This is a genomic window from Sphingomonas sp. SP4 (assembly GCF_058313375.1).
The window spans coordinates 1-52,331 of the sequence record NZ_JBZFLE010000002.1 but is presented as its reverse complement, the minus strand read 5'-3'; the positions used below and the strand labels follow the sequence as shown (position 1 = coordinate 52,331).

Here is a 52,331-nt window from a genome sequence, read left to right as displayed (position 1 = left end):
CAGCGCGTTGCGGTGCTCGGCATTCTCAACAAGCGCAACGGCATCGTCAAAGACGTCGCGCTCCACCCGGGACAGTCGGTGCGCTGGAAGGATTTGCTCGTCCGCCTTCGCGCATGCGAGGCAACGGCACCTTGGGAAGAAGAGAAGCTGACCGGCGCGTTCGTCCAGGTCGACGTGCAGAAGCCGGACAGACAGTGGGGCCGCGTCTTCTCAGGCTGGCTCTACAAGGAATCGCCATCGCTCAACGTTGTCGAGCATCCGATCTACGACGTGTTCCCCAAGAGCTGCGAGATGACGTATCCGGCCGGGCCGGCTGCTCCTGCTGCGCCGGTCACTTCGAGCAATCGGTCGAGCGCGCCGAAGTCGGGCGGCGCGTCGGGAACGCCAGCGGCTCCGCCCAAGTCAGCGGCAGAACCGCCGGCTGCAGCTGCACCTCCGCCGAGCGCCGTTGCCAGCAACGCGACGTAAGTCTCGCGAGTCACGCTCACAGCGCCGAGCGAGGTGAGGTGGTCTGTCATGAACTGGCAGTCGAGCAAGGTGAAATTACCCACCCGCATGCGCGCTACGAGCCAGGAAAGCGCGACCTTCGAGGCATCCGTTGCGCGGCTGAACATGCTCTCCCCGAAGAACGCGCGGCCGAGCTTCACGCCGTAGAGGCCGCCAACCAGCTCGCCACCGGACCAGACCTCGATCGAGTGCGCGTTGCCCGATCCGTGGAGCGCGATCATCGCCTGCTCCAGCTCGGTATTGATCCATGTCTCCTCGCGGTCTGCGCAGGCGGTGATCACGGCAGCGAAGTCGCGGTCGCGCGTGACATCGAACCGTCCCGAGCGGATAGTCTTCCGCAGCGAGCGAGAGACGTGAAACTTGTCGAGCGGGAGGATCGCCCGGTTGCGCGGCTCGACCCAGAACAGCTCATCCGCATCCCGGCTGTCCGCCATGGGGAAGATGCCGGTGGCATATCCCTGAAGAAGCAGGCGCGGGTCGAGACGACTCATGCCGGCAAATTAGATGATTTCGCGGACCACGTCCTGCGGACGGCAGAGGCGGACGCCTTTCGTTGTTTCGACGATCGGGCGGTTGATGAGGATCGGGTGCTTCACCATCGCGTCGAGGACTTCGTCGTCGGTCACGTCCGGGCGGGTGAGGCCTAGTTCCGTCGCCAGCGACTCCTTGGCGCGAAGACCTTCGCGCGGCGTGATTCCGGCGCGTTTGTAGAGGTCCTGCAACTCATCGCGAGTCGGTGGGTTCTTCATATATTCCTGGACCCAGACGTCGAAGCCGCTCTCGCGCAGGATTTCGAGCGTCTTCCGAGACGTCCCGCACATCGGGTGGTGATAAATTTTTGCCTTCATTCGCGCACCCGTTCGTGAAGAGGATTCAATAAGTTAAACAAACGTTTAACAGCTGTGTTAGCATTTGTGGCGATTCCATCGTCGCGCAAGCGGAACGATGACGCCATATCGTCGTTCCTGCGCCTGTAACATGCACCGCGCCCAGCGGAAGCGTTTGCGCGCGGCATGTTCCGGCAGCTCAATTTGAACGGGAGAACGAGCGATGCATAAATCCATTCTAGCCCTTACCCTAGCAAGCACCGTGACACTCGGCGCCTGCGCCAGCAATCCGAACGTCGCAGAAGGCGCTGCGGTCGGTGCGGCCGGCGGCGCTGCGGTCGGTGCGGTCGCGCCGGGCGTCGGCGTGATCGAGGGTGCGGCGGTTGGCGCAGCCATCGGCGGTCTCGCCGGCGCGGTCTGGTCTGACCAGAACAACGACGGCTACGTCGACGGCTACACCTACAACGGTTCCTATTATGCCGGCACGCCGCAGGGTTACGACCCGACGACTCATGCCGTGGTGACGGGTGCTCTTGGCGGCGCTGCGCTTGGCGCGGCTGCCGGTGCGGTTATCCCGGGCGTCAGCGTTCTTCAGGGCGCGGTGATCGGCGCTGCGGTCGGCGGAATTGCCGGCGCGGTGTGGGCCGATCGCAACAACGACGGCGTGGTGGACGGATACGTCTATAACGGGCAATACTACCAGGGAGCGCCGTCGAGTGCTGCCCCGGCTCCGGCCCCGGCCTACTCGGCTCCGTCGCGCAGCGGTGAGCGCGGCTAAACTGGTTTCCGGTCGAAGTGAGACTTTGATGGGAACCACTTTGATCGGAGAACAGGTGGAAAGTTTGCGTATTCAGTGCACCGGCCAAAAGCCGGTGCACTTTTATCGGAAGATTAGCGGCGTCGTGATGGGCCTTGCGCTCGGCGTGGCGCCGCTTTCCACGGCCCACGCTGCGCCTGCGCCAGCCCCCGTGCCAGCGCGCAAGGGGCCAGTGCTGGTCGCGCAAACGGTCGACAATTTCTATCGCGTGCGGAACGGCGCGCCATTGTGGTTCTCGCCCAAGGCCGGCGATTCCGCATATGCCCTGGTCTCGCTGCTCAGCACGTCGAGCATCGATGGGCTGAACCCATCGACCTACAACGTGCCGGCGCTGCAGCAGGCGATCGAGGTCGCTCGGCAGGGCAAGCCAAAGGACGTCGAGCGTGCGGATCGCATGCTTTCAGAGGCGTTCGTTGCTTACGTCGCCGACCTCCGTCGCGATCCTGGCCTCGGCATTCTTTATGTTGACCCAGCGCTGAAGCCCAAGCCGCCGACTCCATTGGCGACGCTTCTAGGCGCCGCCAATGCGCCATCGCTACCGAATTACATCCGTGGCTTCGGGTGGATGAACCCGATCTATGGCGAGCTCCGCCGCGCCATCGCCACCCAGCAATATCAAAGCGATCACGAAAAGCAGCTGCTCGCGCTCAACCTCGAGCGGGCGCGCGCGCTTCCTTCGGGCAAGCAGCGCTACATCCTGGTCAACGCGGCTCAGCAGCGCCTCTATACCTACGAAGACGGCAAGCAACTGGACTCGATGGTCGTGGTCGTCGGCAAGCCCAAATATCCGACGCCGATGATGTCGGCCTATGTGCGCTTCGCGAGCCTCAATCCTTATTGGTACGTGCCGCCCGATCTGGCCGCCGAGCGCATTGCGCCCAAGGTCGTCAAGCAGGGCATGAAGTATCTCGATGACCTCGGGTACAAGGTGCTGTCGGAATGGGGCCCCGACGCCCAGCTGGTCGACCCCAAGACGATCGACTGGAAGGGTGTCGCGGCCGGCAAGGTCGAGGTCCTGATGCGTCAGGACCCGGGGCCGCACAATTCGATGGGCCGCATGAAGTTCATGTTCCCCAACGAGGCGGGCGTCTACCTGCACGACAATCCGGAGCGCGAGCTCTTCACCGAGGCGTCACGCCTCTACAGCGGCGGATGCGTGCGGCTTGAGGACGCGCCGCGGCTCGGACGCTGGCTGTTCGGGCACGACCTGGATTGGGAAAGCGCGACCACCGAGCAGATGGTGCCGTTGGCGGCGCCGGTGCCGGTCTACATCACTTATTTGACGGCGATGCCCACAGAGGACGGATCGTCGATCGCTTATTCCGACGACGTATACGGCCGCGATGCTTCGCAGCTCGCGTCGGTCCAGAGCGATGCTGGGACCGTCGCCAGTGCGACCGCGGCGGCGCTCTCTACCGGTGCCAGTCCGGGAAAAAAGTAATGTCCTGAGCGACCGGTCGACCGGTCGGGTCTCTCGCGGGAACGAACCGAAGGTAGCGGAGCGCCAGCTCGCACATCAGCGCGTCGATGCTGGGGTCGGTACTCGACTGTTTGATCCGACAGTTCGAAACGCTTCCATCCGTGTGGACGAGGACCGTCACACCGACCCGGCCGCGTTCCAGTCCAGTCGCGGAGAGGCGGCCATATTCTGAGTTCGGGATCTTGGTGATCAGGCGGGCCGGGGTGAATTGCGAGGTATCGCCATAGCCTCCTCCGCCAGTTCCAACACCCGTGCCACCAGCCCCCGTCCCAAGCCCTGCGGTACTCGCGCCGGAGTTCGACGAGCTGCCGATGCCGGGCGCTTTGGCTGCTGGAAGCGGCGAGGGCATCGGAACTTTTGGGGGCGGCGCGACGACTGGGGTCGGTTCAGCCTTTGGTGCCGGTGGCGCGGCTTCCTTCTTCGGTTTCTGCGGCTCAGGGGCCGGCTTGCTCGGCGCCGGGAGTGGCGGCGGCGGAGGTGGGGTTTCCGGCTGCAGAATTGTAACGGTGGTGATGGTCTCCGCGATGCGCCGGAACTGTCCCATGTTGAGCCCGGTCACGATCACCGCGGCGAGAACGGCATGCACGACGACAACGGCGATGATCGCCTCGGTTCGGTCGCGCCGATTGGCTGTCCCGCGGTAGCTCGACACTTGCGTCCTCTCTTAACGAGAAACGCATCTCACTGCTGAAAGTATACGCCTTTGCGCTACTCTTGAACTGCACCAATTTCATCGTGGAAATCGGCGTTCTTTCGCTCGGGACCAAGCGCCGTCCAAATTGCGATGACGACGGCGGTCACGCCAGCGACCAACGCCATTGCCAATCCATAATTTCCGCCATGCTGGCTGGCGAACCAGGCCTGAAACGGCGCGTTGCGCGAAGCGATGAGGTTGCCGAGTTGGTAGGCGAAGCCGGGGAACAACGCTCTGGCACGCGCGGGTGACAGCTCGTTGAGATGGACCGGAACGATGCCCCAAGCGCCCTGCACGGCGACCTGGATCAGGAAGGCGCCAATTCCGAGTAGCAAAGGCGTGGAAGCGAAAGCCCAGAGTGGAATGACCGGTAGCGCCAGGAGGCTCGCGACAATGATTGCGCGCTTGCGCCCGATCCGCTCCGACCAGATGCCGAAGGTAATTCCTCCGACGATCGCACCGAGGTTCATCACGGCAGCGAGGATGCCCGTCGTGTGCGTGTCGAAGCCGTGCTGCTTCTGCAGGAAGGTCGGATACTGATCCTGCGTTCCGTGGCTGAAGAAGTTGAACGCGGTCATCAGAACGACGAGGTAGAGCGCGATCTTCCAGTGCCGGGCGATCTCGACCACCGGGCTGACGTGTGGCTTCGCGGCGTTCGCAAGATGCACCGGACTTTCCTTCACGTGCATCCGGATCAGGAAGACCAGCAGCGCCGGGGCGATGCCGACGAAGAACATGCCGCGCCAGCCGATCTGATCGAACAGCAAATAGTAGACCAGGCTCGCGATGAAGTAGCCCGACGGATAGCCGGACTGCAGCAGGCCCGACACGAAGCCGCGCAGCTTTGGCGGGATGGTCTCCATGACCAGGCTCGCGCCCGTTCCCCATTCGCCGCCCATCGCGAACCCGAACAAGGTGCGGATGATCATCAGCTCGACGAGCGTGCGTGCAAAACCCGATAGGAACGAGAAGGCCGAGAAGGCCAGGATGACGATCATCAGGATCGGGCGCCGGCCGAAACGGTCCGCAAGCCAGCCGAAGAAGAAAGCGCCGAAAGGACGGGCAGCCAGGGTGAGGAACAACAGCTCGGAAACCTGCTCGTCGGTCGCGCCGAATTCCTTGCCGATCGCCGTCTTGAGGAAGACGAGTAGAAAGAAATCGAAGGCGTCGAGGGTCCAGCCGAGGTAGCTCGCCCAGATCGCGTTGCGCTGCGATGGCTCGAGCGATTTCAGGTCGGCGATCAAGCTCATTCCCAGGAACTCCCTCTCGGCGCGAACTAGTGCCCGCGGCCCCGTCAATCCGCAACCTGCATCGTTGCCGAGAATTGCTTCTACGGCTATTGGAACTCCGACAGTTCGCGTGCGTCTGGCGTTCGAGCAGCTTCAAAGTCGGATGGGGGCCCGTGAATCCATTTGGGCGCAGGGAAGAAACGCGTAACCGCTCTCATCCAGCGGCCCTGCGTTGCGCTGCCGGGCTCGGCGGAGCGCTCTTCGTGAGCGGCTGCAACCGCGGCATCCTCGATCCGGTCGGTCCGGTCGGCGCCGCCGAAAAGACCATCCTCATCAATTCGACCGCTATCATGCTGGCGATCATCATTCCCACCATGATCGCGACGGTTGCTTTCGCCTGGTGGTTCCGCCGCGGGAACACGAAGGCGACCTATCGGCCGGATTGGGAATATTCGGGCGCGATCGAAATGGTTGTCTGGGGAATTCCAATCCTGACGATCATGCTGCTCGGCGGCATTACGTGGATCGGCAGCCACCAGCTCGAACCGAGCAAGCCGCTGGCGTCGGACAAGCCGCCGCTTCACGTCGAGGTCGTATCGCTCGATTGGAAGTGGCTCTTCATCTATCCGGACCAGGGCATCGCGACCGTCAACCAACTGGTCGTCCCGGCAGGCACGCCGGTCAATTATCGCCTGACCTCCGGCACTGTCTGGAACGTCTTCTTCGTCCCGCAATTCGGAACGATGATCTACACCATGCCGCGCATGCAGACGCGCCTGAACCTGCAGGCGGACCGGCCGGGTGTGTACAACGGGCTGTCGGCCCATTTCAGCGGCGACGGCTTCCCAGGGATGCAGTTCAATGCCCATGTGCTGCCGCCGGATCAGTTCGCGATGTGGGCACAGAGCCAGCGCGGACAAGGCACGCCGCTCGACGGAGCAGCTTACGCACAGCTGTCGAAACCCTCGAGCTATGTGAAGCCGATGACTTACGGCGCCGTCGCGCCGGGTCTTTTCGACGCGATCGTTATGAACAAGGCACCGCAGCCGCTTGTGCCGCCGCATAACGAACCGACAAGCCCAGCGGGATAAAGAGATGTTTGGCCGACTGACCTGGGACGCGATCCCGTTCCACGAACCGATCCCGCTGATCACCTCGCTCGTCGTCCTGCTGGGCGTTGGGGCGATTGCGATCTGGGTCACCAAAAAGGGCTGGTGGCCCTACCTTTGGAACGAATACATCACCTCGCCGGACCATAAGCGCATTGGCATCATGTACATCGCGCTCGGCCTGGTGATGCTGGTCCGCGGCTTCGCAGATGCGATCATGATGCGGGCACAGCAGTCGCTCGCGATCGGCGCATCGCAGGGCTATCTGCCTCCTGAACACTATAACCAGATCTTCTCCGCCCACGGCACGATCATGATCTTCTTCGTGGCGATGCCGTTGGTGATCGGCTTCATGAATTTTGTCGTGCCGCTGCAGCTGGGCGTGCGCGACGTTGCCTTTCCGACGCTCAACAACGTCAGCTTCTGGCTGACTGCTTCCGGTGCGCTGCTGATCAATCTCAGCCTGTTCATCGGCGAGTTCGCTCGGACGGGGTGGCTCGGGTTCCCGCCACTCAGCGAGAAGGAATTCTCACCCGGTGTCGGGGTCGATTACTACCTAGTGGCACTGCAGATATCCGGCGTCGGGACGGTGCTCACTGGAGTCAATTTCGTTACCACGATCCTGAAGACCCGCGCGCCTGGCATGAGCTATTTGCGGATGCCCGTGTTCTGCTGGACCGCGCTGGCATCGAACCTGCTGATCATCGCCGCATTCCCCGTGCTGACGGTCAGCTTGGCGCTGCTGATGCTCGACCGGTACATGGGCTTCCACTTCTTCACCAATGACGGTGGCGGCAACTCAATGCTGTACATGAACCTCATTTGGATATGGGGTCATCCGGAGGTCTACATCCTCGTTCTGCCGGCCTTCGGCATTTATTCTGAGGTTGCGGCCACATTCTCGGGCAAACCTCTGTTCGGCTATCGGTCGATGGTCTTCGCGACGCTGACGATCTGCGTCATCTCGTTCATGGTCTGGCTGCACCACTTCTTCACCATGGGGGCGGGCGCGAACGTCAACGCGATCTTCGGGATCGCCAGCATGATCATCGGCATCCCGACGGGCGTGAAGATCTACAACTGGCTTTTCACCATGTACGGCGGCCGCGTCCGCTTCACCGTGCCGGTGCACTATCTGATCGGCTTCATGCTGACCTTTGTGATCGGTGGTCTGACGGGCGTGCTGCTGGCGATCCCGCCAGTCGATTTCGTCGTGCACAACAGCCTGTTCCTGGTCGCGCACTTCCACCAGGTGATCATCGGCGGCGTCGTGTTCGCGATCATGGCCGGTTACACCTACTGGTTCCCGAAGGCCTTCGGCTTCACGCTTCACGAGGGCCTCGGGAAAGCCGTCTTCTGGTGCTGGTTCATCGGCTTCCATCTCGCCTTCATGCCGCTCTACGTGCTCGGATTCTGGGGCGCGACGCGGCGCATGCAGCACATTCCCGATGCCACGTGGAAGCCGTGGCTCGACGTCGCGTTTGTCGGTGCAGCGATCATCGGCGTGGGGATCGTGCTGACGGTCGTTCAGCTGCTCTATTCAATCAAAACGAAGGACCAGCGGCTCGATGTTACCGGCGATCCCTGGGACGGCCGCACGCTGGAGTGGCTGACGCTCTCACCGCCGCCGCACTATAACTTCGCAGTGCTTCCGGACGTTCACGGCGAGGAAGCTTATTGGACCCGCAAACAGACCGCGATCAAGGAAGACCGCCTGATCGATGAGCCTAATTACCAGCCCATCGAGATGCCGGTGAACACGCCGACAGGCGTGATCGTTGCCTTCTTCGCTTCACTCTGCGGCTTCGCCATCATCTGGTACATCTGGTGGCTCGCGATTCTCGGCCTCATCGGCGCGTTCGCGATCTTCGTCTGGTACGCTTGGCGCGACGAGCATGAGCATATCATCCCGGTCGAGGAAGTGCGGCACAACGCCCGCGAGCGGCGGCGCATCCGCATGGAACACCTCCACAATTTGAGTCAGTCTGTATGAGCACGGTCAGCGAAACACCTGCAATCGGGCTGACGCACGGTGGCTCCGAGGACACGGGCCTCGGTAATCGCGGGCCGCAGTCGAAGAGCATTGTCGTTCCTTACGGCTTCTGGCTGTTCGTGCTGTCGGACATGGTGCTGTTCTCGGCACTGTTCGCGACATACGCGACGCTCGTGCACGCCACTGACGGCGGCCCTACAACCAACGAACTGTACGATCGCACGCTCGTAGCGATCGAGACGGTTGCACTGCTGCTGTCGAGCTTCGTCTGCGGCCTGGCGATGATCGCGGCGAAGCGGAAGAACATGCCGCTGACGCAAATGTGGCTGGTGGTGACCGGCGTCTTCGGCCTCGTCTTCCTGTCGATTGAACTCTACGAATTCTCGTCGATGGTCGCGGAGGGTGCGGGGCCGCAGCGCAGCGCCTTCCTCTCGAGCTTCTTCACCCTGGTCGGGTGCCACGGCGCGCACGTTACTGCTGGCCTGCTCTGGCTTGGCACAATGATGGCGCAGGTCTGGGCCAAGGGCTTCCAGCCGCACATCATGCGCCGGCTGCTCTGCTTCAGCGTTTTCTGGCACGCCCTCGACATCATTTGGGTGGCGATCTTCACCATCGTTTATCTCATCGGAACTTTGCCATGACCGAGCACGACCCCGAACTGCTCAACGTCGCTCCGGGCGAGCCCCACGACAGCATGCTCAGCGAGACGCTGAGCTACGTCATTGGCCTTGTGCTTGCGCTCGTCCTGACGGGTATCTCATTTTGGGTTGCGTCGACGTCGACCTTGTGGGGACCGGGCGTGGCAACCGGCCTCGTGGTGCTGGCCATCGCGCAGATGGGTGTTCACCTTGTCTTCTTCCTGCACATCACCAGCGGCCCGGATAATACCAACAACGTCCTGGCGCTGGCGTTCGGCGTGCTGATCGTCTTCCTCGTCATGGTCGGCACGATCTGGATCATGTACCACATGAACGCGAACATGGGTCCCGAGCCGAACATGATGAACCTGCAAATGCAGCGAGGCTGACGGAGCGGGCCGTCGCTCAGGCGGCCCAACTTAACATAAGTTCATGGAACAGCGCTTCCGCAGGCCTCGTTACGCCTGCGGGAAAGGAGTTGAGTTCATGAAAACCTTGATTGCCCTTGCGTCGGCCGCCGTCATCACGACCGCCTTCGCAGCAACCCCCGCCGCGGCCCGCGAAGGTTGCGGCAAAGGCTTCCACCGCACTGCCAACGGCTACTGTCGGCCCGATCGCGGCACGCGAGCCCGGTGGATTGAAGGCCATTATTACCAGGGCCGCGGATATTACTATCGCAATGGATGGTACCATTCGCGCCATCGCCACAACGGTACCTGGGTCTACATTCGCTAACTCGCGTTCTTAGCGAGCCACTGTTCCAACCATTTGATCGTGTAGTTGCCCTCGAGGAACTCGGGATCACGCACCAACTTCTGGTGGAGTGGGATGGTCGTTTTCATCCCCTCCACCACAAATTCCTCGAGCGCGCGCTTGAGGCGGCGGATGCAGCTGTCGCGGTTGGACCCGTAGACGATCAGCTTGCCGATCATGCTGTCGTAATAGGGCGGCACCTTATAGCCGGTGTAGAGACCGCTATCGACGCGCACGTGCATGCCGCCAGGCGCGACGTAATTCTTCACCAGGCCGGGTGACGGCGCGAAGGTCTCGGGATCCTCGGCGTTGATGCGGCACTCGATTGCGTGGCCGTGGAGATGGACCTGCTCCTGCGTGCAGGACAGGCCTTCGCCCGACGCGACGCGGATTTGCTCGCGGACCAGGTCGATGCCGCTGATCATCTCGGTCACCGGATGCTCAACCTGAAGGCGGGTGTTCATCTCGATGAAGTAGAATTCGCCGTTCTCGTAGAGGAACTCGATCGTGCCGGCCCCGCGATAGCCCATCTCGGCCATCGCCTTGCGGACGACCTCGCCCATGCGCTCGCGCTCGCCCGGTGTAATAACGGGTGAGGGAGCTTCCTCGAGCACTTTCTGGTGGCGGCGCTGCAGGGAGCAGTCGCGCTCGCCGAGGTGGATCGCTTCGCCATTGCCGTCGCCGAACACCTGGAATTCGATGTGACGCGGGTCGGCGAGATATTTCTCCATGTAGACCGTGTCGTCGCCAAACGCTGAGCGCGCTTCCGACGCGGCCTGGCTCATCAGGCTTTCGAGCTGGTCTTCCGACGGCACGACCTTCATGCCACGACCGCCGCCGCCGGACGCCGCCTTGATCAGGACTGGGTAGCCGATCTCCGCCGCGAGCCGTTTCGCTTCGGCGACGCTGCCGATGGCGCCAGCGGAGCCGGGCACGAGCGGAAGGCCCAGCTTCGCAGCGGTGCGCTTTGCCTCAATTTTGTCGCCCATCGTTCGGATGTGCTCGGGCTTCGGGCCGACCCAGATGATGTTGTGGCTCTCGACGATCTCCGCGAACTGCGCGTTCTCGGAAAGAAAGCCGTAGCCGGGGTGGATCGCATCGGCGTGCACGATCTCGGCAGCCGAGATGATGTTCGGGATGTTGAGATAGGACTCGGTCGCAGGCGGCGGACCGATGCAGACCGTCTCGTCGGCAAGGCGTACGTGCATCGCGTCGGCGTCTGCGGTCGAATGGACCGCGACGGTCTTGATGCCCATTTCGTGGCAAGCGCGATGGATGCGCAGCGCGATCTCGCCGCGGTTGGCGATCAGCAGCTTCTGAATCTTCATAAGATCAGGCCTCAGCCGATGATCACGAGCGGCTGATCGAACTCGACCGGCTGACCGTCGCTGATCATGATCTTCTTCACGACGCCGCCATTGGGCGCAGTGATCGGGTTCATGACCTTCATCGCTTCCACGATCAGCAATGTGTCACCAGCCTTCACCTGCTTGCCAACCTCGATGAACGCGGCGGCACCCGGCTCGGGCGACAAATAGGCGGTTCCCACCATCGGCGACTTGACGGTTTCGCCGGACACTTCATCCTGCGCGGGCTGGCCGATGTCTTCCTTGCCGTGCATCGGCGGCGCGCTAAGCGCGGGGGCAGCGACGGGCGCGGCAGCCATAGGCGCGGCGGCAGCGACGACCGGAGCAGGCTCGCGGCTGACGCGGATTCGCCGCTCGCCGTCCTGAACCTCGATATCGGTCAGCTCATTGTCGGTAAGGAGCTGCGCAAGCTCACGCACCAAGGCCGGATCAATGCGCATCGCGCCATTATCGCCGGAAGGGGCGGAGTCCTTCGGTTGAGCCATTTCTTTTCCTGTTATTCCGTTTGGCGCAGCGCTCTGTCAGACCATCGCGCTTCAGTCCACCCTCAACGCACTTGGCGGAGCTTTGTGCGGCTCCTATTGGCAGCCGCAATGAGCCTGGATGGAAGTGTCGGAATTCGCGTCAATGGCGAGCACAAGCGGTTCCTCGGACCGCTGACGATCGTCGAGATGTTGAACGAATTGGGTCTCGATCCCTTGCGGGTCGCGGTGGAGCGCAATCTGGAAATCGTCCCGCGCTCTACACTTGGCGAGGTCTCCGTCGAGGACGGCGATGATTTCGAGATCGTGCATTTTGTTGGAGGCGGTTGAGTGACGGCGCAGCAGGACATCAAGTCAGACAGCTGGAGCGTCGCCGGGCGTACCTTCACGTCGCGGCTCATCGTCGGGACGGGCAAGTACAAGAGCCTTGAGGAGAATGCGGCGGCGGTCGAAGCATCGGGCGCGGAGATCGTGACCGTTGCCGTGCGCAGGGTGAACATTTCCGACCCAACCCAGCCGCGGCTCACGGACTTCATCGATCCGAAGAAGATCACCTACCTGCCGAACACGGCGGGCTGCTTCACGGCGGAGGATGCGATCCGAACCTTGCGGCTTGCGCGTGAAGCGGGTGGCTGGAACCTCGTGAAGCTCGAAGTGCTGGGCGAAGCGAAGACGCTTTATCCCGACATGCGCGAGACGCTTCGCGCGACCGAGATCCTCGTGAAGGAGGGTTTCGAGCCAATGGTCTATTGCGTCGACGATCCCATCGCCGCGAAGCAACTTGAAGAAGCCGGTGCGGTCGCGATCATGCCGCTGGGCGCGCCGATCGGATCGGGCCTTGGCATCCAAAATCGAGTGACCATCCGGCTGATCGTCGAAGGAGCGAGCGTGCCGGTCCTGGTCGATGCGGGCGTCGGTACGGCGAGCGACGCGGCGCAAGCGATGGAGCTGGGCTGCGACGGCGTCCTGATGAACACGGCCATCGCCGAGGCGAAGGATGCCGTACTGATGGCGCGCGCAATGAAGGCAGCGGTGGAGGCTGGGCGTCTGGCGTATCTGGCCGGTCGTATGCAGAAGCGCCGTTACGCCGACCCGTCGAGCCCGCTAGCCGGACTGATCTGATTCTTCTCGCAAGGGGGTTTGCGATGAACTGGATGCCTGCCCTGTCGATTGCATTGCTTCTCGGGACTGGGGCTTGTCACGCGCAGCCGTCCGGAAACACGGCAACGGAAAACGCCGCAAAGCCTGCGGAAACGGGGGCCGAGGCGGTAACGCTCAAGACATCCGACGGCGTCACGGTCCACGGCCTCTATTATCAGGCGCAGAACCCCCGGGCCTTGATCCTGCTCTTCCACCAGGCGGGGTCGAGCAAAGACGAATATGCGACCATTGCACCGCAGCTGGTGAAGGCAGGCTTCAGCGCGCTTGCGATCGATCAAAGGTCCGGCGGCGGGCTATTCGGCACGAACGAAACCGCGGCGGGTCTTGGCAAGAAAGCCGACTATCTCGAGGCACGACCTGATCTGAAGGCTGCGCTCGACTGGGCGCGGACGAAGTCGCTGCCGATCATCCTGTGGGGCAGTAGCTACTCCTCGTCCCTGATCTTCCCGCTGGCGGCGAGCGATCCGCAGGGCATCGTCGCGTTGCTGGCATTCTCGCCGGGCGAGTATTTCGACAGCGACAAGAATATGATCCGCGGCGCAGCGTCGAAGGTGAATGTGCCGGTGTTGGTCGCCTCGGCTAATTCCAAGGACGAGACGAGCGAGGCCGATCCGATCATGGCCGCGCTGCCCAAGTCGGACCGCAACGTCCGCTTCGTTCCTGCGCACGGCGTTCATGGATCATCGATGCTGATCCCGAGCCGCAATCAGGCTGGGGCAGACGAGAATATGCGCGCGGTGCTGAGCTTCCTCGACAAGGTCGCTCCCAAGCGCTGATCAGCGCTTCGTTGCCGTCACCACGTGGGCGGAAAGGCGCGAGTCTAGCCGGCCGTCGAGCTCGATCGAGCGCAATGCGTGAGCGGCAGCGATGATCGCGGCATCCAATCCGTTTGCGTCGCGCTCTTCGATCTCTCCGCGAAGCGGGCAGCCCGCGACTAGGCCTGTCGCGGCGTCGTTTGCTGAAACAGGACGGCTTTGCAGTTCGACGGTGTCGATCTGGATCTCATCAAAGCCTGCCGCCCTCAGGTCCTTTTCGATCCGCGCGGGATCCGCATAGCCAAACGGCGTTCGCGCGAGGAATGAGGGCGGGTCTTCGGGGTAGAGTTCGGCGACTGCGTTGTGGACGAGCTCTGACGCCGGATTGCGGTCTAACCGGTCCCAAATGACGCACACGTAGTGGCCGCCGTCGCGGAGCACTCGGCGAACCTCGCGATTGGCCTTCACCTTGTCCGGGTAGAACATGGCACCGAACTGGCAAACGACCAGGTCGAAGCTCTCGTCGGGAAAGCGCAGATCCTGCGCGTCTGCCGGTTCGAAGCTGACCTTGTCGGATTGGACACGCTGAGACGCGACCTCGAGCATGGCGGGATTGAGGTCGGTGGCGATGATGTCGGCGTCGGGCAGTGCCTGGTGCAGCTCAGCCGTGACGATCCCGGTTCCCGCGGCCGTCTCGAGCACGTGGCCCGGCAGATAGGCGCGAACCCTGCGGCCGACTTCTTCGGCATATGGTTCGAACAGGAGTGGGCCTAGATAGCGATCGTAGAGGCCGGGTACCGAACCTGAGAAGTCGGTATCGCTCGCGATCATTCGGAACGGCCTCCTGCGCTCACGGGTTTGACGCAACGAGGGCGAAACATGCCAGACTTCACCGCCGAGCGCGAGGCGATGGTCGAGCGACAGCTGAAGCGCCGTGGGATCACGGAGCAGGCGATCCTCGACGCCTTCCTCGCCGTCCCACGTGAGGCGTTCGTCAGTGCTGACCTCGCGCATCAGGCCTACGGCGATCATCCGCTCCCGATCCAAGCGAAGCAGACGATCTCTCAGCCTTACATCGTCGCCCTGATGATCCAGGCTGCAGATATCCGTCCGGGCAGCAAGGTGCTCGAGGTTGGAGCGGGCTCAGGTTACGCCGCGGCGGTCATCAGTCGCATCGCGGCGCGGGTGATTGGCATCGAACGCCAGCACGAGCTGGTCGAAGTGGCGCGCGAGCGGATGCGGCGTCTTGGCTATGACAATGTCGAGATCGTCGAGGGCGACGGCACGAAGGGGTGGCCGGACGAGGCTCCTTACAATGCGATCCTTGCAGCTGCGAGCGGAAGCCATGTTCCGCAGCCGCTGATCGATCAGCTCGCGCCAGGCGGCTCGATCGTCATGCCGCTCGGCGATCCTGGCTGGGTTCAGCACCTAGTCCGCGTTCGGAAGCACGAGGACGGAAGCTTACAGCAGTCGGACCTTGGTGGAGTGCGCTTCGTTCCTCTGATCGGTGAGGAAGGATGGCGCGATGCTTGAAATCCAGATCGATGTCAGTGGGCTGATCAGGGATGCTGCAGAGCCGCTGCCCGACATCGATGATCCTTCATTCGGCGCGATGTTCGACCGCTACGGCGACGCGCGCGTGGTGCTGCTCGGTGAGGCGAGTCATGGCACTAGCGAATTCTATCGCGTGCGGGCGGCGATCTCGCGACGGCTGATCGAGCGGCACGGCTTCAATATCGTTGCGGTAGAGGCCGATTGGCCTGACGCCGCCACGGTGGACCGCTACGTTCGGCATCGACAGGCGCGCGACGGCGAGTTCGTCGCGTTCGAGCGCTTTCCAACCTGGATGTGGCGCAACCAGGAGTTCGATGCGTTCATCCGCTGGTTGAAGGAGCACAACGGCGACCGCCCCTATGAGCGGATGTGCGGCTTCTACGGGCTCGACCTCTACAACCTCTCTGGGTCGATGCGTGCCGTCATCGACTTCCTCGAAGAGCAGGACCCGGAACTCGCGCGGCTCGCGCACAAAAGATACGGCTGTCTGGAACCCTGGGCGGAGGAGCCGCAGCTCTACGGCCGGCACTCGCTGATCGAAGGCTATGCGCGTTGCGAGGTGGGCGCGATCCAGATGCTGCAGGACCTGCTTAAGAAACAGGTCAATTGCTTCGCCGAGGAATGCGACGAATGGCTCGACGCTGCGGCGAATGCGCGTCTCGTGAAGGACGCCGAGGCTTATTATCGCGTCATGTACCGCGGCTCCGCGGAGAGCTGGAATCTGCGCGATACGCATATGTTCGACACGCTGAACATGATCCTCGACGCCAAGGGACCGAACTCGAAGGCGATCGTCTGGGCGCACAACAGCCATATCGGCAATGCGGCCTTCACCGACATGGGCATGCACCGGGACGAGCTGAACATTGGGCAGCTCGCGAAGGAGAAGTTCGACGCCAAGGCGCGACTGATCGGCTTCGGTACGCACACGGGCAGCGTGGCGGCGGCGGACGACTGGGATGCACCGATGAAGATCAAGCAGGTCCGGCAGTCCTTGCCGGATAGCTACGAGCGCCTAAGCCACGACAGTGGCGTGCCCCGATTTCTGCTCGACCTGAGGGAGGGCGAGATCGGCCGGGACATCAAGGAAGCGCTAATGGAGCCGCGCCTGGAACGGTTCATCGGGGTAATCTACCGGCCCGACACAGAACGCTGGAGTCACTACAGCGAGGCGATATTGCCGCGGCAATTCGACGCCTGGGTCTGGTTCGACGAGACCGAAGCGGTCGCTCCACTGCCGGGGCAACAGCGCGCGGGCGAGGGCGTTCCAGAAGAGGACACCTATCCCTTCGGCCTGTGAATAACTTCCAATTCTGTGCCGATTCGGCACGGAACATGGTTAACAGAGTCTTTCAACCTGTGGATATGCTGTGGATAACTTGCTTCGGCCGGATTCCTAAGGCGCGCCAAATAGAAAGTTTTAAGCGATTACTGACGTCATGCCGCCATTCGTCGATAGATTAGAACGTCGTGCCGATTACTCTTCAACGGTGCCTTCCGTAACACACCGGCTCCGGCACTCTTCGGGGCGGGGCAAGAACAGAACGGCGTAACGTTCTAATTCTTGGTGGAGGACAGAATGTTGGTCGATATCCAGATGGCAAGCGGAAGCTTCTCTCGACCTGTGAGCGATATCATTTCTTACTTGGCATCCGATGCGACTACGCGCAGAGGAAGTATTGGTTCCGATTGCTCTTGGCGCCGGACTGGGTATGACCGGACTTTGTCCTGTCCTGATCTGGCAAGGGTCATTAATGACTTCCTGAGTGCTGACGTTGAACTTGGATTCAACGACGACCATCCGGTTCAGCTCTGCGCCTGAGCGCGCAACTTGAATCCGCTTCGGAGAGATTCTTAGGAATAGTTTGTCGATTTTAAGCGTTGTCTTGCTGCGGCTTTCGCCGGAGTTGAGCAATGACTGGGCTGGATCATTGGAAACGCCATGAGAGGGAGCGGCTTCGTCCGACTGGTCTCGAGCCGCACCAGCTGAAGGCTACGGCGTCAGCCGCGATCCCGCTGAAGGAATTGGCTGGACAGAGCGAGCCGAGCGCTTCGTCGGGCAACTTCAAGGACCTGGAGAGCTTGCTCGACCAGCTTGGCGAGCCGCCCGTGTTCGAATTGGGCAATCCGCTACCTAATGAGCGATATCTGCCCAAGCAGGGCCTCAGCAACTGCCCCGCCGCGCACAATCGCGCCTTGCTCGACGAGGAAGACGAACAGGTTTGACTTAGCTGCCGGCCCGGCGGACAAAAGCGCCGCCAGGGGAACGGGGGCGATGGACGCACCGAGCTACGTAGCGACCTTTGCGTCGATCCTGTTCGGCATTGCACTTACGGACATTGCCATCAGCCTGCATCGGCTCCTGCGTGCCCGAGCGAGGGTGCGGTTCCACTGGTTGCCTCTTCTCGTCGCCGCGCACGTCGCGACCAGCCTCGTTGCCACCTGGTGGGCCTATTACGAGGCGTTCAGCTTCGTTCGCAGCGTCGCGCAGTTCGTGGCGTTCGCCGTGTCGATGATGTTCCTCGTCATGCTCGCGGCTGCCTGCCTGCCGGATGAGGTTCCGGAAAAGCTCGATCTGGAAGAATTCTATTTCGATCAGCACCGCTACTTCTGGGGGTTGTGGGCGACCTATCTCGCCTGGATCCTGGTTCGCGACGGACTGATCTTTGGTGTGCTCGATCTCCGGGGCGCGCTTTTCATCGCGCCTTCGCTGATCGCGATGCTGATCCTGGCGTGGACCAAGCGCAAATGGGTGCACTTCGTCCTCGCACCAGCGCTGTTCGCCCGGTCGCTTTGGATGTGGCTGCCGTGGCAGTTGAACTAGGAGCGGCTGCGCAGCTTCGAAATTGTCGTCGCGTTGCTGATCTGCTCGACGTCCGTCTTGCAGTGCAGGAGCCTAATCCCCTTGTGCTTCAGCGCTTCGTCGAGGGCGGGCGCGAAATTTTCAGTACGCTCGACCGCGGCGGTGAAGGTCGCGCCGAAGGCGCTGCCGAGCGCGGCGAACTCAGGATTGCGCAGTTGCGTACCTGAGACGCGCTCCGGATATTCCCGCTCCTGGTGCATACGAATGGTGCCGTAGGCCGAATTGTCGACGACGATCACCAGCAGATCGGCGTCGTGCTGGGCGGCAGTCGCCAGTTCCTGCCCATTCATCAGGAAATCGCCATCGCCTGCCACGCAGACTACCGGCCGGTCCTTGAACCGGATCGCCGCAGCGGCAGCTGCAGGCAGGCCGTAGCCCATGGTGCCGCTGGTCGGCGCAAGCTGCGTCGGCATCGTGCCGTAGCGCCAGTAGCGGTGCCACCAGCCGGAGAAATTGCCTGCGCCGTTGCAGACGATGGTGTTCTCCGGCAGCCGCTCCCGCATGGCCGCGACGCAAGGACCGAGGTCGAGCGTCACGCCTTCGCGGGGTTTCGGCTCAGACCATTCGAGCCATTCCTTGTGCGCATCGTCGCCGCAGGAAAAGCGGACGAGATCCGGATCGATCCACTCGTCGACCATCTCCGCGAACTCGCCCATGTCGGCGCAGATCGGCAGGTCGGCGTGATAGACGCGGCCAAGCTCGTTAGGGTCGGGATGGACGTGGACGAGCGTCTGCCCGGGATGATCCGGTGTGATCAACGTGTAGCCGTCGGTGGTCGCCTCCCCGAGACGCGGTCCGACTGCAAGGATGAGGTCGGCATCGCGGATGCGCTGCTGCAGCTTCGGATTGGGGCCGTAGCCGAGATTGCCGGCGTAGACGTTGCAGGTGTTGCAGATCGCATCCTGACGGCGAAATGCCGCGGCGACTGGAATGCCATAGCGAAACGCGAAGTTCGCGAAATGATTGGAAGCGCGCGGACTCCAGTCGGCGCCGCCGACGATGGCGATCGGTGAGGCCGCTTCCTTCAGCAATTCAAACATGGCCTGGACCGCGCCTGGATCTGGCTCCTCGGCGAGCGGCGGCACGGGCGGGCGATCGATGGCTTCGACCTCATCGCGCAGCATGTCTTCGGGGAGGGCGAGCACCACAGGCCCGGGCCGCCCCACCGTCGCCACGCGATAGGCGCGAGCGATATATTCGGGGATGCGCCGCGCATCCTCGATCCGTGCCGCCCATTTGGCGATCGGCCCGAAAAAGGCGGGGAAGTCGATCTCCTGAAATCCCTCACGGTCCCGGTCGCCGCGCGCAACGTCACCGATGAACAGGATCATCGGCGTGGAATCCTGGAAGGCGACATGCACCCCGGCGCTGGCATTAGTCGCCCCGGGCCCGCGTGTGACGAAGGCGACGCCCGGGCGGCCGGTCATCTTGCCGTCGGCATCCGCCATATAAGCGACGCCACCTTCCTGACGGCACACCACGAGGTCGATCTCCGGCGTATCATGCAGCGCATCGAGCACGGCGAGAAAGCTTTCGCCCGGAACCGTAAAGATGCGATCGCAGCCCTGGATCTTGAGCTGGTCGACGAGGATGCGTCCGCCGGTGCGTGTGGTCATGGGCGGCCCTTAGCCACGCCCACGATTCTTTCATAGTGATGCGGAGGTTCAGGCGACCTGGTGCGCCCCCAGAACCAACTCGCCCTCCTTTCCGCCATCCCAATAATGGAGGCGCTTGGCGACCACCTTCACCAGAGTAAGGCCGGGCGTATCGATACCCTTGTCGAACCATGCGTCGAGGTCCTTGGTCCAATGCCGGGCGAACTCCGCCTTGTCCTGGATCAGCTCGGCAACTCCGTCCACCGCTAGGAAGAAGGGTTTCATCCCGAGCATTCCCGACTTTCCCTGATAAGCGAGGCCTACCTTGGGATCCCGACGTATGTCTTGAACGGTGCGGGTGGACTCCATTGTGAAAAAGAAGCTGTCGCCGTCGAATTCGACTTCGCGGTTGTTGCTCATCGGACGCCCGGCAACCTCCCCGTTCTCGGTCTTGGTCGACAGGATCGCAAAATCGATGTCGCGCATCTTCTCTGAAATCTCTTCAAGTGTAAGATCGGCCATCTGGTCCTCCGGAAGCGTCTGATTCCCTGAGAAAACGCCAGCGTTTGCCGACCGCTCCGCCTTACAGCCTAAAGACCGTATGCCGCCTCGCCGTGCGGCGGCGCTTCCGCTAGCATTGTCTGATGGAGAGCGCCGATCCGGATCGATTGATCGAGACCATCAGCCTTAGTCCGATCGCAATGGTCGTGAGCAATCCGCGTCGCCCCGATAACCCGTTGGAGCTCGTGAACGCCGCTTTTTGCTCGCTGACCGGATATGCCGCATGCGAAGTCCTCGGGCGCAACTGCCGCTTCCTTAGGGGCGAGGCGACAGAGCCTTCGGCAACGGAGCAGCTGCAGTCGTCAATTGCGCAACGCAAGCCGGCGCTCGTGGAGATTCTCAACTATCGACGTGATGGGACGCCCTTTCGCAACGGCGTCATGATCGCTCCCCTGTTCGGCGCCGACGGCGAGATCAAATGGTTCCTCGGATCGCAGGTCGATCTCGGCGCGCCCGGAACCCAAGAGCTTGGAACCCGCAAGGCGAGTGCGGCGGAGCGCGTGGCTGGACTTCCGCCAAGGCAACGCGAGGTTCTTGGTGGAATGGCGCGCGGCCTGCTCAACAAGCAGATCGCGTGGGAACTCGGGATCAGTGAGAAGACGGTAAAGATGCACCGCGCGCTTCTGATTGAGCGGCTCGGAGTGGCAACGTCCGCCGAGGCGATCCGCATGGCCGTCGAAGGCGGGCTTTAAGGGACCCGGCCCAAAGCCCGTATGGGACCAGGCCGGCCGGCCAACTACCTCCATCGCATTCAGAAGCGCCCTTTAAAGCGGACGCATTACGAACGGAGATGAATCATGCGCATCGTCAACACAATCACCTTGGTCCTGCTCATCGTCGGCGGCCTCAACTGGGGACTGGTCGGGCTTTTCGGCTTCGACCTGGTGGCGGCCCTGTTCGGCGAAATGTCGGTCCTAAGCAGGATCGTTTACTCGCTCGTCGGCCTGTCGGCCCTATGGCAGATCGTGCCGCTTGCCACCGGCAAGCAGAATTGATCCGACCGGCTGGCGCGCGTCAGGCCTGGTGGATCGCCTTTACGACCTGATAGCTCTCCAGCCCTTCCTTGCCCCCTTCGGAACCGAAGCCTGAATCCTTCACGCCGCCGAACGGCGTGTCGGCGCCGCTGATGGCGAAGGTGTTGATACCGACCATGCCGCTTTCGACGAGGTCGCCGATCAGGTTGGCCCGGCGTCCGTTCTCGGTGAAGGCGAAGGCGGCGAGGCCGAATGGGAGGCGGTTAGCCTGTTCGATCGCTTCCTCGAACGTGTCAAAGGCGCGGCTGACGGCGACGGGGCCGAACGGCTCGTCGTTCATGATTGCGGCCTCATTGGGCACGTCGGCGAGAAGCGTCGGCTGGAAGAAGAAGCCCTGATCGCCGCGTTCGCCGCCGGCGAGGACGCGTGCTCCCTTGGCCTTGGCGTCCTGAACAAGGCTCTCCAGAGCACCAGGGCGACGGTCGTTGGCCAGCGGGCCCATTTTCACGCCATCTTCGAGCCCGTTGCCGACCTTCACCTTAGCGGTGCGCTCGGCAAAGCCCTTGATGAAGGCGTCGTAGATTCCGCTTTGCACATAGAAGCGCGTCGGGGACACGCAGACCTGACCGGCGTTCCGGAACTTCTGCGGCACGACCATGTCGAGCGTCTTCTCGAGGTCGCAATCGTCGAAGATCAGCACCGGCGCGTGGCCGCCGAGTTCCATCGTCACGCGCGTCATGCTGTCGGCGCACAGCTTCATCAGGTGCTTGCCGACGCCGGTCGAACCAGTGAAGCTGACCTTGCGGATGACGCGGCTGGCGATGAGCGTGCGGCTGATGAGGTCCGCATCGCCGTGGACGAGCTGGGCAACACCGTTGGGAATGCCCGCATCAGCCAACGCACGGAATAGCTCTGTCGTGCAGCCGGGCGTCTCGTGCGGCGGCCTAGAGATCACGGTGCAACCCGCCGCAAGCGCTGCAGCGACTTTCTTCGCCAGCAAATAGATCGGGAAATTCCAGGGCGTGAACGTTGCAGTGGGGCCGACCGGCTGACGGATCACGCGGCTGAGCTGGCCGGCCGGGCGAACGAGCGTACGGCCATAATCGCGCTTCGCATCCTCGGCGTACCAGTCGAACAGCTGGGCTGAGGCGATGACCTCGGACTTGGCCTCGGCGAGGATCTTGCCTTGTTCCTGCGTCAAAGTCGCAGCGATGGCGTCCGCGCGCTCGCGGAGCAGCTTGCCGGCCTTGTGCAGGATCGCGCCGCGCTTCTCGACGTCCATCGACCGCCATTCCGGCCATGCTCGCTCGGACGCGGCGAGCGCCTCGTCGAGGTCGGCCTTGGTCGCGTAGGGGACTTCGGCGATTGCGCTTGCGTCAACCGGATTGACGACGGTGTGGCCGGTGTCGGAGCCCTTCCAGACTCCATCGATGAAGAGCTTGAGGTCGGTTTCGTATCCCATCCACGGCCAGATAGGCTTCGCTTGAAGCGGTATCAACGGGCCGCTACGGCTACTGACAAAGGAGAAAGCAAGCGATGACCAAGCAGGACCTCGTCGAACGGATGCAGCAGGGCCAGGCATGGATTCCCGGCAAGCGCGTGAAAATCGATTTCGGCGGTGATCAGGGCGCAATCCTGCTGGACGGCACCGCAAACCAGGTCAGCGACATCGCTTCGGACGTGAATGCCGCGGATACGACGATCAAGGTCGGCTGGGACGATTGGCAGCAGCTCGCAGCCGGCCAGCTCGACGGCATGACCGCCTTTATGATGGGCAAGCTCAAGGTCGAGGGCGACATGTCCAACGCGATGCAGCTGCAGGGCGTGCTCGCGAAGCTGAAGGACTAGGCTGCTTCTCCTTCTCGCCTTGGCCCTTAGCGCCACGACCCCCGATGCGCGTGAACCTGGTGTGCTTTTGGCGGTTGAGAAGGCCATGGGTAAGGCGAGCGACAATGCGAGCGCGGCGGTCGCCTTCACCGACCTAGACGGCGACAAGCGCGAGGAAGCGGTCGTCTACTGGCTCGATTTCACCAACTGGTGCGGAAGCGGTGGCTGCCCAGTCGTTGTGCTGACGCAGATTAGTGGACGCTGGAGTATCGTTGCGAAGACAACTGTCAGCCGGATGCCCGTGTGGCGGCTCCCCACCAGGCACAATGGTTGGAACGATCTGGCGATCAGCGTCTACGGAGGAGGGATGACGCGAGGACTGGGCGTCATACGCTTCAATGGCCAGCGTTACGCATCCAACCCCACGACGGCTCCCCAACTGAAATCGGTCCCCAAAGGGGCTGTGCTGCTGCTGCGCGGATCGGACTCCGAAGTCATCCCCGTTCCGAAGCACTGAGCCTCGCTTGAGGAACGGCTGCTCCTTTTCTATTGGCGGCGCATGCAGAAGATCTATCCCAACGCCGAAGCAGCGCTCGAAGGGTTGCTGTTCGACGGCATGACGATCGCTGCCGGGGGCTTCGGCCTATGCGGCATTCCGGAGCGCCTGATCGACGCCATCCAGGCGAGCGGGGTCAAGGACCTCACCATCGCTTCGAACAATGCCGGCATCGACAATGAAGGTCTCGGCAAGCTGCTGCGGACGCGGCAGGTCAAGAAGATGATCTCGTCTTACGTAGGCGAGAATAAGGAGTTCGAACGCCAATTCCTGGCGGGTGAGCTCGAGGTTGAATTCTGCCCGCAAGGCACGCTCGCCGAGCGGATGCGAGCGGGCGGCGCGGGCATCCCGGGCTTCTACACCAAGACCGGCGTCGGAACGCAGGTCGCCGAAGGCAAGGAAGTGAAGGTCTTCGATGGCGAGGAATATATCCTCGAGCGCGGCATCCGCGCGGACGTCAGCATCATCAAGGGCTGGAAGGCGGACGAGAGCGGCAACCTCATGTTCCGCAAGACCGCACGCAACTTCAATCACCCGGCGGCGACCTCAGGCAAGATCTGCATCGCGGAGGTCGAGGAAATCGTGCCGGTCGGTAGCCTCGATCCGGACTGCATCCATCTGCCATCGATCTACGTGAAGCGGCTGATCCTGGGTGCACCCTACGACAAGAAGATCGAGTTCCGCACAGTACGACAGAGGGAGGCGGCATGATTTCCCTTTTGATTGCGGCCGCGGTTGCGGCCCAAGCACCTAACCAGGCAGATCTCGCAGCGATCGATCAGGCGATCCGCAGCACCTACGAAGTGATTTCGGGACCGCCTGGCCAGAAGCGCGATTTCGACAAAATGCGCTCCCTGTTCGCTCCCAATGCTCAACTGCGCGTGATCGGACCGAAGGGTCTGCGCGGCGGGGACCTCGAGAATTACATCGCGAAGAGCGGACCGATCCTCGAGAAGGAAGGTTTCACCGAGAAGGAACTTGGTCGCCGCGTCGAGGTCTACGGGGATCTCGCGACCGCCTGGTCGTCCTATGACGGCAAGACCGCGAGCGGCAGCTTTCATGAGCGCGGGATCAACAGCTTCCAGCTGGTGAAGATCGACGGCAAGTGGCTCGTCGCGTCGATCCTTTGGCAGGAAGAAACGCCCGCATTCCCGCTGCCCGCGGACATGGTGCAGGGAGCCAAGAAATGAGCACGGACACGCTCACCAAAGGCTGGACCCGTGACCAGATGGCGGCGCGGGCGGCGAAGGAACTGCGAGACGGTTTTTACGTGAACCTCGGCATCGGGATTCCGACCCTGGTCGCGAACCATGTGCCGGCCGGCATGACGGTTACGCTGCAAAGCGAGAACGGCATGCTCGGCATCGGGCCGTTCCCTTATGACGACGAGGTCGATCCCGATCTCATCAATGCCGGCAAGCAGACGATCAGCCAGCTTCCGACGTCCAGCTATTTCGATAGCGCCACGAGCTTCGGGATGATCCGCGGCGGCCATATCGACCTCGCCGTGCTCGGCGGCATGGAGGTGAGCGAAAAGGGCGATCTCGCCAATTGGATGGTGCCCGGCAAGATGATCAAGGGCATGGGCGGTGCCATGGACCTGGTCGCGGGCGTTAAGAAGATCATCGTCGTGATGGAGCATGTCTCCAAGGACGGCAGCCCGAAGTTCATCCCGGAATGCACCCTTCCGCTGACCGGCAAGAACGTCGTCGACATGATCATCACCGATCTCGCGGTGTTCCAGCGGCCTGACCATGATAGCCAGTTCAAGCTGATCGAGCTCTCGCCCGGCGTCACGCCAGAGGAAGTGCGCGAAAAGACCACGGCGGCCTACGTCGAGTAAGGTGATGAAGGGCCTGCTTTCGATCGAACCCGGCGGCCCTGAAACGCTGAAGCTGACGGAGCTTCCGGATCCAACGCCGGGTCCGGGCGAGATACTCGTTCGCGTACGCGCCTGCTCGATCAACTATCCCGACGTCCTCATCATTGAAGACAAGTATCAGCTAAAGCCGCCGCGTCCGTTTGCGCCCGGAAGCGAATTCGCGGGCGAGGTCGAGGCTATCGGGGAGGGCGTCGAAGGCTGGACGATCGGAGCCCGTCTGATCGCGGCGACGGGTTTCGGGGCACTTGTCGAAAAGATCGTCATTCCTGCGAAAACCGCGATCCCCCTGCCGACAGAGCGCAGCTTTGAGGAAGGATCGGCGCTGCTCCTGACCTACGCTACGTCCATCCATGCACTGCTTGACCGCGGGAGGCTGGAGGCGGGCCAAACCCTGCTCGTGCTCGGCGCCGCTGGCGGCGTGGGACTGGCGGCCGTTGAGATCGGCAAGGCCGTCGGTGCGCGGGTCATCGCCGCCGCTTCTTCTGACGAAAAGGCGCAAGCGGCGCTCGACGCGGGTGCGGACGAGGCGATCGTCTATCCGTCGGGGCCATTCGACAAGGACGGCCTGAGAACGCTGTCGCAGCTGTTCAAGGACGGTGTCGGACCCGCAGGCGCGGACGTCATCTTCGACCCGGTCGGCGGCGATTACAGTGAGGCGGCACTTCGGAGCATCGCCTGGGAAGGACGCTTCCTCGTCGTCGGCTTTCCTGCGGGAATCGCCAAGCTTCCGTTGAACCTGACCCTGCTCAAGAGCTGCGACGTATGCGGCGTCTTCTGGGGCGCTTTCGCTGCGCGCGATCCACGGCAAAACGCGGACCACGTCCAGCAGCTGTTCCGCTGGTGGGCTGAGGGAAAGATCTCCCCGACGATCAGCGCGACCTATCCGCTTGAACGTGCGGGTGAGGCAATTGCGGCGCTTCGAGATCGTAAGGCGATCGGCAAGCTTGTGGTGACGCTCGATTAACGTCCTCGATACCGTTCCGCCCATTGCGCAGCATCGGCCTGCGACTGCTGCTCGACCGACGGTACGGAAATCACCGCATTGGGATCGAGTTCGACGCCGATGAAGTCGGCGACGCTTCTTAAGGTCGCCTCAGGATTTTCGACGACATCCTCGTACCAAAGCAGCAGCTGATTCGCGCCCTGCGCCTGAAGTAGCCCGTCCCAGTCGGCATCCTGGTGATTCAGCGTTCTAGCCGCCTGCTCCACGGCTTCATCGGAATAGACGACCTTGGGCGCTTCGTCGCCTTCCTGCACCTTGTGCCACACGCCGGAGAGCGCAGCCCGAGCGAAGGAGATTGCGTGCGCCACGCGATCGTGGCGTTTCAGTCGGATCACCTTGGCTCCGGGACCCGGGAGCAGGGTCTGAATGACCTCGATGAGGAGCGCAGGGTTCTGCTGCTGCAGTTCGCGCAGTTGCCGGGAGAAGGACTTCACGCCGAACACGCCGTTGGGCGACGTCCGGCGGCGCAGCGCCGAATGCCACAGTTCCCGCTGCTTTGGGGGCGATCCCTGCGCGAAGGCATAGGGACTCCCGGGCAGGTAATTCAGATATTCGAGCGGGGCTCCAAGGCATCCTGATTGCCAGAGAAGATGACTGACGAATGTGCTGCCTGTCCGCGGGATGGTGGCGAGCGTGTAAAACCAAGCCGGCGGCACTGACCGTTCCGGGAAGTCGTATTTCTCTTCGTAACCGGTCTCGACGCCTTCCAGCATGAGCTTCTTTTCACCGCAAGCGAGGCGCCGCGTCCATAGCCGCGCGTTGCCACTGGCGCTTGTCGGCCCTATTTCGCACCGCGAACGACTAGGGGAATGTGAGTGACTCAGTTTGACGATCGTGAGCGGGCTTTTGAAGCGAAGTATGCCCGTGACGAGGAGATGCAGTTCCGCATCATCGCGCGGCGCAACAAGCTGCTCGGCCAGTGGGCCGCACGCCAGATGGGCCTGAGCGAAGTGGAAGCGGATTCCTATGCCAAGGACGTCGTCCGCTCCGACTTCGAGGAAGCGGGCGAGCATGACGTGATCCGCAAGGTGCTGGGCGACCTGACGGCGGCCGGCGTCGAGACGGACGAGGACCAGATCACGCAGGCGCTGCGCAACAAGGAAATCGAAGCGCGCCGCCAGATCATCGAGAGCACCAACATCTGATGCCGATGCCCGCGAGCGAGATCGAGCGGCTGATCAAGGCGTCCATCCCGGACGCCCAAGTCTCGATCCGCGATCTTGCCGGCGACGGCGACCATTATGCGGCTCGCGTGGTGAGCCGCAGCTTTGCCGGGCTGAGTCGCATCAAGCAGCATCAAGCTGTCTATGCGGCGCTCGGCGGACGTGTAGGGGGTGAGCTTCACGCACTGCAGCTCGAAACCGCGGTGCCGAATTTGGAGACTAATGGTGAGTGACGCCTCAACCCGCATCGCGGACATCGTCAATGGCAACGACGTCGTCCTGTTCATGAAGGGCACCGCGCTCTTCCCGCAGTGCGGCTTTTCCAGCCGTGCTGTCGCGATCCTGGATCGTCTGGGCACGGCCTACGAGACCGTCGATGTGCTGCAGGATCCGGAAATCCGGCAGGGGATCAAGGAATATTCGGACTGGCCGACGATCCCGCAACTCTATGTGAAGGGCGAATTCGTCGGCGGATCGGACATCATGATGGAGATGTTCGAAAGCGGAGAGCTTCAGCAGATGCTGGGAGCGGATGCCTGAAACGAGGAAGGGGCGGTGCAGCCGGACCAGAGAACCGCTGCACCGCCCCTTCGTGGCGTGGAACCAAGTGGACCCGCTTATTGTAGCAACGGGTGTGCCAATTGAAATAAACGGCTGATTTCTGAGGTTTTCGGAATCGGTTGCAAAAGGAACAGGGGCCTTTGCGTAAAATATTCCGACAGTTTCGACGCAGATCTAAGGCTGATGGCACTTTGCTGCCCCTGCCGGGTTGGGATTTCCGGTGAGCCGGCACGACCCCGAACTCGGCCGCGGAAGCGGATCGAGGCTCTTCTGCGATCTGACGCAGAGCTGGTCGGACGTCGGTGGCGGCGTTCGTACCTACCTGCTTCACAAGCGGCGCCACATCCTCGAGGCGACGCCGCATCGGCATGTGATGATCATCCCAGGCAACCGCGACAAGATCGTGGAGCAGGACCGTGCGATCACTGTGACGATTGCCTCGCCGCGCGTGCCGGGGAGCCCGAATTACCGGCTGATGCTTCGCAACGGCGCGGTTCGCGAGGCGCTGCAGCGCTTCCGGCCCGACCTGATCGAATGCCAGGACGCCTACAATCTGCCGTGGGCGGCGATCGGCTATCGTAAGAAGCACCCCGATACGGCGTTGGTCGCTTGCTACATGACGGACTTTCCGACGGTCTATGTCGAGCGTCCGGTCTCGAAGGTGCTCGGGCGTCCCGTCGGCGGCGCTTTGTCGCGAATCTGCTATTCCTATTGCGGCGCGCTCTATCGCCGCTTTGATGCGACTTTTGCGCTCAGCGAGAATGGCGGCGCCACAAAGCTGCGCAGCCTTGGCATTCCGCAGGTCGATATCGTTCCGCTCGGGGTCGAGGTCGGAGAATTCAGCCCCGACCGGAGGGACGAGCGCCTTCGCGCCAAGCTGGGCCTTTCGGAAGGGCAGCCGCTCCTCATCTACGTCGGTCGGCTCGATGGCGAGAAAAAGCCTGACGTTGTGGTCGACGCTTTTCGCAAGCTGCCGCGCGCACTGGGCGCACGCCTCGCTCTCGTCGGCGAAGGTCCGCTGCGCGAGCAAATCGAGGGGCTGCGGGACGAGCGCATCATCATTCCGGGCTATCTAAAGAACCGCGGCGAGCTCGCTCGCTGGCTGGCCAGCGCTGACGTTTACGTGTCGGCGATGGCCGACGAGACATTCGGCATCTCGATCATCGAAGCGCAGGCGTCCGGACTACCCGTCGTCGGCGTCGCGGCCGGTGCCATGATCGATCGGGTGAGCGATGGGTTCGGGCGGCTGGGACCGGTGGGCGACGCTAATGCAATGGCTCGCAACATCCTGGACGTCTGGGGCTCCGACCGAGCGCAAATGGCGCTGAAGGCCCGAAACGAGGCGCTCCAATTTAGCTGGCAGCGGAGCATGGAGACGCTGTTCGGTCAGGTTTATCCGTTCGCGTTCGCGCGGCTCGCTGGCGCTCCGGTCCGCGCCTCGGTGGCAACGCCGGTCGCTGCCTAAAAGAGACGTTCATAAAGCATTCAGCCTGTCGACTACATTTGTAGTCACATGGGCCGTAAACCAGCCAAGATCAGCGACGGCGAGCAGCAGCTTCTCCAGCTTCTGTGGGATGAATCGCCACTCGGAGCGACCGAAATCGCAGAACGTGTCTCTGCCGATCACAGCTGGAGCCTGACGACCGTCAAGACGATGCTCTCGCGCCTGGTGGCGAAAGGCGTTCTCGCCGCCGAGCCTCAGGGCAGGCGGTTCCTTTACCGGCCATTGATTGAGCGCGAGACCGTCGCCAAGAATCAGGCGGGTCGCCTCGTCGACCGCCTGTTTGGCGGCCGTGTGTCGCCGCTCGTCGCGCAACTCGCTGAAGAGCAGCGGCTGTCGAAGGAAGACCTGGACGAGCTCGAAGCCTTGGTGCGGAGCCTCAAGCAATGACCAGCTGGATTATCGAGACATTGATCGCATCGGCACTGCTGATCGGCCTGGTCCTTCTCATTCGCCGCCCTGTTGCGCGGGCGTTTGGAGCGCGCGCGGCGTTCGCGCTGTGGCTGGCGCCTTTGCTTCGGCTGCTGATGCCACGGCTTCCGGTCAGTGCTCCGGCGCCCGACATCTTCATCGAGACGCGAGACGCAGCCGCGCAAGTGGTGGCCCCCGTGCAGGCGGCACTGCCGATGACGACGCTGCTGCTCGCGGTTTGGGCAATTGGCGCAATCCTTTTCCTCGCGCTGCACCTCAGCGCTTACGCTCGGTTCGTGCGGCGTGCAGTCGCCAACAGCACGTCGACTACGAGAGAAGACGGCGTCGACATCATCGAGACTTCCGCCGTCACGGGCCCAGCCGCAGCGGGTCTGATCAAGCGCCGCGTATTCGTGCCATCCGGTTTCGCCGAATACTTCGGCGCGGACGAGCGGCGCGTCGCGCTAAGGCACGAGATGCTCCACCATCGCCGCGGCGACCTCTGGGCAAGCGCGGCCGGACTTCTCGTGCTCGCCCTTCATTGGTTCAACCCGCTCGCTTATGCCGCCCATCGCGCCTTCCGCCGCGACCTCGAAGCAGCTTGCGACGCCGACCTGCTCGCCGGTGCCGATGCATCCGAGCGCCAGCTTTATGCCCGCACCATCCTTCGATGCGCTGCGCGGCCGATCCCTCAACCCGTTTGCGCCCTTACCGACACGCAAGAACTGAAAGGACGTTTGGAAATGATGAAGCGGGATATTTCGTTCGCCCGCCGCGCGTGCGGTGGAGTCATTGCGACGGCACTGGCTGCCAGCGGTCTCATGCTGGCGCTGCCGGCTGCGGCTCAGGAAGCCGCGCCGACCAAGGAAAGCACGCAGGAACGCGTCGAGGTCCGCAAGGTCGTGGTCCACGGCAAGGACGGCACGATCAAGGAAACCGAGCTTTCGCCCGAGCTGAAGGCGAAGATCGCCAAGTGCGACGGCGAGAAATTCGAGACGAACGCCAATGTCCAGACGGCGCCCGGCAAGGTTCAGCGCAGCCGCATCCTGATCTGCGGCAAGCCGGGCGAGTCCAGGGAGCAGATGGCTCAGACCCTCGAGAAAGCGCTCGGCAGCATCGAAGGCGAGGATGCCATCTCCGCGGAGTCCAGGGCCAAGATCGTCGCCGATCTGAAAGCGAGGATCGCAGAACTGCGCGCGGGGAAGTGAGGTAAGGGCGCTCCCTCGCGCAATGGAGTCCCCGGGCCGTCCTCATGCGGCCCGGGGCTCAACGCTTCCCTCGTCAGCGCAGCCATGGCACAGGCCCGTCGTGGACGCGCCTTATGCGAAACTTGAGCAGCTTGAGCCCGGCATCGCGCGCGTGCTCGCGCATAATCCTTCCGCATTCACTTACTTCGGCACGCAGACTTATCTCATCGGGACCTATGAAGTTGCGGTCGTCGATCCCGGTCCAGATCTTCCCGAACATTTGGATGCTTTGGTCGAAGCGATTGGGGGACGGCGCGTCGTCGCGATCATGTGCACGCACACGCACCGCGACCACAGTCCCGCGTCACGACCGCTGGCTGAACGAACGGCCGGGCCGATCGTCGGCTGCGCACCTCTGGCATTGGAGACGGTGGGCCCTCGTGCGGACGCTTCGTTCGACGGAGATTACTCGCCGGACCGTGTGCTCCCCGACGGCGAAACCGTTGAAGTCGACGGAAAGACCATCACCGCTGTCGCGACGCCCGGCCACACCTCAAACCATCTGTGCTTTGCCTATGAAGGCGCATTGCTGACTGGCGACCATGTGATGGGCTGGTCGACCACCGTCGTCGTGCCACCGGACGGCGACATGGCGGCGTACATGAAGAGCCTGGACAAGCTGCGGAAGCGCGAGGATCGAATCTATTATCCGGCACACGGTCCAGCGGTGACCAAGCCGGAACAATATGTCCGTCACCTCATGGGTCACCGCATGCAGCGCGAGAAGCAGATCCTGAAGCTCGTCGGCGAGAAGCCGCGGCCAATCCCTGACATCGTCAGCAACGCCTATCCCGGGCTGGATCCGCGCCTGACCGCGGCTGCCGGCGGCTCGGTTCTGGCACATCTTGTGGACCTTGAACGCCGTGGCCTCGTTCAACAGCAGGAAGAACTATGGACCGCCGCCTGAACCAACCGATCGTGCTAGCGATGGTCGCCGTCGCGCTGGTTCTTGGCGTGCTGCTTGGCATCACGAGCGGAGTTGCCGGCAAGATCTTTGGCGGACCCGATCCCAAGACGATCGCAAGTTCGAGCCTCGAGTCCATGCGCGCTCAGAACCGGCTTGTAGCGTTCGTCGCGCGCTACGTTTCAGTGGTGAGCAGCCAGCAGCAGCAGCTCGGGGGCCTCGTCAGCTCGGAACGCACGCTCGTCTTGCCCGGCGACGTTCGGTACGAGCTCGACCTCTCAAAGCTTCAGCCGAACGACGTAAGCTGGGATGCGTCGACGCACACGCTCAACGTGAAGCTGCCTGAGGTCGAAATCGCGGGCCCTGACGTCGACATCGCCGCAGCACGCGAGTTCGGCGAGGGCGGCATCCTTTCGAACCTCACCAACGCCGACCAGCAGCTCGATCAGGCCAATCGCGCGAAGGCGGTCTCGGATTTGCGCAAGCAGGCGCAGGCGGAGGTGCCCATGCGCCTCGCTCGGGAAGCAGCGCGCGAGGCTGTCGAGCGCAGCTTCGGGATGCCGCTCGTCGCGGCCGGCTTCAAGGACGTAAAAGTCGCCGCGCGCTTCCCGACCGAAGGCACGGAGAAACCTTCCTATCTCGATCTTTCCACACCATATGAAGAAGCGATCAAGGAAGCAGAGCGGCGCAGGGCTGCCCAGGGACAGAAATGACGGTTCAGACCAATAGTCTCAAAGGTTTAGACCTGCTCGGCGAGATCGAGCGCCTGAAGCGCGAACGCAACGCCGTGATCCTCGCGCATTACTACCAAAAGCCGGAAATCCAGGACCTCGCGGATTTCGTCGGCGACAGCCTCGATCTGTCGCGAAAGGCGGCGGCGACCGACGCGGATGTGATCGCATTCTGCGGCGTTCGATTCATGGCCGAGACGGCGAAAATCCTCTCACCCGAGAAGACCGTGATCCTGCCTGACATGGACGCCGGCTGCAGCCTCGAAGACAGCTGCCCGCCCGATCAGTTCGCGGCGTTCCGGAAGGCACATCCCGACCATATCGCGCTGACCTACATCAACTGCTCGGCGGCGGTGAAAGCGCTCAGTGACATCATCGTCACCAGCTCGTCGGCTCATGTGATCCTCGACCAGATCCCGAAGGATCAGAAGATAATCTTCGGTCCCGACCGGCACCTCGGCGGCTATCTCGCGCGCAAGTTCGACCGCGACATGCTGCTATGGCCGGGCATCTGCATCGTCCACCAGGCCTTCAGCGAGACGGAGCTTCTGAAGCTCAAGGCCGAGCATCCTGATGCACCGGTCGCGGCGCACCCTGAATGCCCGCCGCACATCATCGATCACGCTGATTTGGTCGGGTCGACGAAGGCGATCCTCGATTTCGCGCTCAGCTCGTCGGCGCAGACGATCCTCGTCGCGACCGAGCCGCATATCATCCACCAGATGGAGAAAGCGGCGCCGGAGAAAACCTTCATTGGCGTCCCGGGCGGCGACGGAAACTGCAACTGCAACATGTGCCCGTACATGGCGCTCAACACTCTCGAGAAACTCTACGTCGCGCTGCGCGATCTCGAGCCCCGGATCGAGTTGTCGCCCGAAGTCATGGACCGTGCCCGCGTACCGCTCGAGCGCATGCTCGAAATGGCTGGCCGGACCGTGGGGCAGGGCGACGTCGGCAAGCCGATCCTGCCGATCGTCGATCACCCCGAAGAGATCGACCCGGCGATCAGCGGCGACTGATCAGCGCAGCCAGAACCACAGGCTGGCAATCAGCATCCCCACGTTGAGGTAGGCCGTCGAGGAGAATCCCGGCGCCCGATAGAGCGGGTGGATGCGGTAACCGAACCAGAAGACCAGCCGCGCGATCACGAACGTGATGGTCACGGCTGGAATGACGCTGAGGCTTCCGGCTGGGAGCGTCACTGCAAGCGCCAGCAACCCGACCGCAAAGACGACGAATTGCTGCAGCGTATTGTCTGCAACGCGTCCGTCCACGACCATCCGCTCGCTTTCCTTGCCCAAGGTCGGATCGATCGCTTCGCTCAGGAACCGCGAATTGCCGACGGTCACGAGCATGGCGAACAGCGGCAAGACCGCGACGACGAGCCAGGGGATGGCGTAGGCCAGCCGGTCGGCGGTTTCGCCCGAGATAGCCGTTGGCGCGATCACGCGGGAAAGCAGCCCGACGGAGATCATCATGACGATGATTCCGCTTGCTGCCCCTGTAGCGACGATGCGCTGGTCTTTCGTCATCATGGCTCCCCCTCGGAAGGCCAAAAGTAGCACCTTGCGGCAGGTGGAGCACGCGGCGGGATCGACGGGCGTGAATTCGCCCCAAGTATAAACGCTTAGGTAACTCTATTCCGACACAATCTGCACAGCTCCGCCGAACCAGCGCTGGTCGGCGGCAGAGGCGCTGTGTCCTTCGGGGGAATGAATTTCGTGAGCTTGTTGCGCCCTGCGCTTCTCTTGCTGGCCGCTTCGTGCATAGCTGCGCCCGCGACTGCGGCGTCGTTCGCGACAGAGTTCCCCGCTCGGATCCTCGCGGCGCACAATGCCGAACGCGCGCGCATGGGCATGCAGCCGCTCAGCTGGGACGCCGAGCTTGGCAACGGTGCTGCTGCTTACGCGCAGCAGATGGCGATGACCGGCATGTTCCAGCACTCGAATCGGCAGGCGCGCCGCGGCATCGGCGAGAACTTGTGGATGGGCTCTCACAACGCATTCAGCGTGGAAGCGATGGTCGGCGGCTGGACGTCGGAGAAGCGCTACTTCGTGCCTGGCGTCTTCCCGAACAACAGCAGCACAGGAAATTGGGCCGACGTCGGCCATTATACCCAGCTGATCTGGCCGGCGACAACGCGCGTCGGCTGCGCAATCGCCTCGACACCGCGCATCGACTATCTCGTTTGCCGCTACGCGACGGCCGGAAATATGGACGGAAAGCGGCTTCCCTAGGGAACGAGCACAGCAGCGCCTTCCAGGCGGCCAGATCTCAAATCATCTAGCGCCTCATTCGCTTCCCCGAGCGGATACGTGGTCGTGTGCGTCTTCAAGGGCGCCTGGACTGCAATCTCCATGAACTCGCGGGCCGTCGGCGCGCGTGAGGTTGGCGACCGAAAGTACGGATCGTTCGCCCCAGAGGATTGCGTATGGAAAGGCGGGAATGTCGCTCATGTGAATTCCAGCGCAGACCACGCGGCCCGCCCTTGCGCACGTTCCTGAGTGCGGTGGGCACGAGCGCGCCGACTGGCGCGAAGATGATTGCGGCGTCCAGTACCCGCGGCGGCGCTTCGGTCGACCCTCCCGCCCACGCGCAGCCGAGAGAGCGGGCGAAGTCCTGCGTCTCCATGTCGCCGTCCCGCGTGAATGCGAACAGCTTGCGGCCCTGCCAGGCAGCGACTTGCGCTAGTATGTGTGCCGAGGCCCCGAAGCCGTAGAGGCCGAGGCGCAGCGCATCGCCAGCCATCTTCAATGCCCGGTATCCAATGAGGCCGGCGCAAAGCAGCGGCGCCGCCTCGACATCGTCAAACTTTTCCGGAATCCGAAGGCAAAAGCGGGAGTCTGCGAGCGCGTGGCTCGCGTAGCCGCCGTCGCGGGTGAAGCCTGTGAAGGTCGGGTGATCGCAAAGATTTTCGGCCCCGTGTTTACAATAAAAGCAGCTGCCGTCCGTACCACCAAGCCAGGGCACGCCTACGCGATCGCCAATCGCAAATCCTTCCGCGTCCAGGCCGAGCGCGACGACACGGGCCGACCATTTCATGGCCGGGGACGATCGGCAGCTCCCCCCGAATGTCTCCGTCGATGACATGCAGGTCGGTTCGGCAGACGCCGCAGGCCGCCACCTCTAGTAGCAGGTCGCTGCCGTTGGGATTGGGTCGCGTTCGCCGCGCCTCGCGCAGAGGCTCCCCCGGACGATCCAGCTGCATGACTGTGATCATGGGATCAGCCCTTGGCATTTCCTCTCTGCAACGCGTCGGACGGTCGGAACGTTCTGCCGTTACCGAAGCGACGTTGCGCCGTTACCGGCTTGCGCAGGGAAACATGCGTAAGCGACGCTCGTTATATCCGCGAAACAGAGGAATTGAGAGAACGAGAATGCGTAAGATTTCGATGATTGCCGCCACTTTTGCGCTTGTTGCGACGAGCGGACCGGTCGCCGCGCCGGCGTTCGCCCATTCGACGACGCGTTACCACACGCACCATTACAAGGGCCGGACGCACTACGCGCATCGGTACTGCCGCCGCTCTAACGGCACGACAGGCCTCGTCGCCGGCGGCGTCGGCGGTGCGGTCGTCGGCTCGAAGGTCCTTGGCGGTGGCGTGCTTGGCGTCGCCGCGGGTGCCGTCGGCGGTGCAGTTGCTGGACGCGCGATCGACCGGAGCATGACTGCCAGCCGGCGTTGCTACTGGCGCTAAGCCCTGACGCAGGCGGCGATGTCCGCCTACGCAGAGCATGAAAAGACGGTTCGACCGCGGGAGCGCGCCATCGCGTTCACCGCGGTCGTTCTCGTTCAGCTTGTACTCGGCTTTGTGCTGGTCCTTGGGTTGCGGGTGCCGGTCGGCAAGACCGTCGAGGTGGTCCAGCAGCTGATACGCGTCACGATCGCGCCGCCGCCTCCGCCGCCCATCCCTCCGCCCCCACCTCCCAAACCAGCGCAGAAAGCTGCCTCAGCCCCCAAGGCTGCGCCTGCACCTCTTGGCGGATCTCCGGGGCCAAAGCCGGCGCATGCACCGCCCTCAGTCGGCCCGGTCGTCGCCATCCGGCCAACTGCCGCTCCGTCGGGCGGCGGCACCGGGACGGGTCCCGCGCTCGGCAATGGTGCCGGAGGAGGCCAGGGGGGTGAGGGCTATGGCGCGGGCGGAGGAGGCACCGATCTCGAACAGATCGCCGGCGAGATCACGCCCCGCGATTATCCGCGCCATCTCGGCAATGCCGGTGTCGGCGGTCGCGTCGGGCTGCTGTTCACCGTCGGCGTGAACGGCCGCGTCACGCGGTGCCGGGTGACGAGATCCAGCGGCGTTCCCGAGCTGGACGCCTTGACCTGCCGCCTCATCATGCAGCGTTTCCTCTATCGTCCCAGCACCGATCGCTATGGTCGGCCCGTTTCAGACGATATCGAAGGCGAGCACATCTGGGAGACGCGATAGGCGCTAGCCGCGTTTGGTGACCTCGCCCTCGATCACCGCAGCCTTCGCATGCTGTTTCTCGATGTGACGCTTGATGATCTTCAGATTGCGCGTGTTCGAGCGGAACATCAGCGTTGGAATGGCACCGACCACCGGGATCACCGAGAACAGTCCGAGCAGCCAGTTCACGCCGACGTTGCCGCCCATGCGCGCCATCTGCCATTTCGACATGCCGAGGTTTCGGGCTTCCCAGACGATGTAGGATCCAAGCGCCGCGGCGGCGATGTCGCCGACGACCGGCACGAGATCGAGGATCACGTCGAGCCCGAGATTCTGCTTCGTGCCCGGGATGACGACGAGGCGTTCCAACACCTTTTCCATCGCCTCGACGCGCTGGCGCGCCGCTTCCGGATCTTTCGATAGCGACGGGAATGGAATCTTCTCGTCGAATTTGATCGCCATCAGTTGTCAGTCCCGGACCGTTGTTCGAGGTCCGTGAGCGTGTGAACGGCGAAGCGGTTCCCGCCGAAGCCCTGGATGCGATTGGCGACCAGCGACCAGCGAACCGGCGCGGTGATCGGAAGGAACAGCGCTTCATCGTCGATGCGTGCCGCCGCCTGCTGGAGCAATGCGACCCGCTGCTGCGGGATTTGCGTCTGGCGGGCGGCGTCGATCAGCCGGTCGATGTCTGGATCGCAAATTACTGCAGCGCCGCAGCGGAAATTCCGCACGAACCAGGCCGCGGACGAAGACGGCGCAACTTCGTCGATCAGGACGAAGTCCGCGGTCGAAGGGTCATTCGCCCGCTCGACCGTAAAGCCAAGCGCTCCCCACGACCGGGAGAGCAGCGCCAGAACCGCGTCGCCCCCAGGACCAGCAGGTAGCGAAACCGAGATCACCGGAGCTTGCTTCTTGCCGATCAAGCGCTCCGCGTCCGAGCGCAACGCCGGTAGCCGATCTGCAAGAGGCGTTGCCATCCAGGCTGGCGTGGTCGGCGGCGCCATTCCGTCGAGCCCAGGCTCGAGCACCGTCGCACGAGCGGTGAGTTGCGGAACGCCAAGTGCCGCAACGATCGCGTCCCGGTCTATCGCCTGGTCGAGCAGCCTCCGAAGTTCCGGCTTGTCGAGGCCCTTATCCTTGTTCCTCGGAACCAGCCCGAACAGACCCGATGCAGGGTCGAACTGAAGGGAGCCGCGGGGCAATTTCACCCGCTGCGCAAACCGCAGGTCAGCGAACGTACCGCCGAGAACAAGATCGGTCTTGCCGGTAGCGAAGGATTGCACCGCCTGCTCGACCGGCGCCCCGCTCAGCAGCACTTCCTGCTTGGTGGTCGCTTCCTCGTCGGGCGAAGCGACTTCGCGGCTCAGCCGGATTTGACTGGCATCCTTCGCGTCGTTGGCAGCAACGAAGGGCCCTGTACCCATTTTCCCTTTGAGGATTGCAAGCTCGGGCTGGGCGAGCAGTGCAAGCAAGCTAGGCCGAGGCGCGATCAGGCGGATCTCGATCACGCGGTCGGTCATCGCCACAATGTCCTCGACTGCGCCGAGCGTGTCCTTGATCGGGTTGTTGCTACGAGCACTAATGGACCGCTTGAGGATCTTGGCGACTTGCTCGGCAGTGACCTTCTTACCGTCGGGCCAATTGGTCGACGCCAGCCGGAAGATGTAGCTCAAGCCGTCATCGCTGACGTTCCAGCGTTCAGCCAACCCGCCGACGATATTGCCGTTGGCATCGAAGCGCACGAGCCCTTGAGCGACATTTCCGACGAGAACTGCGTCAGGTGCGCTGAGCGGTCCCTTGGCCGGGTCGCTAATCTTAGGTGCGGCGCCGATGACGATGACGCGTGGCGCGCCTTCCGGCTTGTCCCGGCAACCCGTGGCGGCCAGTGCAACCATTGAGATCGTCAAGATCGCGAACAATCGCCGCATGGTCAGCCGTTTAACCGCAACCTTCAGTTCAGCAAGCATCTGGATATAAGGCGCCAAGTGTTTTACATCACTAAAGCAGTGAAGCGAATCCACCGAACATGAAGATCGACAGGGACGGCATCTGGAGCCGAGATGGCGTACCGGTCGAGGAGCTGCCGGATCCTTTAGCGCCGCAGCGGCCGGCCGCGTTCGACATCGACGACGAGTCCGATCCGCAGGAGGAGGAAGCTCCGCGGAAGCGGCGGCGCTGGCCGATCGTGCTTTATTCGATCGTCGGGTTGATTTTCGTCACGCTGATCTGGCTGGTGCTGACCGCGCCATTGTCGCGAGCGCTCGAGCCGCTCGCGGATCCTGCGCTGTTGATGTTGAGCGACGATGGACATCCCATCGCGCGGCGCGGTGCGATCAAGGAAGCGCCGGTCGACGTTACCAAGCTGAACCCGCTGACGCCGGCCGCCTTTGTGTCGATCGAGGACCGCCGCTTCTATCGCCACTGGGGAATCGATCCGCGCGGCATCGGGCGCGCGATGGTCGCGAACATGCGGGGCGGCGGCGTGAGGCAGGGCGGATCGACGATCACTCAGCAGCTGGCGAAGACCAGTTTCCTGTCAAACAACCGCACGATGAAGCGCAAGGCCCAGGAGATCATCATCTCCTTCTGGCTGGAGGCTTGGCTGACCAAGCAGGAGATCCTGTCTCGTTACCTGTCGAGCGTCTATTTCGGCGACGGCGTCTACGGTTTGCGTGCGGCCTCGCATCATTATTTCAATCGCGATCCGGAACGGTTGACGCTGGCGCAGTCCGCGATGCTCGCGGGGATGGTTCAAGCCCCGTCGCGTCTTGCGCCGACGCAGCATCTCGCCGCGGCGCAGAAGCGCAGCAAGCTCGTGCTGGCGGCGATGGCAGACACGGGAGCGATCAGTGCGTCCCGGGCGCGCTCAACGACGCCGGCGCGGCCGGTAGGTATTGCGTCGAAGGTTCCGACCGGCACCTACTTCGCGGATTGGGTAGCGCCTTATGCGCAGAAGGCGTTCGATTCCGACTTCGGTGAAGTGAAGGTGAAGACAACGCTTAACGCCACGCTGCAGAGGATCGCCGTGCGCGCGATCAATAACGCGCGCATCGGGGACGGGCAGGCGGCGCTGGTTGCGATGCGCCCGGACGGTCGCGTCGTCGCGATGGTGGGCGGGCGCAGCTATCGGGACTCGCCGTTCAATCGCGTCACGCAGGCGCGCCGGCAGCCGGGATCGGCGTTCAAGCTGTTCGTCTATCTCGCGGCGCTCCGGGCCGGATGGACGCCCGACAGCATCATCGAGGACGAGCCGATCACCATCGACGGCTGGACGCCAGTCAACAGCGACCGGGTCTACCGCGGCAAGATCACGCTGCGAGAGGCGTTCGCGCGCTCCAGCAATGCAGCGACGGTGCGTCTCTCGCAGCAGGTTGGCCGGGTCAACGTGATCCGCGCGGCTCGCGATCTCGGGATCACCACCCCACTCCCGGATAAGCCGAGCCTTGCGCTCGGAACGGCGGGCGTCAGCCTGCTCGAGTTGACCTCGGCATACGCGGCGGTAGCAAACGGCCGATATCCGATCATGGCGCGCGGACTTCCAGAGGTGCAGGAGCCGGAAGGTCTCGCAGCTTTCTTCCACAGCGACGGACGCCTGGTCGATGCGCGCGACCGCACGCCAATGCTGGACCTGCTCTATGCGGCGGCGAATAACGGCACCGGCCGCCGTGCGGCGCTCGCGATCCCGACGTTCGGCAAGACCGGCACGACGCAGGAAAATCGCGACGCATTGTTCATCGGCTTCGCGGGCGACCTCGTCGTCGGCGTTTGGGTCGGGCGCGACGACAACAAGTCGCTCGGCAAGATCAGTGGTGGGACGGTTCCAGCCGACATCTGGCGCAATTTCATGACGGCGGCGTTGGCGGTCGACCACTCTCGCGGGCCGAACCTGCCGTTCGAGTTCCGCCAGGCTCAGCCTGAGCCGCAGCCCGAGCCCGCGGAGCCTCGCGAGCTGCAAAGCCCGTTGCCGCCCGAATGGAGCGACCGGACGAAGGAATTGCGCGAGATTCGCGACGCCATCGAAGAACTGATGAACGATCAGTAACCCGTCTCTTTAAGCCTTACGCAACCATCCTCCCGCAGATTCCATGACAGCTCTCTCGGGGATCGAGGGTGCGAAAATGTCACGTGAAATAGCCTGTTGGGAGACCAAAGATGGCCAAGTTCGTGAAGCTACTGAAGAGCGAAAAGGGTGCGACGGCCATCGAATACGGCCTGATCGCAGCCATGATTTCCATCGCCGCAATCGCTGCGATGACGAGCATCGGCAACTCGCTGAACAACACGTTCAACAACGTCGCCGGGCATCTATAAGTTTTTTGGGATCTCGAAGAGCGGTGGCATCGCAAGACGCCGCCGCTCTTTTTGCGTGTCGAGCTAAGGCGCGAGGTTCGCCCGCGAGCGGTGTCGCGGATTGCTAATCCAACGATTTCGTAACAATTGCGGAAATACCACAGCGGTCGGGAGTTTTTCGGCCGGACCAACGTGGACAATTGCCGTTCGAAGACGCCGATGTCATCGCTAGTGGCGGTGAGGGGGTTATTCGCCGCTCTGCTGCTTGCTGTGGCATCCGATGCGATGGCCGCGCAATCGCGCGCGCCGATCTACGACTCCGTGCGCCTCAACATCGGCCTCAATTGCCATTGGGAGCGGAAGTGTATCGCGGCGCAGCAGCGAGCGATGAATGCCGCACTCTCTTATGTTCGGAATACCCGGCCGACCACGTCGCGCATCCATCTGTGCAACCGCAATGCGGCTCGCGGACGCAACCGGGTCGACTGGATCGGCTTCAACAATTGCATCCGCAACGCTTCGTTACGGGTTCGGCGAGTCAGTCAGTTTAGAGCAAGGAGCTCCTATTTACCGCGCGCCTAACGGCCACCCCAGCTAAGGACGCGTGATGCTGATCATCCTTCTGGCATATTTCGGCGGTATCCTGACGATCGTCAGTCCGTGCATATTGCCGGTCCTTCCCTTCGTCTTCGCACGTGCAGACCGCAGCTTTTTGCGGAGCACGCTGCCGATGCTCGCCGGCATGGCAGCGACGTTCGCGATCGTCGCGACCCTCGCAGCAGTTGGAGGCGGTTGGGCGGTTCGAGCCAATCAACTGGGGCGTTGGGCGGCGCTGGTGCTGCTGGCGCTATTCGGTATTGCGCTCGTCTTCCCCAGCATCTCCGACCGCCTGACCCGGCCGCTCGTCGCGCTCGGTTCGCGCATGTCGGAAAAGGAAGGGCAGAGGGACAGCGTCTGGTCCTCCGTCGTGCTCGGAATCGCCACGGGACTGCTCTGGGCACCCTGCGCCGGCCCCATCCTCGGCATCATCTTCACGGCAGCTGCACTCAACGGTGCAAGCTTCAACACTACGCTTCTGCTGCTCGCCTACGCATTGGGAGCGGCGACGTCGCTGGCGCTCGCATTGATCGTCGGCGGCCGTGTCTTCGCGCGAATGAAGAAGTCGCTCGGGGCGAGCGAGCGCATCCGCCAGGTGCTCGGCGTGCTCGTACTGATCGGCGTCGCGGCGATCGCGCTAGGACTCGACACGCGCGTGCTCTCAAAGCTTTCCAGCGCCCAAACGTCTCGCCTTGAATCCGGCCTCGCCCGCAAGCTCGGCGCCAGCCAGCCAATGGGCGAAACAGCAGCGCGCACCAACAAAATGGGAGAGCTGGTGCTCCCGGTGGAAGGCGAGCTGCCCGCGCTCACCGGCCTCGGTCCTTGGTTCAACAGCCAGCCGCTCACGCGGGAGCAGCTCCGCGGCAAGGTCGTGGTGATCGATTTCTGGACGTACAGCTGCATCAACTGCCTGCGCTCGATCCCCTACGTGAAGGCATGGGACGAGCGTTACCGCAAGGACGGGCTCGTCGTGATCGGCGTTCACGCGCCGGAATTCGCCTTCGAGCGCGATCCCGCCAACGTCGCTCGCGCCGTCCAGGAGCTGGGCATCAAATACCCCGTCGCGCTCGACAACAATTACGCCTTGTGGCGCGCGCTTCAGAACAATTACTGGCCAGCGCATTACTTCGTCGATGCGCAGGGCCGCATTCGCTACCACCACTTCGGCGAGGGCGATTACGAAGGTTCCGAGCGGGTCATTCGCCAGTTGCTCGCCGAGGCGGGTCATGCGCCGGCGGGTCAGCCGATGGCGCAGGTCGCAGGAAGCGGCGCTCAGGCGGCTGCCGACATCCACGAGATAAATTCGCCCGAGACCTACATAGGCTACGCACGCGCCGACCGCTTCGTTTCGCCAGGCGGGCTGCTGCAGGATAAGCCGAAGACTTACGCTTCAGCGCCGTTGTCGTTGAACGACTGGTCGCTCGAAGGTTCGTGGCTCGTCAGCCGCCAGAACGCGCGATCCTTGGCGCCCGGCGCAAAGATCAGCTTCCGCTTCCATTCGCGCGACCTCCATCTTGTGCTGGGATCGGGCACGGGCAAGCCGGTGCGCTTCCGTGTCACTCTCGACGGTCAGCCGCTGGGCGCCAACGCGGGTGTGGACGCGGCAGCGAACGGAATGGGTGTCGTGAAGGAGCAGCGGCTCTATCAATTGGTCCGGCAGAAGGGGCAGGTCCGCGACCGTACCTTCACCATCGAGTTCCTCGATCCGGGCGTGGACGCCTTCTCGTTCACCTTCGGGTGATGACGACCCAAAAGAAATGGGGCGGAGCCTTTCGGCACCGCCCCATTTTCTTGTCTCTTCAGGAGGTTGGTGGAGCCGAGGGGGATCGAACCCCTGACCTTCGCAATGCCATTGCGACGCTCTCCCAGCTGAGCTACGGCCCCACGTTCTGACGCGCCCTTAAGCGGATTTTCCCCCGCTGGAAAAGGGGGAATATCACGGCGCGGCTTATGATCCCTTAAGAGTCGTCATCCTCGCCGGCGGTTTCAACGCCGAGGTCGTCGTCGCCCGTCTCCAGATCGACTTCCTCATCGGCGCTGACTTCCGCGTCCTCGTCGATCGCAAGATCCTCGGCTTCGAGCTCGGCATCGCCCGCAGGCTCCTTGGCCTGGGCCGGGGCCGCTTCGAAGGCGAGCGGTTGCTTGGACTTCAGGACCGGCTCCGGCATCCATTCGTTGCCGCAATTGATGCAATGCACCGGATCCTCGGCACCGAGGTCATAAAAGCGGGTCGAGCACTTGGGGCAAGTGCGCTTGGTGCCCCATTCGGGCTTCACCATTTGATGGTCTCCAATTCGAATTCTTAAAGCGCTCTCGCCTAAGCGAGGCAGCGTTCGGCGGCGCGCCTTGCCATAGGGATATGCCCCTGTCAAAGCGCGGCAATCATCATGAATAGCGAGCAACGCAATAGCCGTGCGATCGTGATCGCGGTCGACGGGCCCGCAGCTAGCGGAAAGGGCACCATCGCGCGGGCTCTCGCGAGCCATTTCGGGCTGCCTCACATGGACACCGGCCTGCTCTATCGGGCGGTCGCGCTGAACCTGTGGCGGTGGGGCGGCGATCCGTCGAGCGAGTTCGAGGCCCTGAGGGCCTGCAACGAGCTAGGCTTCGATCCGGAGGACGCCGAGCTGCGGAGCGAGCCCGTCTCCAAGATCGCTTCAGCCATCTCGGCTTATCCGTCCGTGCGTGCGGCGCTGCTCGAGCGGCAGCAGGAGTTTGCCGGCCAGCCCGGCGGAGCGGTGCTCGACGGCCGGGACATCGGCACCGTCATCGCACCCAATGCAGACGTGAAGCTCTTCGTCACTGCTTCTCCCGAAGTGCGGGCCCAGCGCCGTGTGCGGGAGCTGATCGCGCGCGGCATGCCGGGGCATTACGAAGATGTCCTTGCCGACATTCGCGCTCGCGACGACCGGGATTCTCACCGCGATGTCGCTCCGCTGAAGAAGGCGCCTGACGCGCTGCTGCTCGATACGAGCGAGCTGGACGTAGATGAGGCGATTGCCGAGGCGCTGCGCCTCGTTGGTGAAAAGGTCGACGCCTAAGGCGCTGCCGTTTGCGTTGCGCCGTCGGTCTCGCCGGACGCAACCTTGGCCACCTCGACAGACCCTCCAGGCACATCCCAGCCGTATACGTCGTTCGCGAAGGCGATTGCGCCGTTGTCAGGACGCGCCGTCATGTAGGTGACGTAGATCGGGATACCCTTGTCGACGGGCACCTGCAGCTCGACGCCGTCGCTGGGTGGTGTCGGATCGCGGCCGAGCACCCACTCGGCCAGACGGGCAGGCCGCTCGAGGCGAATGCACCCCAGACTCAGATTCCGCTTCGTCTTTTCGAACAGGTCCTTGTGCGGCGTGTCGTGCAGGTAGACGCCGTAATCATTGGCGAAGCCGAACTTCATCTTGCCCATCATGTTGTTCGGGCCGTTGAGCTGGCGGATGTAGACCTTGGTCGTGCCGTCCGCGACGCCCTTCCAGTCGACGCTGGTCGGATCGATCGGATCCTCCCCTTGGCCGAAGGTCGCCACCGTCTGGTACCGCGCGGCCTTCAAGTAGGACACGCCGCGCTTCAGCACGACCGGCGCCACCTTCCGCTGAGCGACGTCGTAAGGGATGTGCCAGTAGGGATTGAACGTCACGTAATGGATCGTGCCCGCGAGCAGCGGCGTCTTGTTCGACGGCTTGCCCACGATCACTTTCATCGTGTCCACGACATGGCCGTCTTCGACCATCATCAGTTGCGCGTTCGCCGTGTCGACCAGGATCAACTTGCCGGTGGTCGGGATCAACCGCAGCCTGTCGAGCGTCGCCCGAACATGCGGGTCGCTCGCCGAACCCAGTTTCAAGGCTGCTTCGCGCAGCGAGGCGTAGAAGGGATTCACAGCGGCCGTTGCCGTGACATAGTCCCCGAGGACGGGCGCGCGAGCTGCAGCAGCCAGGATCGCATCGGGACTAGGCGCCTTCTGGGTCAGGGCAGGATCGCCGTAGCTGATGCCCTGTACCGGACCCTTCAGCGCGGCGACGTAGCGAACCCATGCCGCAGAAATGACCTTGTCGTCTTCCGGCTGGCCGCGGGCGATGGCGTTTTCGACGCCAGTCTTCAGCGCCTGGCTGTCGGTGAGGCCGTCGATCGACGCGTCGCGCAGGACCACCAGGAAGGCGCGAGCTGCCGCACGGGTCGAATCGTCTTTCAGCCAGATCGGCGCCTGGCTACGCGCCGCATAGAAGGCGTCGACCGTTGCCGTCGAAAGCGATGGCGCGGTCACCGCTGTTGCCTCGGGCGCAACGGTTTGCGCGTGGACCATGGCCGGGGCGATGGCCAGCGATGCTGCGACAGCTAGGCGTTTCATTCGACTCGTTCCCGTTCGCGGCGCTCTTAACGCACCTGAGTAAACGCTGGAATAACCTAATAAGTGGTTGACCGAGATACTGAGTTTTCTTGAGCCGACCTGAGTTCGGGTCGATCGTCGAGCTGCAGGTTCACGCCCGGCGACGCAGCGCCCAAACGAGCGCTGACACGCTGGTGATCAGCGCGGCGAGGGCGGTCAACATTGCTGGATCAATGACAAGCATAGCGCGACTCCTGCCGATGCTTGTTCCCTATTTGTTCCCTACATGCAATAGGCAATTTCCTATCAGCGCGCCCTTTATCGTAAGGAATATTTTCACCTTCCGAGCGTACGCACGCAGCCATGCCAATAGTGGGATGGCGCAAGTTGCAGAGTAACTCGGGTCGCATCGCCAGCAGTCATCTGATCATCAGCTGCGCGACGGTGGCGGCGTTGATGCTGTTCGTCGGTTTAGGAGGCCAAGTGCTCGGGCCGGCGTTCGGCGGCAAGGCTTTGCCGAGCAGCAGCCTGATCATCGCCTTCCTCCTCAACATCGCGATCATCCTGTTCGGCTGGCGCCGGTCGAAGGACCTCAAGCAGGCGCTGGACGCCTATGAGCAGGCGGAGCGCCTAGCCGAGCGCAACGCCAACACGGACTCTGCGACCGGCCTTTCCAATCGCCGCGAGCTGCTGCGTTCCATCCGGGATGAGCTTGACGCCAAGCGCCCTGGCTTCCTCCTCCTGATCGACCTCGACCATTTCAAGCGGGTCAACGACCTGCATGGCCATTTCGCGGGCGACCAGCTGCTCAAGAGCGTCGCCGACATGCTTCGTCAGGCGGCACCGGACGCCGTCTGCTGCGCGCGGACGGGCGGCGACGAGTTCGCGCTTCTGATCGAGGGACCGACCAAGAAGGCCGAAGAGGTAGCCAATTCGATCCTCGCCCGCCTCCAGACGCCGATCTTCGCCGCGGGAGCGCAGGTCCAGGCGTCTGCGTCGATCGGGATCGCTTCGATCGCCAAGCTCACCAAGGAAGGCGACGTGCTTCGCCAGAGCGACGTCGCCCTCTATGCCGCGAAGCGCGACGGTCGCAGCCAGTTCGCCTGGTTCGACAAGCAGCTCGATCGCGAGCTCGCCGAGCGGCTTAGCTTCGAAGAGGATATGCGCGAAGGTATTCGCAAGGGGGAGTTCGTGCCCTTCTTCCAGCCGCTGATCGATCTCGACAGCCGCGATCTGGTCGGCTTCGAGGCGCTGGCGCGCTGGCGCTCCCCGACGCGCGGCTTCCTCGAGGCCGAGCAGTTCATCGAGTCTGCGGAAACTAGCGGCCTCGTTGGCGCGCTGACCATGAGCGTCATCGCGCAGGCCCTGAAGGAAGCGAGCACCTGGCCGCCGCACCTCAAGCTCGCCGTCAACATCTCGCCCGCGATGTTCCGCGATGCCCGCCTTGCGACGAACATCATCAAGCTGCTGACTGAGACCGGCTTCCCAGCGAAGCGGCTCGAGGTCGAGATCACCGAGAACTCGCTGCTCGAAGACCGGGAGCAGGTCCTCAACATCATTCAGAGCCTGAAGAACCTCGGCGTCAGCGTCAGCCTGGACAATTTCGGCACCGGCTACGCCTCGCTGGCGCAGGTCAATTCGCTGCCGGTCGACCGCATCAAGATCGACCGCACGTTCATCAGCACGATTGTGAAGAGCGAGCAGACCGCGGCAATTGTCGGCACCATCGCCAACCTCGGACACAAGCTCAACGTGCCGATTTCGGCTGAGGGCGTGGAGTCGGAACAGATCCGCAACGCGCTCGGCGGCCTCGGCATGTCGGAAGCGCAGGGCTGGCTGTTCGGCCGCGCCGTTTCCGGCGAGAGCGTTCGCACCTTCCTCGGCCTGAAGAAGGGCGGAGGAGACGACAAGCCGAGCCCGCTAGACAGCGACGGTCACCGTTTCACCCCGCGGATCCGCCGGAGTGGCTAGCTGCGCCTGACGAGCATCGCTCCGACGAGGACGAGTATTAGCCCGGCGACGCGAGTAACCGTCACGGGATGGCGGTCGAGGCCCAGAAGCCCATAGTGATCTAGAACCAACGCGGCGACGAGCTGGCCCGCCACTGCCGCGGTCAATAACGCTCCAACGCCGATGCGCGGTGCGGCGAACGCGGCCACGGCGACGAAGAAGGCGCCATAGGCTCCGCCGACCCAGGCATACCAGGGCACGCTGCGCAAGCCGGGTGCGAACAGCTTGCCGGACGTCGCCGCGACCATGGCACCCAGGGCAAGCGATCCGACCAGGAACGAGATGAAGGCAGCGACGATCGGCGAACCCGATGCCTTCCCGAGGATCGCATTGGTCGGCGCCTGCACCGCGATCAGCACGCCCGCCATCACTGCGAGTGCGAGCGAGAACGTGCCTCCATTCATCCTTATTCCCCCCAGTCGAACAGGTCCCGGTGCTGCCTTGGCTGCGAACGCAGATATTGCGGCGGCGACTTCACCTTGCCGCCCAACGCTGCCGCGGCGTGCCACGGCCAGCGCGGGTCGTAGAGGATGCCGCGGGCGAGCGCGACCATGTCCGCGTCGCCGGTGCCGACGATGGCCTCAGCCTGCTCGAACTCGGTGATCATGCCGACGGCGACCACGGGCATGTTGACCGCCTGCTTAACGGCACGCGCCAGCGGCACTTGATAGCTTGGGCCAACCGGGATCTCCTGGCGGGGATCAAGGCCGCCGCTGGAGACGTGGATCGCCGCACAGCCGCGCGCTTCAAGGGCGCGAGCGAACTCGATCGTCTGGTCGATGTCCCAGCCTCCCTCCACCCAGTCGGTTGCGGAGACTCGCATGGTCACCGGCTTGTCGGCAGGGAAAGCGGCTCGCACCGCATCGAACACTTCGAGCGGAAAGCGCATCCGATTTTCGAGGCTGCCGCCATATTCGTCGGTGCGCTGATTCGACAGCGGCGAGAGGAATTGGTGCAGCAAATAGCCGTGAGCGCCGTGGAGCTGCACCGCGGCTAGGTCAAGCCGAGCGGCGCGGACCGCGGCATCGGCGAATGCCTGCTTGGTCCGCTCGAGCCCCTCGCGATCGAGCTCGAGCGGTGGGTTCTCATCTGCTTCGAACGGAAGCGGCGAGGGGGCGACGGTCTGCCACCCGTTCTCGGCACCGGGCGGGATCTGCTTTCCACCGAACCACGGCTTGTCGGTCGAAGCCTTGCGGCCGGCATGGCCGAGCTGGATCGCGATCGGCATGTCGGACCAGCGGCGGACACTCGCCAGCACGCGAGCCATCGCTTCCTCATTCTCGTCCGACCACAAGCCGGTGTCGCCGTAGCTGATGCGGCCCTCCGGCGTGACGCCCGTCGCCTCGATCGTCAGCAGCGCCGCACCCGAGAGCGCCAGGTGGCCGAGGTGGATGACATGCCAGTCGGTCATGTTCCCGTCCTCCGCCGAATATTGGCACATGGGCGCAATCACGATGCGGTTGGCGAGCCTGAGGCTGCCGGCCTCCAGCGGGGTGAACAGGGCTGACATGGAGCTATCCTTACTTGGCGAGGGCGTGATCGGGCTGGCGGACGGCTTCCATCAGCAACTCATAGGAGCGGAGCCGCGCCCGATGGTCGAAAACCTGGGCGGTGACCATCAGTTCGTCTGGCCGGGTGCGTTCCACGAATTCCTGGACCTGGCGACGCGCTGTTTCCGGGCTGCCGATGGCTGAAGCCGAAAGCACTGAGCGCAGGATGGCTCGGGACTCTAGGGGCAGCTCGTCAGCATAGCCGGCTTTGGGCGGTGGAAGCTTGATGGGATTACCGGTGCGCAAGGCCACGAACGCCTGCTGGACCGACGTAGCGAGCAGTTCCGCCTCGTCGTCCGTGTCGGCGACGATCGCGTTGAAACCGAGCATCACATAAGGTTTGTCGAGCTGCTCCGACGGCTGGAACCGCTCGCGATAGACAGCAATAGCTTCCATCATCATCTGCGGCGCGAAGTGCGAGGCGAAGGCGTAGGGCAGGCCCAGCATCGCGGCGAGCTGCGCGCCGAACAGGCTGGATCCGAGGATCCACAGCGGGATGTTCATTCCCTCGCCGGGAATGGCGCGGACGCGGCCGTTGTCACCGCGGAAATAACTCTGCAGCTCGACAACGTCGTTCGGGAACTGGTTCGCGTCCGACGAAAGGTTGCGGCGCATTGCATAAGCTGCGGCCTGGTCCGTGCCGGGCGCCCGGCCGAGGCCGAGATCGACGCGGCCGGGGAAAAGCGCTTCCAGCGTCCCGAACTGCTCCGCGATGATCAAAGGCGCGTGGTTGGGCAGCATGACTCCGCCCGCGCCGATGCGGATGGTCGAGGTTTGCGACCCCACGAACGCCAGTGCCACCGCCGTCGCCGCACTCGCGATGCCGGGCATCGAATGATGCTCCGCCATCCAGAAGCGCTTGTAACCGAGCCGCTCGGCGTGCCGGGCAAGGTCGGCGGAGTTGCGGAGAGACTGGCCGGCGTCACTGCCTTCGGTGACGGGCGAGAGATCGAGGACGGAGAGGGGGAGCATGACCCCGGATGTGGGTGAGGCGCGCAGCGATTCAAAGGCTGCGAGGCGGCCAAACTTCACTAATCTTCGCAGTGAGCGCGGCGCGGAAAGTCACGGGTCCGTCGGGAGCAGCGGCGAAGCTCGCTCCGCCTAGTGCCCAAAGGGGCCACCACATAGCTTCTGCGGTGACCCCTCAGGCTCAAGTCATTCTTAGGCGAGTTGGGCCAGTGCAACGCTCTTGCGGCTACGGCGCATGGCAAAGCCCACTGCGCCAAACCCGAACAGCATCATTGCCCAAGTCGCGGGTTCCGGCACGGCCCGAACCGCAACTGCGTCCAGGAGAAGGCCCTCGTTTACACCACCAGTTAGATTGGTGAAGTTCAAGGTCGACGTTGGACCAAGGGCAGTGAACGTGCCCGTATAGATCCGCCAGTCGAGGTTGGTATTGTCGCCCGTGTCATGGAAAACCGTGCCCGTCAGCGCATCGATCGCAAATTGGGCCGAGGCCGAAGTCGCTTCGTTCGGATTGAACAGATTGTGCGAATAGGCAAAGGTCAATTCGTAGGTGTAGCCGGCGACGAGGCTCAGATCCTGCGAAATTGAGCCCGTTCCTCCTTGGCCAACCAAGTCGAGGTACTGGTTGCCCTCATAGGCGAGGTTCCCGTTCGCGCTGCTGAACGTGCCATTCACAACATTGACGTTGGGAGTGGCAGTCCAACCCGTGAGACTGTCGGGCGGCACCGTGTTACAGCACGGATCATTCACGACTGGATCTTCGAATCCGCCGTTTGTTACCTGAGCTGACGATGCCGTTGAGATGAGGCCGATGGCCAATGCAGATAAGACGTAGCGCAACATAACAAGTCCCCCTGAACTTAGGTTCGACTCGTCGGTTATTAACAGATTTTTAACAAATTGGAAGTTGCACCAGTTTGCCCTATCTCACACGAAGTGGTCTGGTGGTGACTGGACGTGCCAGTTGGTGGGCATGGCGTAGGTGGCGGGGCTATGGAAGAAGCTTCCGTCGCTCTGGCTGAGCCAGCTGGTGGCGGTGC

The 52,331-nt window shown here is 63.1% G+C and carries 61 protein-coding genes, 1 tRNA gene and 2 pseudogenes (2 of these 64 only partly in view); 40 read left to right on the top strand and 24 right to left on the bottom strand.

The window, feature by feature from the left end; translation table 11 throughout:
- Positions 1 to 66, bottom strand: partial view of a hypothetical protein gene (locus tag AC4GYV_RS09510; RefSeq protein WP_491101623.1) — the 5' end (the start) only. Its footprint begins 180 nt before the window's first position; only the first 66 of its 246 coding nucleotides appear in the window; the start codon lies at positions 64 to 66; its stop codon lies beyond the left edge, outside the window.
- Here AC4GYV_RS09510 and AC4GYV_RS09505 point away from each other — a divergent pair.
- Positions 1 to 228: pseudogene (locus tag AC4GYV_RS09505) on the top strand (DUF2155 domain-containing protein); its annotated part reaches 6 nt to the left of the window's first position; the annotation flags it as partial. The gene AC4GYV_RS09510 and the pseudogene AC4GYV_RS09505 sit on opposite strands and share 72 nt — an antisense overlap.
- A 35-nt stretch (positions 229 to 263) precedes the next feature.
- On the opposite strand, the gene aat reads toward AC4GYV_RS09505, so the two are convergent.
- Both aat and arsC read right to left on the bottom strand, forming a co-directional pair.
- A complete protein-coding gene (gene aat, locus AC4GYV_RS09500) occupies positions 264 to 998 on the bottom strand; it encodes a leucyl/phenylalanyl-tRNA--protein transferase (RefSeq protein WP_491100471.1) in 735 nt (244 codons plus the stop codon).
- Between the two features lie 9 nt (positions 999 to 1,007).
- Positions 1,008 to 1,355: an arsenate reductase (glutaredoxin) gene (arsC, locus tag AC4GYV_RS09495; RefSeq protein WP_491100470.1), complete on the bottom strand. Its 348-nt coding sequence runs from the start codon at positions 1,353 to 1,355 to the stop codon at positions 1,008 to 1,010.
- A gap of 202 nt (positions 1,356 to 1,557) precedes the next feature.
- Between arsC and AC4GYV_RS09490 the strand changes: the two genes are divergently transcribed.
- Positions 1,558 to 2,112 carry a YMGG-like glycine zipper-containing protein gene (locus AC4GYV_RS09490; protein WP_491100469.1) on the top strand — a complete coding sequence of 185 codons (555 nt, stop codon included), beginning with the start codon at positions 1,558 to 1,560 and terminating at the stop codon, positions 2,110 to 2,112.
- 55 nt (positions 2,113 to 2,167) lie between these two features.
- The gene (locus AC4GYV_RS09485; protein ID WP_491100468.1) at positions 2,168 to 3,592 is read left to right on the top strand and encodes a L,D-transpeptidase family protein; all 1,425 of its coding nucleotides are present in this window, start codon (positions 2,168 to 2,170) and stop codon (positions 3,590 to 3,592) included.
- Here the strand turns inward: AC4GYV_RS09485 and AC4GYV_RS09480 are convergent.
- On the bottom strand, positions 3,564 to 4,283 hold the full coding sequence (locus AC4GYV_RS09480) for a TonB family protein (RefSeq protein ID WP_491100467.1): 720 nt from the start codon (positions 4,281 to 4,283) through the stop codon (positions 3,564 to 3,566). The two genes, AC4GYV_RS09485 and AC4GYV_RS09480, sit on opposite strands and share 29 nt — an antisense overlap.
- 56 nt (positions 4,284 to 4,339) lie before the next feature.
- A complete protein-coding gene (locus AC4GYV_RS09475; protein WP_491100466.1) occupies positions 4,340 to 5,575 on the bottom strand; it encodes an MFS transporter in 1,236 nt (411 codons plus the stop codon).
- A gap of 152 nt (positions 5,576 to 5,727) precedes the next feature.
- Between AC4GYV_RS09475 and cyoA the strand changes: the two genes are divergently transcribed.
- From cyoA to AC4GYV_RS09450, 5 genes are all read left to right on the top strand, one after another.
- On the top strand, positions 5,728 to 6,645 hold the full coding sequence (gene cyoA, locus AC4GYV_RS09470; protein ID WP_491100465.1) for a ubiquinol oxidase subunit II: 918 nt from the start codon (positions 5,728 to 5,730) through the stop codon (positions 6,643 to 6,645).
- Between the two features lie 4 nt (positions 6,646 to 6,649).
- Positions 6,650 to 8,656, top strand: a complete 2,007-nt coding sequence (cyoB, locus tag AC4GYV_RS09465; RefSeq protein WP_491100464.1) for a cytochrome o ubiquinol oxidase subunit I — start codon at positions 6,650 to 6,652, stop codon at positions 8,654 to 8,656.
- Entirely contained in the window at positions 8,653 to 9,297 is a 645-nt protein-coding gene (gene cyoC, locus AC4GYV_RS09460) for a cytochrome o ubiquinol oxidase subunit III (RefSeq protein WP_491100463.1), read from the top strand. Before cyoB ends, cyoC begins: the two co-directional genes overlap by 4 nt.
- Positions 9,294 to 9,683: a cytochrome o ubiquinol oxidase subunit IV gene (gene cyoD, locus AC4GYV_RS09455; protein ID WP_491100462.1), complete on the top strand. Its 390-nt coding sequence runs from the start codon at positions 9,294 to 9,296 to the stop codon at positions 9,681 to 9,683. The genes cyoC and cyoD overlap by 4 nt, the downstream gene beginning before the upstream one ends.
- 97 nt (positions 9,684 to 9,780) lie before the next feature.
- The gene (locus tag AC4GYV_RS09450; protein ID WP_491100461.1) at positions 9,781 to 10,029 is read left to right on the top strand and encodes a GCG_CRPN prefix-to-repeats domain-containing protein; all 249 of its coding nucleotides are present in this window, start codon (positions 9,781 to 9,783) and stop codon (positions 10,027 to 10,029) included.
- Here the strand turns inward: AC4GYV_RS09450 and accC are convergent.
- Positions 10,026 to 11,375 (bottom strand): acetyl-CoA carboxylase biotin carboxylase subunit, encoded by a 1,350-nt coding sequence (gene accC, locus AC4GYV_RS09445; RefSeq protein ID WP_491100460.1) that lies wholly within the window; start codon positions 11,373 to 11,375, stop codon positions 10,026 to 10,028. The two genes, AC4GYV_RS09450 and accC, sit on opposite strands and share 4 nt — an antisense overlap.
- Before the next feature lie 11 nt (positions 11,376 to 11,386).
- Positions 11,387 to 11,899, bottom strand: coding sequence for an acetyl-CoA carboxylase biotin carboxyl carrier protein (gene accB / locus AC4GYV_RS09440; RefSeq protein ID WP_491100459.1), 513 nt, complete (start codon positions 11,897 to 11,899; stop codon positions 11,387 to 11,389).
- Between the two features lie 108 nt (positions 11,900 to 12,007).
- On the opposite strand from accB, the pseudogene thiS reads away from it, so the two are divergent.
- Positions 12,008 to 13,018: pseudogene (gene thiS / locus AC4GYV_RS09435) on the top strand (sulfur carrier protein ThiS).
- 23 nt (positions 13,019 to 13,041) lie between these two features.
- Positions 13,042 to 13,833: an alpha/beta hydrolase gene (locus AC4GYV_RS09430; protein ID WP_491100458.1), complete on the top strand. Its 792-nt coding sequence runs from the start codon at positions 13,042 to 13,044 to the stop codon at positions 13,831 to 13,833.
- Here AC4GYV_RS09430 and AC4GYV_RS09425 read toward each other — a convergent pair whose 3' ends face one another.
- Positions 13,834 to 14,643: a class I SAM-dependent methyltransferase gene (locus AC4GYV_RS09425; protein ID WP_491100457.1), complete on the bottom strand. Its 810-nt coding sequence runs from the start codon at positions 14,641 to 14,643 to the stop codon at positions 13,834 to 13,836.
- Between the two features lie 48 nt (positions 14,644 to 14,691).
- On the opposite strand from AC4GYV_RS09425, the gene AC4GYV_RS09420 reads away from it, so the two are divergent.
- The 4 genes from AC4GYV_RS09420 (at position 14,692) to AC4GYV_RS09405 (ending at position 18,190) form a co-directional block, all read left to right on the top strand.
- Positions 14,692 to 15,345 carry a protein-L-isoaspartate(D-aspartate) O-methyltransferase gene (locus AC4GYV_RS09420; RefSeq protein ID WP_491100456.1) on the top strand — a complete coding sequence of 218 codons (654 nt, stop codon included), beginning with the start codon at positions 14,692 to 14,694 and terminating at the stop codon, positions 15,343 to 15,345.
- The gene (locus tag AC4GYV_RS09415; RefSeq protein WP_491100455.1) at positions 15,338 to 16,666 is read left to right on the top strand and encodes an erythromycin esterase family protein; all 1,329 of its coding nucleotides are present in this window, start codon (positions 15,338 to 15,340) and stop codon (positions 16,664 to 16,666) included. Before AC4GYV_RS09420 ends, AC4GYV_RS09415 begins: the two co-directional genes overlap by 8 nt.
- A gap of 614 nt (positions 16,667 to 17,280) precedes the next feature.
- Entirely contained in the window at positions 17,281 to 17,592 is a 312-nt protein-coding gene (locus AC4GYV_RS09410) for a hypothetical protein (RefSeq protein ID WP_491100454.1), read from the top strand.
- Between the two features lie 49 nt (positions 17,593 to 17,641).
- Entirely contained in the window at positions 17,642 to 18,190 is a 549-nt protein-coding gene (locus tag AC4GYV_RS09405; protein WP_491100453.1) for a hypothetical protein, read from the top strand.
- On the opposite strand, the gene AC4GYV_RS09400 is transcribed toward AC4GYV_RS09405, so the two are convergent.
- Both AC4GYV_RS09400 and AC4GYV_RS09395 read right to left on the bottom strand, forming a co-directional pair.
- Positions 18,187 to 19,845 carry a thiamine pyrophosphate-binding protein gene (locus tag AC4GYV_RS09400; protein ID WP_491100452.1) on the bottom strand — a complete coding sequence of 553 codons (1,659 nt, stop codon included), beginning with the start codon at positions 19,843 to 19,845 and terminating at the stop codon, positions 18,187 to 18,189. The two genes, AC4GYV_RS09405 and AC4GYV_RS09400, sit on opposite strands and share 4 nt — an antisense overlap.
- Positions 19,846 to 19,893: 48 nt before the next feature.
- Complete coding sequence (locus AC4GYV_RS09395; protein WP_491100451.1) at positions 19,894 to 20,346, bottom strand: pyridoxamine 5'-phosphate oxidase family protein; 453 nt, start codon at positions 20,344 to 20,346, stop codon at positions 19,894 to 19,896.
- Positions 20,347 to 20,468: 122 nt separating this feature from the next.
- On the opposite strand from AC4GYV_RS09395, the gene AC4GYV_RS09390 reads away from it, so the two are divergent.
- Together AC4GYV_RS09390 and AC4GYV_RS09385 are read left to right on the top strand one after the other, a co-directional pair.
- Positions 20,469 to 21,077 carry a response regulator transcription factor gene (locus AC4GYV_RS09390; RefSeq protein ID WP_491100450.1) on the top strand — a complete coding sequence of 203 codons (609 nt, stop codon included), beginning with the start codon at positions 20,469 to 20,471 and terminating at the stop codon, positions 21,075 to 21,077.
- 105 nt (positions 21,078 to 21,182) lie between these two features.
- Positions 21,183 to 21,380, top strand: coding sequence for a DUF378 domain-containing protein (locus AC4GYV_RS09385; RefSeq protein WP_491100449.1), 198 nt, complete (start codon positions 21,183 to 21,185; stop codon positions 21,378 to 21,380).
- A 19-nt stretch (positions 21,381 to 21,399) separates the two neighbouring features.
- Here AC4GYV_RS09385 and AC4GYV_RS09380 read toward each other — a convergent pair whose 3' ends face one another.
- On the bottom strand, positions 21,400 to 22,821 hold the full coding sequence (locus AC4GYV_RS09380; protein ID WP_491100448.1) for an NAD-dependent succinate-semialdehyde dehydrogenase: 1,422 nt from the start codon (positions 22,819 to 22,821) through the stop codon (positions 21,400 to 21,402).
- Positions 22,822 to 22,895: 74 nt separating this feature from the next.
- Between AC4GYV_RS09380 and AC4GYV_RS09375 the strand changes: the two genes are divergently transcribed.
- From AC4GYV_RS09375 to AC4GYV_RS09350, 6 genes are all read left to right on the top strand, one after another.
- Complete coding sequence (locus tag AC4GYV_RS09375) at positions 22,896 to 23,207, top strand: SCP2 sterol-binding domain-containing protein (protein WP_491100447.1); 312 nt, start codon at positions 22,896 to 22,898, stop codon at positions 23,205 to 23,207.
- A gap of 85 nt (positions 23,208 to 23,292) precedes the next feature.
- Positions 23,293 to 23,703 carry a COG3650 family protein gene (locus AC4GYV_RS09370; protein ID WP_491100446.1) on the top strand — a complete coding sequence of 137 codons (411 nt, stop codon included), beginning with the start codon at positions 23,293 to 23,295 and terminating at the stop codon, positions 23,701 to 23,703.
- A gap of 42 nt (positions 23,704 to 23,745) precedes the next feature.
- The gene (locus AC4GYV_RS09365; RefSeq protein ID WP_491100445.1) at positions 23,746 to 24,453 is read left to right on the top strand and encodes a CoA transferase subunit A; all 708 of its coding nucleotides are present in this window, start codon (positions 23,746 to 23,748) and stop codon (positions 24,451 to 24,453) included.
- Positions 24,450 to 24,932 carry a nuclear transport factor 2 family protein gene (locus tag AC4GYV_RS09360; RefSeq protein WP_491100444.1) on the top strand — a complete coding sequence of 161 codons (483 nt, stop codon included), beginning with the start codon at positions 24,450 to 24,452 and terminating at the stop codon, positions 24,930 to 24,932. The genes AC4GYV_RS09365 and AC4GYV_RS09360 overlap by 4 nt, the downstream gene beginning before the upstream one ends.
- Entirely contained in the window at positions 24,929 to 25,585 is a 657-nt protein-coding gene (locus tag AC4GYV_RS09355; RefSeq protein ID WP_491100443.1) for a CoA transferase subunit B, read from the top strand. The genes AC4GYV_RS09360 and AC4GYV_RS09355 overlap by 4 nt, the downstream gene beginning before the upstream one ends.
- 4 nt (positions 25,586 to 25,589) lie before the next feature.
- Entirely contained in the window at positions 25,590 to 26,588 is a 999-nt protein-coding gene (locus AC4GYV_RS09350) for an NADPH:quinone oxidoreductase family protein (RefSeq protein WP_491101579.1), read from the top strand.
- Here the strand turns inward: AC4GYV_RS09350 and AC4GYV_RS09345 are convergent.
- Positions 26,585 to 27,340 (bottom strand): Stf0 family sulfotransferase, encoded by a 756-nt coding sequence (locus AC4GYV_RS09345; protein WP_491100442.1) that lies wholly within the window; start codon positions 27,338 to 27,340, stop codon positions 26,585 to 26,587. The two genes, AC4GYV_RS09350 and AC4GYV_RS09345, sit on opposite strands and share 4 nt — an antisense overlap.
- Before the next feature lie 102 nt (positions 27,341 to 27,442).
- On the opposite strand from AC4GYV_RS09345, the gene AC4GYV_RS09340 reads away from it, so the two are divergent.
- The 9 genes from AC4GYV_RS09340 to nadA all read left to right on the top strand — a co-directional run bounded on the left by AC4GYV_RS09340 (position 27,443) and on the right by nadA (position 34,164).
- Positions 27,443 to 27,772: a DUF1476 domain-containing protein gene (locus AC4GYV_RS09340; RefSeq protein ID WP_491100441.1), complete on the top strand. Its 330-nt coding sequence runs from the start codon at positions 27,443 to 27,445 to the stop codon at positions 27,770 to 27,772.
- Positions 27,772 to 28,023 carry a BolA family protein gene (locus AC4GYV_RS09335; RefSeq protein WP_491100440.1) on the top strand — a complete coding sequence of 84 codons (252 nt, stop codon included), beginning with the start codon at positions 27,772 to 27,774 and terminating at the stop codon, positions 28,021 to 28,023. The genes AC4GYV_RS09340 and AC4GYV_RS09335 overlap by 1 nt, the downstream gene beginning before the upstream one ends.
- The gene (grxD, locus tag AC4GYV_RS09330) at positions 28,016 to 28,330 is read left to right on the top strand and encodes a Grx4 family monothiol glutaredoxin (RefSeq protein WP_491100439.1); all 315 of its coding nucleotides are present in this window, start codon (positions 28,016 to 28,018) and stop codon (positions 28,328 to 28,330) included. The genes AC4GYV_RS09335 and grxD overlap by 8 nt, the downstream gene beginning before the upstream one ends.
- Positions 28,331 to 28,571: 241 nt before the next feature.
- On the top strand, positions 28,572 to 29,816 hold the full coding sequence (locus AC4GYV_RS09325) for a glycosyltransferase (protein ID WP_491100438.1): 1,245 nt from the start codon (positions 28,572 to 28,574) through the stop codon (positions 29,814 to 29,816).
- Positions 29,817 to 29,864: 48 nt separating this feature from the next.
- A complete protein-coding gene (locus tag AC4GYV_RS09320) occupies positions 29,865 to 30,242 on the top strand; it encodes a BlaI/MecI/CopY family transcriptional regulator (RefSeq protein ID WP_491100437.1) in 378 nt (125 codons plus the stop codon).
- Entirely contained in the window at positions 30,239 to 31,471 is a 1,233-nt protein-coding gene (locus AC4GYV_RS09315; protein WP_491100436.1) for a M56 family metallopeptidase, read from the top strand. Before AC4GYV_RS09320 ends, AC4GYV_RS09315 begins: the two co-directional genes overlap by 4 nt.
- A 100-nt stretch (positions 31,472 to 31,571) precedes the next feature.
- On the top strand, positions 31,572 to 32,417 hold the full coding sequence (locus AC4GYV_RS09310; RefSeq protein ID WP_491100435.1) for an MBL fold metallo-hydrolase: 846 nt from the start codon (positions 31,572 to 31,574) through the stop codon (positions 32,415 to 32,417).
- Positions 32,402 to 33,127, top strand: a complete 726-nt coding sequence (locus tag AC4GYV_RS09305) for a DUF4230 domain-containing protein (protein ID WP_491100434.1) — start codon at positions 32,402 to 32,404, stop codon at positions 33,125 to 33,127. Before AC4GYV_RS09310 ends, AC4GYV_RS09305 begins: the two co-directional genes overlap by 16 nt.
- Positions 33,124 to 34,164: a quinolinate synthase NadA gene (nadA, locus tag AC4GYV_RS09300; protein WP_491100433.1), complete on the top strand. Its 1,041-nt coding sequence runs from the start codon at positions 33,124 to 33,126 to the stop codon at positions 34,162 to 34,164. The genes AC4GYV_RS09305 and nadA overlap by 4 nt, the downstream gene beginning before the upstream one ends.
- On the opposite strand, the gene AC4GYV_RS09295 is transcribed toward nadA, so the two are convergent.
- The gene (locus tag AC4GYV_RS09295; RefSeq protein WP_491100432.1) at positions 34,165 to 34,680 is read right to left on the bottom strand and encodes an MAPEG family protein; all 516 of its coding nucleotides are present in this window, start codon (positions 34,678 to 34,680) and stop codon (positions 34,165 to 34,167) included.
- 186 nt (positions 34,681 to 34,866) lie between these two features.
- Here AC4GYV_RS09295 and AC4GYV_RS09290 point away from each other — a divergent pair, with 186 nt between their 5' ends.
- The gene (locus tag AC4GYV_RS09290) at positions 34,867 to 35,382 is read left to right on the top strand and encodes a CAP domain-containing protein (RefSeq protein WP_491100431.1); all 516 of its coding nucleotides are present in this window, start codon (positions 34,867 to 34,869) and stop codon (positions 35,380 to 35,382) included.
- 94 nt (positions 35,383 to 35,476) lie between these two features.
- On the opposite strand, the gene AC4GYV_RS09285 is transcribed toward AC4GYV_RS09290, so the two are convergent.
- Together AC4GYV_RS09285 and AC4GYV_RS09280 are read right to left on the bottom strand one after the other, a co-directional pair.
- Positions 35,477 to 36,187 carry an alcohol dehydrogenase catalytic domain-containing protein gene (locus AC4GYV_RS09285; protein WP_491100430.1) on the bottom strand — a complete coding sequence of 237 codons (711 nt, stop codon included), beginning with the start codon at positions 36,185 to 36,187 and terminating at the stop codon, positions 35,477 to 35,479.
- Positions 36,072 to 36,353 carry an alcohol dehydrogenase catalytic domain-containing protein gene (locus tag AC4GYV_RS09280; RefSeq protein ID WP_491101578.1) on the bottom strand — a complete coding sequence of 94 codons (282 nt, stop codon included), beginning with the start codon at positions 36,351 to 36,353 and terminating at the stop codon, positions 36,072 to 36,074. Before AC4GYV_RS09280 ends, AC4GYV_RS09285 begins: the two co-directional genes overlap by 116 nt.
- Positions 36,354 to 36,522: 169 nt before the next feature.
- On the opposite strand from AC4GYV_RS09280, the gene AC4GYV_RS09275 reads away from it, so the two are divergent.
- Both AC4GYV_RS09275 and AC4GYV_RS09270 read left to right on the top strand, forming a co-directional pair.
- Entirely contained in the window at positions 36,523 to 36,843 is a 321-nt protein-coding gene (locus tag AC4GYV_RS09275) for a hypothetical protein (protein WP_491100429.1), read from the top strand.
- A gap of 18 nt (positions 36,844 to 36,861) precedes the next feature.
- Positions 36,862 to 37,575 carry an energy transducer TonB gene (locus tag AC4GYV_RS09270; protein ID WP_491100428.1) on the top strand — a complete coding sequence of 238 codons (714 nt, stop codon included), beginning with the start codon at positions 36,862 to 36,864 and terminating at the stop codon, positions 37,573 to 37,575.
- Between the two features lie 3 nt (positions 37,576 to 37,578).
- On the opposite strand, the gene AC4GYV_RS09265 is transcribed toward AC4GYV_RS09270, so the two are convergent.
- Together AC4GYV_RS09265 and AC4GYV_RS09260 are read right to left on the bottom strand one after the other, a co-directional pair.
- Positions 37,579 to 38,016, bottom strand: coding sequence for a DUF4112 domain-containing protein (locus AC4GYV_RS09265; RefSeq protein WP_491100427.1), 438 nt, complete (start codon positions 38,014 to 38,016; stop codon positions 37,579 to 37,581).
- Complete coding sequence (locus AC4GYV_RS09260; RefSeq protein WP_491100426.1) at positions 38,016 to 39,482, bottom strand: ABC transporter substrate-binding protein; 1,467 nt, start codon at positions 39,480 to 39,482, stop codon at positions 38,016 to 38,018. The genes AC4GYV_RS09265 and AC4GYV_RS09260 overlap by 1 nt, the downstream gene beginning before the upstream one ends.
- A 98-nt stretch (positions 39,483 to 39,580) precedes the next feature.
- On the opposite strand from AC4GYV_RS09260, the gene AC4GYV_RS09255 reads away from it, so the two are divergent.
- The 4 genes from AC4GYV_RS09255 (at position 39,581) to AC4GYV_RS09240 (ending at position 44,182) form a co-directional block, all read left to right on the top strand.
- A complete protein-coding gene (locus tag AC4GYV_RS09255) occupies positions 39,581 to 41,596 on the top strand; it encodes a transglycosylase domain-containing protein (protein ID WP_491100425.1) in 2,016 nt (671 codons plus the stop codon).
- Between the two features lie 110 nt (positions 41,597 to 41,706).
- On the top strand, positions 41,707 to 41,865 hold the full coding sequence (locus tag AC4GYV_RS09250; RefSeq protein WP_491100424.1) for a Flp family type IVb pilin: 159 nt from the start codon (positions 41,707 to 41,709) through the stop codon (positions 41,863 to 41,865).
- 216 nt (positions 41,866 to 42,081) lie between these two features.
- Positions 42,082 to 42,426: a hypothetical protein gene (locus AC4GYV_RS09245; RefSeq protein ID WP_491100423.1), complete on the top strand. Its 345-nt coding sequence runs from the start codon at positions 42,082 to 42,084 to the stop codon at positions 42,424 to 42,426.
- Positions 42,427 to 42,451: 25 nt separating this feature from the next.
- Positions 42,452 to 44,182 (top strand): cytochrome c biogenesis protein DipZ, encoded by a 1,731-nt coding sequence (locus AC4GYV_RS09240; protein ID WP_491100422.1) that lies wholly within the window; start codon positions 42,452 to 42,454, stop codon positions 44,180 to 44,182.
- A gap of 67 nt (positions 44,183 to 44,249) precedes the next feature.
- Here the strand turns inward: AC4GYV_RS09240 and AC4GYV_RS09235 are convergent.
- Both AC4GYV_RS09235 and AC4GYV_RS09230 read right to left on the bottom strand, forming a co-directional pair.
- A tRNA-Ala gene (locus tag AC4GYV_RS09235) sits at positions 44,250 to 44,325 on the bottom strand.
- A 74-nt stretch (positions 44,326 to 44,399) separates the two neighbouring features.
- On the bottom strand, positions 44,400 to 44,720 hold the full coding sequence (locus tag AC4GYV_RS09230; protein ID WP_491100421.1) for a TIGR02300 family protein: 321 nt from the start codon (positions 44,718 to 44,720) through the stop codon (positions 44,400 to 44,402).
- Positions 44,721 to 44,858: 138 nt separating this feature from the next.
- On the opposite strand from AC4GYV_RS09230, the gene cmk reads away from it, so the two are divergent.
- Positions 44,859 to 45,482 (top strand): (d)CMP kinase, encoded by a 624-nt coding sequence (cmk, locus tag AC4GYV_RS09225; protein ID WP_491101577.1) that lies wholly within the window; start codon positions 44,859 to 44,861, stop codon positions 45,480 to 45,482.
- Here cmk and AC4GYV_RS09220 read toward each other — a convergent pair.
- On the bottom strand, positions 45,479 to 46,786 hold the full coding sequence (locus AC4GYV_RS09220; protein ID WP_491100420.1) for a L,D-transpeptidase family protein: 1,308 nt from the start codon (positions 46,784 to 46,786) through the stop codon (positions 45,479 to 45,481). The two genes, cmk and AC4GYV_RS09220, sit on opposite strands and share 4 nt — an antisense overlap.
- A gap of 351 nt (positions 46,787 to 47,137) precedes the next feature.
- On the opposite strand from AC4GYV_RS09220, the gene AC4GYV_RS09215 reads away from it, so the two are divergent.
- Complete coding sequence (locus AC4GYV_RS09215; protein ID WP_491100419.1) at positions 47,138 to 48,736, top strand: putative bifunctional diguanylate cyclase/phosphodiesterase; 1,599 nt, start codon at positions 47,138 to 47,140, stop codon at positions 48,734 to 48,736.
- Here AC4GYV_RS09215 and AC4GYV_RS09210 read toward each other — a convergent pair.
- The 4 genes from AC4GYV_RS09210 to AC4GYV_RS09195 all read right to left on the bottom strand — a co-directional run bounded on the left by AC4GYV_RS09210 (position 48,733) and on the right by AC4GYV_RS09195 (position 52,134).
- Positions 48,733 to 49,179: a DMT family transporter gene (locus AC4GYV_RS09210; protein ID WP_491100418.1), complete on the bottom strand. Its 447-nt coding sequence runs from the start codon at positions 49,177 to 49,179 to the stop codon at positions 48,733 to 48,735. The two genes, AC4GYV_RS09215 and AC4GYV_RS09210, sit on opposite strands and share 4 nt — an antisense overlap.
- Positions 49,180 to 49,181: 2 nt before the next feature.
- On the bottom strand, positions 49,182 to 50,285 hold the full coding sequence (locus tag AC4GYV_RS09205) for an NADH:flavin oxidoreductase/NADH oxidase (protein WP_491100417.1): 1,104 nt from the start codon (positions 50,283 to 50,285) through the stop codon (positions 49,182 to 49,184).
- A gap of 10 nt (positions 50,286 to 50,295) precedes the next feature.
- Complete coding sequence (locus AC4GYV_RS09200) at positions 50,296 to 51,297, bottom strand: LLM class flavin-dependent oxidoreductase (protein WP_491100416.1); 1,002 nt, start codon at positions 51,295 to 51,297, stop codon at positions 50,296 to 50,298.
- Positions 51,298 to 51,486: 189 nt separating this feature from the next.
- Entirely contained in the window at positions 51,487 to 52,134 is a 648-nt protein-coding gene (locus AC4GYV_RS09195; protein WP_491100415.1) for a PEPxxWA-CTERM sorting domain-containing protein, read from the bottom strand.
- Positions 52,135 to 52,331 lie beyond the last annotated feature (197 nt).

Coding starts and splice junctions, on each gene's coding strand:
- AC4GYV_RS09285 (WP_491100430.1), bottom strand. CDS start 36,187: ATGAAATGGTCGGCCCGTGTCGTCGCGCTCGGCCTGGACGCGGAAGGA.
- AC4GYV_RS09475 (WP_491100466.1), bottom strand. CDS start 5,575: ATGAGCTTGATCGCCGACCTGAAATCGCTCGAGCCATCGCAGCGCAAC.
- AC4GYV_RS09390 (WP_491100450.1), top strand. CDS start 20,469: ATGGAGAGCGCCGATCCGGATCGATTGATCGAGACCATCAGCCTTAGT.
- AC4GYV_RS09320 (WP_491100437.1), top strand. CDS start 29,865: ATGGGCCGTAAACCAGCCAAGATCAGCGACGGCGAGCAGCAGCTTCTC.
- AC4GYV_RS09400 (WP_491100452.1), bottom strand. CDS start 19,845: ATGACCACACGCACCGGCGGACGCATCCTCGTCGACCAGCTCAAGATC.
- AC4GYV_RS09360 (WP_491100444.1), top strand. CDS start 24,450: ATGATTTCCCTTTTGATTGCGGCCGCGGTTGCGGCCCAAGCACCTAAC.
- AC4GYV_RS09430 (WP_491100458.1), top strand. CDS start 13,042: ATGAACTGGATGCCTGCCCTGTCGATTGCATTGCTTCTCGGGACTGGG.
- AC4GYV_RS09230 (WP_491100421.1), bottom strand. CDS start 44,720: ATGGTGAAGCCCGAATGGGGCACCAAGCGCACTTGCCCCAAGTGCTCG.
- cyoD (WP_491100462.1), top strand. CDS start 9,294: ATGACCGAGCACGACCCCGAACTGCTCAACGTCGCTCCGGGCGAGCCC.
- AC4GYV_RS09365 (WP_491100445.1), top strand. CDS start 23,746: ATGCAGAAGATCTATCCCAACGCCGAAGCAGCGCTCGAAGGGTTGCTG.
- AC4GYV_RS09450 (WP_491100461.1), top strand. CDS start 9,781: ATGAAAACCTTGATTGCCCTTGCGTCGGCCGCCGTCATCACGACCGCC.
- AC4GYV_RS09295 (WP_491100432.1), bottom strand. CDS start 34,680: ATGATGACGAAAGACCAGCGCATCGTCGCTACAGGGGCAGCAAGCGGA.
- AC4GYV_RS09260 (WP_491100426.1), bottom strand. CDS start 39,482: ATGCGGCGATTGTTCGCGATCTTGACGATCTCAATGGTTGCACTGGCC.
- AC4GYV_RS09375 (WP_491100447.1), top strand. CDS start 22,896: ATGACCAAGCAGGACCTCGTCGAACGGATGCAGCAGGGCCAGGCATGG.
- accC (WP_491100460.1), bottom strand. CDS start 11,375: ATGAAGATTCAGAAGCTGCTGATCGCCAACCGCGGCGAGATCGCGCTG.
- AC4GYV_RS09275 (WP_491100429.1), top strand. CDS start 36,523: ATGCGTAAGATTTCGATGATTGCCGCCACTTTTGCGCTTGTTGCGACG.
- AC4GYV_RS09205 (WP_491100417.1), bottom strand. CDS start 50,285: ATGTCAGCCCTGTTCACCCCGCTGGAGGCCGGCAGCCTCAGGCTCGCC.
- cyoB (WP_491100464.1), top strand. CDS start 6,650: ATGTTTGGCCGACTGACCTGGGACGCGATCCCGTTCCACGAACCGATC.
- AC4GYV_RS09210 (WP_491100418.1), bottom strand. CDS start 49,179: ATGAATGGAGGCACGTTCTCGCTCGCACTCGCAGTGATGGCGGGCGTG.
- accB (WP_491100459.1), bottom strand. CDS start 11,899: ATGGCTCAACCGAAGGACTCCGCCCCTTCCGGCGATAATGGCGCGATG.
- AC4GYV_RS09385 (WP_491100449.1), top strand. CDS start 21,183: ATGCGCATCGTCAACACAATCACCTTGGTCCTGCTCATCGTCGGCGGC.
- AC4GYV_RS09305 (WP_491100434.1), top strand. CDS start 32,402: ATGGACCGCCGCCTGAACCAACCGATCGTGCTAGCGATGGTCGCCGTC.
- AC4GYV_RS09240 (WP_491100422.1), top strand. CDS start 42,452: ATGCTGATCATCCTTCTGGCATATTTCGGCGGTATCCTGACGATCGTC.
- AC4GYV_RS09420 (WP_491100456.1), top strand. CDS start 14,692: ATGCCAGACTTCACCGCCGAGCGCGAGGCGATGGTCGAGCGACAGCTG.
- AC4GYV_RS09405 (WP_491100453.1), top strand. CDS start 17,642: ATGGACGCACCGAGCTACGTAGCGACCTTTGCGTCGATCCTGTTCGGC.
- AC4GYV_RS09370 (WP_491100446.1), top strand. CDS start 23,293: ATGGGTAAGGCGAGCGACAATGCGAGCGCGGCGGTCGCCTTCACCGAC.
- AC4GYV_RS09335 (WP_491100440.1), top strand. CDS start 27,772: ATGCCGATGCCCGCGAGCGAGATCGAGCGGCTGATCAAGGCGTCCATC.
- AC4GYV_RS09255 (WP_491100425.1), top strand. CDS start 39,581: ATGAAGATCGACAGGGACGGCATCTGGAGCCGAGATGGCGTACCGGTC.
- AC4GYV_RS09395 (WP_491100451.1), bottom strand. CDS start 20,346: ATGGCCGATCTTACACTTGAAGAGATTTCAGAGAAGATGCGCGACATC.
- AC4GYV_RS09315 (WP_491100436.1), top strand. CDS start 30,239: ATGACCAGCTGGATTATCGAGACATTGATCGCATCGGCACTGCTGATC.
- AC4GYV_RS09345 (WP_491100442.1), bottom strand. CDS start 27,340: ATGCTGGAAGGCGTCGAGACCGGTTACGAAGAGAAATACGACTTCCCG.
- AC4GYV_RS09410 (WP_491100454.1), top strand. CDS start 17,281: ATGACTGGGCTGGATCATTGGAAACGCCATGAGAGGGAGCGGCTTCGT.
- AC4GYV_RS09200 (WP_491100416.1), bottom strand. CDS start 51,297: ATGCTCCCCCTCTCCGTCCTCGATCTCTCGCCCGTCACCGAAGGCAGT.
- AC4GYV_RS09220 (WP_491100420.1), bottom strand. CDS start 46,786: ATGAAACGCCTAGCTGTCGCAGCATCGCTGGCCATCGCCCCGGCCATG.
- AC4GYV_RS09280 (WP_491101578.1), bottom strand. CDS start 36,353: ATGCAGCTGGATCGTCCGGGGGAGCCTCTGCGCGAGGCGCGGCGAACG.
- AC4GYV_RS09490 (WP_491100469.1), top strand. CDS start 1,558: ATGCATAAATCCATTCTAGCCCTTACCCTAGCAAGCACCGTGACACTC.
- AC4GYV_RS09380 (WP_491100448.1), bottom strand. CDS start 22,821: ATGGGATACGAAACCGACCTCAAGCTCTTCATCGATGGAGTCTGGAAG.
- nadA (WP_491100433.1), top strand. CDS start 33,124: ATGACGGTTCAGACCAATAGTCTCAAAGGTTTAGACCTGCTCGGCGAG.
- AC4GYV_RS09270 (WP_491100428.1), top strand. CDS start 36,862: ATGTCCGCCTACGCAGAGCATGAAAAGACGGTTCGACCGCGGGAGCGC.
- AC4GYV_RS09250 (WP_491100424.1), top strand. CDS start 41,707: ATGGCCAAGTTCGTGAAGCTACTGAAGAGCGAAAAGGGTGCGACGGCC.
- AC4GYV_RS09415 (WP_491100455.1), top strand. CDS start 15,338: ATGCTTGAAATCCAGATCGATGTCAGTGGGCTGATCAGGGATGCTGCA.
- arsC (WP_491100470.1), bottom strand. CDS start 1,355: ATGAAGGCAAAAATTTATCACCACCCGATGTGCGGGACGTCTCGGAAG.
- AC4GYV_RS09355 (WP_491100443.1), top strand. CDS start 24,929: ATGAGCACGGACACGCTCACCAAAGGCTGGACCCGTGACCAGATGGCG.
- AC4GYV_RS09195 (WP_491100415.1), bottom strand. CDS start 52,134: ATGTTGCGCTACGTCTTATCTGCATTGGCCATCGGCCTCATCTCAACG.
- AC4GYV_RS09350 (WP_491101579.1), top strand. CDS start 25,590: ATGAAGGGCCTGCTTTCGATCGAACCCGGCGGCCCTGAAACGCTGAAG.
- aat (WP_491100471.1), bottom strand. CDS start 998: ATGAGTCGTCTCGACCCGCGCCTGCTTCTTCAGGGATATGCCACCGGC.
- AC4GYV_RS09425 (WP_491100457.1), bottom strand. CDS start 14,643: ATGATCGCGAGCGATACCGACTTCTCAGGTTCGGTACCCGGCCTCTAC.
- AC4GYV_RS09265 (WP_491100427.1), bottom strand. CDS start 38,016: ATGGCGATCAAATTCGACGAGAAGATTCCATTCCCGTCGCTATCGAAA.
- cyoC (WP_491100463.1), top strand. CDS start 8,653: ATGAGCACGGTCAGCGAAACACCTGCAATCGGGCTGACGCACGGTGGC.